Origin of the sequence: Oricola cellulosilytica, from assembly GCF_019966575.1 — a bacterium.
GTDB lineage: Bacteria > Pseudomonadota > Alphaproteobacteria > Rhizobiales > Rhizobiaceae > Oricola > Oricola cellulosilytica.
In genome coordinates, this window is the sequence record NZ_JAINFK010000005.1 from 1 (window position 1) to 56700 (window position 56700).

A 56700-nucleotide genomic window follows, 5' to 3' on the forward strand; every position below is an offset into this window, starting at 1 on the left:
TATCGTGAGCGGCCGAAGACACTTGTCGGCGAGACGCTGAAGGACTGCCACATCCTCGCCCTCGACGCCCTCAACAGCTCGTGAGCTTCAAGGGGCCCGCCAGCGACGAGCTCCGGACAGCGGCTTGCCGCTTACGAAAGAAGAAACCCGAAGAGCGTAAGGGCGGGACGAACAGTCCGCGCGTCTGCGAAGAATTTCGCGTTGAACCTCCCGCCGCGATTGTTTTTTCGCATCCGCGGGTTAACTGTTCACCGACGGGCCACGGAGAAACCAGTTGAGCGACGCGCAGATGGACGACGCCGAAACAACCGGCGACGCCTACGTTCATGATATCTACAGCGAGGACGGTGCGATCAGCGCCGATTTCCTCGACCGGATCAACGCGGCCATCGAAAATGGCGACGCCGACGCGCTGGCGGCCACGGTCGCCAATCTGCACGAATCCGAGCTCGGCGACGTTCTGGAAACCTTCGATAGCGACGAGCGCGGGCGCTTCGTTGGGCTGCTTGGTGACCGCTTCGATTTCTCGGCGCTCACCGAGGTCGACGAAGCCGTCCGCATGGAAATTATCGACGCGCTGTCGAACGACAAGATCGCGGCCGCCGTGCAGGCGCTCGATTCCGACGATGCGGTATACATTCTTGAGGACCTCGACGAAAAGGATCAGGCCGAGATCCTTGCACAGCTTCCGTTCACCGAACGGATCAGGCTACGCCGCTCGCTGGATTATCCCGAGGAAAGCGCCGGCCGGCGCATGCAGACCGAGTTCGTCGCAGTGCCGCCCTACTGGTCGGTTGGCCAGACCATCGACTACATGCGCGACAGCGAGGATCTGCCGACCAGCTTCGCGCAGATCTTCGTCGTCGACCCGACGTTTCATCTCGTCGGGGCGGTTGATCTCGACAAGCTTCTGCGCACGAAACGCCCGGTCAAGATCGAGGAGATCATGCGCGAGACGCGCCACGCTATCCCCGCCGAGACTGACCAGGAGGAGGCGGCGCAGATCTTCGAGCAATACGACCTTCTCTCGGCCGCTGTTGTCGACGAAAACGAGCGGCTCGTCGGCATCCTGACCATCGATGACGTCGTTGACGTTATCCAGGAAGAGGCCGAGGAGGACCTGAAGCGCCTCGGGGGTGTCGGTGACGAGGAATTGTCGGACTCGGTCGTCGAGACGACCAAATCACGCTTCCTCTGGCTGCTGATCAATCTGGCAACCGCCATTCTCGCTTCATTTGTGATCGGTCTCTTCGACGCGACCATCGCCGAAATGGTGGCGCTCGCGGTGCTGATGCCGATCGTCGCGTCGATGGGGGGCAATGCCGGTACCCAGACCATGACGGTCGCCGTGCGCGCGCTCGCCACCCGCGACATCGACATCTACAATGCCTCCCGCATCATCCGCCGCGAGGTCACGGTCGGATTTATCAACGGCATCGTCTTCGCGGCGCTGATTGGCTTGGTGGCGGCGGTGTGGTTCGCCAGCCCCGCGCTCGGCGGGGTCATTGGCGTCGCTATGATCATCAATATGGTGAGTGCTGCGCTGGCCGGAATATTGATCCCGCTTCTGCTCGACCGTTTCGGCGCCGACCCGGCGATCGCCTCCAGCGTCTTCGTCACGACGGTGACGGATGTGGTCGGCTTCTTCGCGTTCCTTGGTTTTGCCGCCTGGTGGTTCGGCATCTGAGGATGGGTACCCGCCTTGGCTCTAACCGCGCGGCTCTGCTGGAAAACCGTACGTTGATTGACTTTTACGTAAGAGTATTTCAATCATATTTGCCGTCATCGAAACGAGTGAGCCGAGTCGGCATATGCGCGACCATTACACCATTACGGAACTGACCCGAGAATTCGGGATTTCGACGCGCACGCTCCGCTTCTACGAGGACGAAGGCTTGATCCACCCGGTTCGCCGCGGACGCACGCGGCTGTTCCGGCCTGCGGACCGTGTGCTTGTCAGGCAGATCCTTCGCGGCAAGCGTCTCGGATTTTCCATCGCGGAAATCCGTGAGATCATTCAGATGTACAAGTCGCCGCCGGGCGAGGCCGGCCAGTTGCGCACGATCATCGACAAGGCGGCGGAAAAGCGCGAGGAACTTCGGCAGAAGCGCAAGGACATCGAGGACACGCTCGCTGAACTCGAACAGGTTGAGGAAGCCTGCCTCGGCCGTTTGGCCGAGTTGCGCGTCACCTCCTAGAATCCGCTCAGAACCAGCGGTTGACGCGCTTCTTGTAGTCGCGAAAGGCCTTGCCGAACCGCGCTTCGAGATGCCGTTCCTCCCGGCTTATAGCCATCAGCCACGTCGCATAGGCGGCGATGATGGCGAGCGGTAGGTACCACGCGATACCCGAGACGAGCCCCACACCGATCACGATCATCGTGTTGGCGAGATAGATCGGGTTCCGCGAGAACGAGAAGACGCCGCTCGTCACGATATGCTCCGACTTGCGGTGCGGCATGACGGTAGTGTTGGCCCGGCGCATCTGGCGCATGGCCGCAAAATCAATCGCCAGCGCTGCGGCGATCAGGAGCACTCCCAGCGCGAAGAGAAGTTCTGCGGTGATCCCCGGCAGCCAGGGCAGCGGCAGCGCCAAGTGTATCAGCCACCCGGCGATGAGGGCGATCGCATAGATGACGGGCGGCCATGGAAAGACATTGGGCCGCTCAGCGTAAGGTCGCTTGTCAGTTTCCATTTGCCCCGGCCTCGAACGAACATTGCTGCGATACAGCCGCTACGCGCGGATCGCTTTCCTGGGTGATTTCACCCTTATAAACGCTTTCGAACAGGCCGTCAGCGCTCAGCGTTTCGACCGCGCAACTGCAGAATGCGGTGCAATACTCCGCGCCGCTTTGCTCTGAACAGCTCCGCGCGCACGATTCCATGAACTGTGTCTCGGGTGAGACTTCGGGCGCCGGAAAAACCAGTGAGAAGACAAAGACAATGGCGATCAGAACCGGCTGGTGGACCAGATAGGTGATAAGGCTGTGGCGACCGATGAAGCGCAGCCCTCGCGCGCCCGGAATTTCTCGCGTTGAACGTTGGGCGAGGGTCTCGACGACGCCGGAGCGAAGTGAAGCCTTCGCCAGCGCCATGCCGAGCAGAACCATGCCGAACCACGGAAACAGCGGCACGTAATCATTCGAGCGTGGCAGCACGGGAGACAGGCCGGCCCATAGCAGAGCAGGATCGGAAAATGCCGGCGGCTCGTATTGCCCGCCAATGATGAACCAGAGCGCTGCGATTGCGACCAACGCGCCCGCCGGCCACTGAAGGAAAATGAGAGCAAGGAGGCTCGCCACCGCGATATGGTGGAGAATGCCGAAGAACACGTATGTGTCCGGCGTGAAGAAATAGGTTGCCACCGTAATCGCCGCCGCGGCCACCGCAACGACGGTGATCCGTCTGAGATATGCCCGCCAGCGAATTCCGCGATGATGCGCCAGGATGAGGCTGATTCCGACCAGAATCAGAAAGGACGACGCGATCGACCTTGCAAACCACTTGAGCGGCCCTTGACCCGTAATCCCTGCCTGCAGATACCCGAAGAACTCAAGATCCCAGGTGAAGTGGTAGATCGCCATTGCAACCAGCGCGAGTCCGCGAGTGAGGTCGATCAATTCGATCCGGCCAATCCTGCTTTCTGTGGATGCGCTCATGAGTATCCTGCCGTTAAACCCGCTCCGCCACGCGCTTGCATAGATGGTCGCCGGGAGGGAGCAATGTCATAAAGTCGATTTCGTGGCGGACTTGGTGGCAGCCTGACCCGTCGAGCCCGCACGCGCAATGAACAGCCCGGCGACAATCAGTGCAAGTGCGATCAGGACTTGTGGCCGCAGCGGTTCGTCAAGGATGATGACGCCAAGCATCACGCCGAAGACCGGAATCAGATTCACAGAATAGGCAAAGGTCGAATAGCCTACGGTACGAATGAGGTGAAACCGCAGGATGTAGGCAAGTCCGGTCGGGAACACGCCCAGGAAGAGAAGAGCGCCCAGCGCTTCGTTTGACGGAATCGTCTGTACCGGGCCGTCGACGGCGAGCGCGACGGTTACGAGGACGGCCGTGCCGATGGATAATGCTAGGAACGCCAGGCGGACCGGCGGCATCTCGATACGACGGATGAGAAGCCCGGCCGCGACGTAGCAGAGCGACCCGCCGACCGCGGCAAGCTGTGCGAGCACATCGCCTTCTCCAATTCCGGTCAGCGCGTCGGCACCGATGATAACGATCACACCGGAAAATCCGAGCAGGACGGCGGTCAGTTTGGCAGCATTGATCCGGTCGTCGGACGTAAAGAAATGGCTGCCGACGAGAGCTGCGAACGGACCGGTTCCCATGAGGATCGACGTCACCCCGGCATCGATCGTCAGTTCCGCCCATGAAATCAGGAAGAAGGGAATGACAACGTTCAGCAGCGCCATGGCGATGATGAGAGTCCAGCTCCGGCGATCGTGCGGCAGGACGATCCCGCGCCACAGCACATAAGGAAGAAGAACCAGCGTTCCCACGCCGACGCGGATCGCGGCCAGCCACAAGGGGCCGGTTTCCGGAACTGCGATCTTGATTGCAATGAATGCGGCTGCCCACGTCATTCCGGTCAGCATCAGGAGCAGCAGGTCGAGGGTGGTGGGTTTACGGATCGGTTTCATAAATCATTTTGGGATAAGGGCGATCGGGAGGAGATCGTCGCTTTTACCGTAGAAGCGCGCGGAGCCGTTTTCAAAGGGGATGGGGTTGTTCTTTTCCGTTTCGAAGGTCGGATGGCTGCTGATACAGCCCATCGGGATTCTTGTCCTGCTGTTTCTTGGATCGGCATCGGCGTCTATTCGTGGACCGGGCGAATCGCGCTAGACTGGTGACGCCGCAGGGTGGCGGCAGGCTTCGGGGAGAGCCGCGATCTTTCACTCTGTCCACAATGCAGAACTGCATGACAGCCATATGTCATTTGATGTTGCTCCCCGGCACGGGCGCCGCTATATGCGCCCGGCAAAAGAGCGCGGGGCAAACCGCGCCGATGCAAACAGGGGCATTTGGAATGGATGAAAAGATCGAGAAATCCTGCTGGGGAACCGCTGCCTGGGCAGTCGCGGGATTTGCAGTCGTCATGGTCGTCGTCTACCTGACCGGCATGTCCGGCGGCGAGGGCGTCGCCACCTCGATGGTGACGAAATAACGTTCCGGAGACCGTGATTTTCAGCGCCCGTGTCGTTACCCGGCAACGGCGCGTCGGAGGCCGGTTTCAACTTCGGGGATCTCTCTGATAGCGTGCCGTTTTTCCAACCCGGCACACGTCAATGTTCCTCTCGGTTTTCGAACTTTACAAGATCGGCATCGGCCCGTCGTCGTCACACACGATGGGGCCGATGTCGGCCGCCCGCAGGTTTCTCGACGAGATCCTGCAGGGCGACTGGCCGCGCCCCGCCGGCGCGCAGGTCGCCGCCCTCTCGGCTTCGCTGCACGGCTCGCTTGCCTTCACCGGCGTCGGCCACGGCACCGACCGGGCCGTGGTGCTCGGCCTTGCCGGATATCTGCCCGACGAGATCGATCCCGACGCCATCGAGGCGATCCTCGCGGAGGTCCGCGAAAGCGGGAAGGTGACGCCGCCCGGCCACCCGGCCTATGCGTTCGATCCGGCAAACGACCTTGCCTTCGACCGCACCAATCCGCTGCCCGGCCACGCCAACGGATTGAGCTTCAGCGCGCTCGACGGCGACGGCCGCACGCTCCTCAAACGCGTCTATTACTCGGTCGGCGGCGGCTTCGTCGTCAGTGAGGAAGAGCTGGCGCGCATGAAGAACGTCTCTCCGGCGGAAACGAAGTCCGACGTGCCGTACCCGTTCAGGACGGCGAAGGAAATGCTGGCGATGGCGAAGCGCAGCGGCCTGTCGATCGCGCAGATGAAACGGGCCAACGAGGAGACGGGCAAGAGCCGGATCGAGGTCAATGACGGGCTCGACGCGCTGTGGTCGGCGATGGATGGCTGCATCGAGCGCGGGCTTCGCGGCGAGGGGGTGATGCCCGGCGGCCTCAAGGTCAAGCGCCGCGCGCGCCAGATCCACGAGCGGCTGCAGGGCGAGTGGCAGTCCAACCGTCCGAACCCGATGCTCGCGAACGACTGGCTGGCGGTGTTCGCCATGGCGGTCAACGAGGAAAACGCGGCCGGCGGGCGGATCGTCACCGCGCCGACCAACGGGGCGGCCGGCGTGGTCCCGGCGGTGCTGAAATACATGCTGCGCTTCCACGACATGACGGGACCGGAGGACGTCCGCAATTTCCTTCTGACGTCCGCGGCGATCGGCGGGCTGATCAAGCACAACGCGTCGATTTCGGGCGCCGAGGTCGGCTGCCAGGGCGAGGTGGGAAGCGCGGCGGCGATGGCGGCGGCGGGCCTTGCGGAGGTGCTGGGCGGAACGCCGGAGCAGGTGGAAAACGCCGCCGAGATCGCGCTGGAACACCATCTCGGCATGACCTGCGATCCCGTTGGCGGGCTGGTGCAGGTGCCGTGCATCGAGCGCAACGCGCTCGGCGCGGTCAAGGCGGTGACCGCCGCCTCGCTGGCGATGAAGGGCGACGGCACGCATTTCGTGCCGCTCGACGCCTGCGTTGAGACGATGCGCCAGACCGGCCTCGACATGAGCGAGAAATACAAGGAAACGAGCCAGGGCGGCCTGGCGGTGAATGTCGTGGAGTGCTGAGGGGGGCGGCAGGGCCCATGACGCCCGATTTGGCGGATTTGCGCTTCTGTCCTACCCTAACGTCATGTGGAGTTTTCACCGCACGTCGATTGCCGGGCTCGCCGTGTTCGCGGCGGCCGTTTCCCTGGGATTTCCCGTCAAAGCGGGGTCCGGGGAAACGCTGACCGTCACGAGCTGGGGCGGAGCCTATGCCACCAGCCAGAAGGAAGCCTATGGCCGCTCCTTCGAGGCAGGGACGGGCATCCACATCGTCTGGGAAGAATATCGCGGCGGGCTGGAACAGGTGCGCGCCCAAGTGGGCAGCGGCAAGGTGGTCTGGGACGTGGTCGACGTTTTCGGCCACGATGCGCGCGCCGGCTGCGAAGACGGGCTGTTCGAGCGTCTGGGAGACGAGTTCTACCGGGAGGCGGGAATTGACGGCGACCTGCTGATCGACCGGCCGAACGACTGCGTCGGCCCCAACATACTGTGGTCGTGGGTGACAGCGTATGACGCCCGCGACTTCGCCCGCCGCGCGCCGGAGACGCTCGACGCTTTCTTCGACCTCGAGACCTTCCCGGGAAAGCGGGCGATCGGCGTGTATCCGCAGGCCAATCTGGAAATGGCGCTGGTCGCCGACGGCGTGCCGCCCGGCGAGGTCTATGCCGTGCTCGACACGGAGGAGGGGGTTCGCCGGGCGTTCGCGAAGCTGTCGACCCTGAAAGGCAATCTCGCCTTCTGGTCCGCGGGCGAGGAACCCGTCGAGATGCTGGCCGACGGAACGGTGGCGATGGCGATCGCCTATAACGGGCGGATCGGCGCGGCGGCGCTGGACGGCAAGGACTGGCTTTCACCGGTCTGGGACGGGCAGGTGGTCGAGGAGGAATGGTTCGTGATCCCGAAGGGGACGGCGAAGCTCGAAGCCGCGAGGGCCTTCCTGGGCCATGCCGCCCAGCCGCAGCAGCAGGCCGCGCAGGCGAAATGGATCACCTACGGGCCTATGCGCGGGAGCGCGCTCGACATCATCGCGCGGGGCGAGCCGTGGTTTCATACCGGCGCGCCCGTCCTGCCGCATCTGCCGACGACGACGGCGCGGCTCAATCGCAGCGTCATCTCCGATCCGGCATGGTGGGCGCGGCGAAGCGGGGAACTCACCGAACGCTTCGCCGCCTGGCGCAAGAATCTGGGCAACTGATCGGACCGCTGATCCGGGCAACTGACGCTGTTATGCAATTCAGTCCGGGTGATGGTCGCGCACGGCACAGCTCGATTCGAGCAGGATCGACGCCCAGTGGAAATTGGATTTCAGTCCGCGTTCCTCAAGCCAGGCTTCCTGCAGCCTGTAGGCGTCCCATTCCTGGGCCTGCGGACAGTACCAGTGTTTCGCGCCTACCTGCATGTGGTGGACCATCTCGTGAAGCAGAACGCTCTGGTCGTAAGGGTCGGCCGGAAACCACGGGCGGACGATATAGATCGTGGCTGTCGCCTCGTCGTAATGGCCGCGCGTCCGGTTGCCGAGCGAAACCTGCCGCTCGCCGGTTCCGACCGTCTCGCCCTTCGTGACGAAGGCCACGGCCCGGACAGGCGTATCCGCGATGGCGTACTCGCTGTTTTCGGCGATCCAAGAAGCGAACCCGGCGAGCAGACTTGTAACGGCAGGTTCTTCCCAGTCCGCGAGCGTTCCGGTGACCTCGGTCCCGGCGCGGGCCTGTGAACCGGTCATAACGGCGCCCGAGAGCGCCAGGGCGATGATGATGGAGCGGACGGTGTTCATTCGTGACCTCCCTTTCCGAATTGGACGGGACAGGTCTGCCCGGCCGGGCTCAGGAGCCCGTGAAGCCGCTCTCAAGAGATTCTCAAAAATGACGTTTCGCGGGTCGTTTCGGGCGGAATTGCCGCGCTGCCGGGCGGATGTGCTTGATCGGCAGCCCGAAACCGCCTCAAATCGGGCCATATGAAAAAGCTGGAACTCAGGCTGCTGGGCGGTTTTGAGCTCCGGACGGCGGAGGGTGAACCCGTCGCCGGGCCGGACACGCGCAAGGCGCGCGCTCTTCTGGCCTATCTCGCCATGCACGAGGGGCGGCCGCAGCGCCGCGAAGCGCTGGCGGATCTGCTCTGGGGACTGAGCGGGCAGAAGCAGGCCGCGAGTTCGCTGAGCCAGGCTCTTTATTCCATCCGCAAGGCGTTGGCTCCGCCGGGCGTCGATTTCATCGACGCGACCCATGAGGAAGTACGGCTGGAACCGGGCGTGATCGCTGTGGACGTTATGACCTTCGAGGATCTGGCGCGTGCCGGAGACCCGTCGTCATTGCACGAGGCATTGGCGCTCTATCGGGGGCCGTTCCTTGCCGGCCTGGAGATCGCCGAAACCGGCTACGAGCACTGGCTTTCCGCCGAACGGAGCCGTCTAGAGGGTCTTGCCGTCGATGCGGGCAGCCGGCTCATCGCCCTGCGGGACAAACCGGACCGGACGAGCGCGGCGGATGCCGAAAGGCTGTTGGCACTCGACCCCTACAATGAAGCGGCGCACCGCCACCTGATGCTGTTCCATGCCCTGTCGGGGCAGATATCGCGAGCGATCCGGCAATACGAGCACTGCCGGGAAGAGCTGAAGGAAGACCTGGATATCGAGCCGTCGCAGGAGACGCGGGATCTGCATATGCGGATTAAGGCCGGGGAAATCCCGCCCGAGGCCGCGACGATGCCCGCTGGCCCATCAAAGCGGGACGGGACCTTCAGCTCGCCGTGATCGGCAGGAATGTGATGGTGGGGGTCGCCATCGCTTTCTTCGCCGCCGCGGTGTGGTGGTTCGCGCCGGGGCCGGTGACGACGCATCCCGGACCGGACAATTCCGCGCCGCGGCTCGCCATCCTGCCCTTCGAAATCGAGTCCGACGATGCGAACGTACGGGCTTTCGCCGGAGGGATCGCCGACGACATCACGACGGAACTCTCGCGCTATCCCGGACTTGCCGTGCTGTCGCGCGAAACGGCGCAGCGGTTTGCGGACGACGACGGCGAGGCCGGTGAACTCGGCGTAACGCATCTGTTGCGCGGTCGCATCCGCAGGCGAAGCGACAGATTGACGGTCAATGCGTGGATGACGGATACGGGCACCCGCGAACAGGTCTGGGCGAAACGCTATCGGGGCAGCGCCTCCGATCTGCTCGAATTTCAGGACACGATCCTTGAAGATGTGGTTGCCGCGCTGATGGAGGCGCTGCCGGCTTCCGGGGGGGCGCCCGATGCCAGCCCGGGAACGGAAAGTCTCGACGCCTACGAGGCTTATCTCGTTGGGTTAACTTACTATTTCGAACTGACTCCGGAAGCGAACGCCCGGGCGGCCTCGCGCTTCCGTTCCGCACTCGAGGCCGATCCGGGCTTCGCCAAGGCCCGGGCCGGCCTCGCGAAGACCTACCGGCGAGCCGCCTTCGCCGATGACTCGTTCGCTGAGGCGCTCGGCATCAACTGGGCCGAGGCGTATCTGGAACTGAAGGTTCTGCTTTCGGGCGAGGCGGAAAAGACCGCCGATGCGCTCGTGCTCGAGGCCGGGCTGGCCCTGCGGCGGCGCGACTATGCCGAAGCGGCGGGAAAGGCGCGTCAGGCGCTGAAGCTCGAGCCAAGCAATGTCGAGGCGCGGCAGGTTCTTGCAGAGACGCTGATCTACGCAGGCGATCCCGAACGCGGCGAGAACCACGCCCGCCTGGCCCTGCAGTTGAACCCTGCGCTGCCGGCGCGCCCGACCTTTCTCGCAGGCCTTGCCCGATATGCGCGCGGCGACACGGAAGGTGCGATCACTGCAGTGCGCGACGCGGTGGCCATGGCGGGCCGGCGGGAGGCCGAATTTGCCGGACTGCTGGCCGCGATGCTGGGTGAGGCGGGTGACGCCGATGGGGCCGAGGACATGCTCGCGGCCTATGTCTCCTCCCTTGAAAATCGCCCGCGCCGCGAATGGCAGGTGCTGACGCGGACCCTCGACAATCCGCGCGCGCGTAGCTGGGAGCGGCCGACGGTCGCCACGGCAGTCTATGCCTACCCGTTCTCCGACGCAGCGATCCTGAGCCGGATCGCCAGCGGGTTCGAAGCCGCCGGGCTTGCCGGTGCGACGCTCGGTCACTTTCCCGCCGCGGAGCGCAACCGTCTCGATGATCGGGCCGTGAGGGGACTGATGTTCGGCGCCTCCGTGGAAGGTTCGGGCGAGACGGCGGTCTGGCGCCAGACCCGAAGTTCCGACGGGGCGGTCATCCGAACATCGGGACGCGGACCAATGCTGCAGGTCCCGGAAGGTTCGTCCCGCGTCCGAAGGGGCGAGATTTGCGATACGTGGCACTGGAAAGGGCGCATTATCGAAAGTTGCGCTGCGGTTTATCGAATCCCCGACGACGCGCCGATCTCGGTGCTCGGAGACTATCTGCTGGCAACCGAGTTCGGGGCGTTTCCCTTCCGACAGGATCTCGTCAATTGAGCCGACAGAAATCACGGAACTCAGTGGCAAAGTCCATTGTGCCGCTCGACGCCTGCGTGGAGACGAGGCGCAGACCGGCCTCGACATGAGCGAGAAATACAGGGAAACGAGCCGGGGCGGTCTGGTGATGAATGTCGTCGAGTGCTGAGCGGGGCAGGGACCATGACGCAGATCAATGCAGGCAGGTGTTCGATCCGGGCATAGTTTTTGTCAGGATGACCAGACCGATAAAAGATACACCGATAAAAAATACCAGTGCCGCTGAACGCCGGGCGGCTCTGAAGGTCGTGCCGCCGGCCCGGCCGGCGGCCGCCCCGCAGGCGGGATGCACCGGAAATGCCGCCGAGGAGGTCAATCCGCATCCCTACCAGTATCTCGACCGGATAGCCCGCGCCATCGTTGCCCATAATACCGGCGGCGTTTCGCCCTTCTCGATCATGCAGGCCTGGTCGGACTGGCTTCTTCATCTCGGCCGGGCTCCCGGCCGTCAGCTTGAACTCTCGGAGCGGGCGGTGCGCAACCTGCTCGAAGTGCTGAGCTACTCGGCGCGCCTTCCGGTCGACCGGAACGTCGAGCAGCCGTTCAAGCCGAAGGAATTCGACCACCGGTTCGGGCATGCATCCTGGTCGCAAATGCCCTTCAGCTTCTGGAAACAATCGTTTCTGGCCACTCAGGACTGGTGGGATCATGCGACCGGCGCGCTGCGGGGCGTCAGCAAGGATGACACGAACCGGGTCAATTTCATGATCCGGCAGTATCTCGATCTGTTCTCCCCGTCGAATTTCCCGGCGACAAACCCGGAGATCATCGAGGAGACATCGCGCCGCAAGGGGGAAAATATCGTCGAAGGCGCTCGCCATTTCATCGAGGACGTGGTCCAGACCTGGACGCAACGCGCGAAGGAACCGCCCGAAGGACTGGAAATCGGCAAGGACATCGCCTGTACGCCGGGCAAGGTCGTCTATCGCAACGACATATTCGAACTCATCCAGTATTCGCCCGCCACCCCGGATGTGCAGGCGGAACCGGTGCTCCTCGTGCCGGCCTGGATCATGAAATACTATATTCTCGACCTGTCGCCGCATAATTCGCTGGTTCGCTTCCTGGTCGACAAGGGATTCACGGTCTTCGCGATGTCCTGGTGCAATCCGACGGCCGATCAGGCTTCGCTGTCGCTCGACGACTACCGCAAGCGCGGCGTGATGGAGGCGATCGACGCGATAACCGCCATCACCTGCGGCCGGAAGGTTCACGCGACCGGGTACTGCCTCGGCGGCACGATACTGGGCATCGCGGCGAGCACCATGGCCCGCGACGGGGACGACCGCCTGGCCTCCGTCAGCCTGTTTGCCGCGCAGGTCGATTTTTCGGAGGCGGGCGAACTCCTCCTGTTCCTCGACGAGAGCCAGGTCGCCTTCCTCGAGGATCTGATGTGGGCGCAGGGCTATCTGGATCGACCGCAGATGACGCGAACCTTCGCCACCATTCGTGCCGAAGACCTGATCTACACGCGCGCGGTCCGGAGATACTTTCTCGGAAAGGAGGACCTGCCGACCGACCTGACGGTCTGGAACAACGACACCACAAGGATGCCGGCCAGGATGCACGGCGAATACCTGCGCGCATTGTTTCTCGAAAATCGCCTCTCGGGGGGACGTTTTGCGGTCGAGGGCCGGGTTGTTGCATTGAAGGACATCACCGCCCCGGCTTTCGTCGTCGGGACGGAGAAGGACCACATCGCCCCGTGGCGGTCGGTCTACAAGATCCGGCTGTTTACCGACTGTGAACTGACATTCGTCCTGACCAGCAGCGGACACAATGGAGGTGTCCTGAGCGAGCCGGGCCATCCCGGCCGGTATTACCGCACGGGCGAGCGGCGGCCCGGAGACAATTACGTCGATCCCGACACATGGTGCCGCGAACGCGAGCCCGTCGATGGCTCCTGGTGGAACGAGTGGGCGGACTGGCTGGCCGTCAGATCCTCGGGGCTGACCGAGCCGCCAGAAATGGGTGGTCCGGACAATCGCTTCCCGGCCGTTGCGGACGCGCCGGGGCATTACATCTTCCAGAAATAGCGATGCGGCCGGCAAGACGAATCCGGTTGGGCGGCGGGCCGGCTCTCTAGGTCGCCGTGTTGCCTTCGATGGCGCAACGGAGTGGAGCCGGACGGGCCGCGCGGTCCCCTGAACTACCAGCCCGATGTCTTCGACCATCCCGTCGGCTCGGACGGATACAGCCCGCTGAGACGGCTTCTCCTTGCCACCTGGGTCGGGGGCGCCGAACCGCGGCTGTTGACCTCGGCCGAGGAAGTTGACGCCGCCATAGCCGGGGGAGAAATTGCAGAGGAGCGAACGGACGTGGTGGTCAACGCACCTTTCCTGACCTGGAAAGGCGGGCAAAGATGACACCCGCCTGACAGGGGAGATTGGCAGGGACCGCCGATGAGCAGGATCTTGACACACTGGGTGCTGCCCGCGGTCGGCGGCGGCCTTGCCCTTGCGCTGATATTCCGGCTCTACGGCGGACTGGACTTTGCGCGCTTTCTGCAGGGGCTGCGGGACGCCAACCCGTTCTGGCTGCTTCTGCTGGCCGCGACTATCCTGCTGGAACAGTGGCTCAGCGGCTGGAAGTGGCGGCAGATCCTTCACGACGTCAAACCCGTGGCCACGATGCGGCTGACCGGCGCGTTGCTGGCAGGCCACGGGGTCAATGCGCTGGTGCCACTTGGAATAAGCCCGTTGGTGCGGGCATGGCTGGTTGCGCGCCTCGAGCGCTTGAAGATGGCCACCGTGCTTGCGACGACCATCATCGCGCGCTTTCTCGACGGGGTCGTGTTCGCGCTTTTTGCCGGTGTGGTCGCGGCAGCCGGGCGAATACCGCAAATCGAGGGCGACCTCAGGCTGGGGTTGAGCGTGGCGGGGGTGTTGAACCTTGCGCTTTTCGGAGGGCTGCTCTGGGCTCTTTTCAGGTTCCGGGCGCTCTTCGCCCGCGAGGGGCCCCTGATCTGCCGTCTGTTCGACTGGACGGCCGCGCGGATGAAGGCCGACGGACCGGGACTGCGTGTCTCGCTGTGCGACGGGATCGTCTGGCCGCGGGCGCGCGCCCGGCGGCTCGCGGCCATCGCGGCGGCCGTCGCCGGGAAGCTGGTGGCGGCGACACATTTCGTCTGGGCCGGGCTGGCGGTGGGCGTGGTTCTCAGCGCCTGGGACTATCTCTTTTTGATGGTCTTCACGGGATTCGTCATGGTGCTGGGACGGTTCGTGCGAATCCCTGCAAGCTTCGTCTTCGGCGCGGGGTTTGCGTTGAAGGCGCTCGGCGTGGCCGATGAACCGGCGCTCCTGATGATCCTGTTCAACTACATCATCACGATCATTCTGGTGGTCGGCATCGGGCTGTTCGTGCTCTGGCAGAGCGGAATTGACATCCGCCAGGCTCGAATCGAGGCAGAGGCGGCCAATGCGGGCCTCTGACCGGACCGACTGCCCTGCGCCCGGCCGGTTTCCGCGCATCGCGGCTGCGGGCGCGGCCTTTCAGGGCGGTGCGGCGGCGGTGGACAGCGCAACCGTGATGGCAAGCCTGGTCCATTTGCTGACCGGCAGCGCGTTGGCCGTAGGTTATGCGAGCGCCGTCCTCCGCCTCGGCTGGCTGTTGCCGCAGATGGTCGTCGGCTATCTGGCCGACCGGGCCGAACGACGCATGCCTTTTTACATTTTCGGGGCTTTCGGCCGTGCGGCCGCGCTCGCATTGATTGCCGGGTTGCTGTGGTGGTGTTCGGACTGGCCGCCTGTCCCGCTGGCGCTGGGGTTCCTCGGCCTCTGGACGGTGTATGCGTTCGTGAGCGGGGTGGTGGCGGTGCCCTATAACGATATCGTCGGGCGGACCATTCCTTCGGAACGGCGGAGCCGGATGCTGGCGTGGCGGTTTTTCGGTGGCGGGCTTCTGGGGCTTGCGGTTGCCGCGGTGCTGCGCATCGCACTGGATCTGCTGCCGCCGCTCGAAGCCTTTGCGCTGATCTTTGCGGTGGGTTCGGCGCTCATGCTGATTTCGTCGTTCCTGTTCGTCTCGGCGGGCGAGCCGGCGCCGCCCCCGAAGAGGCAGGCGCCCCAAAGACGCGGATCGGTGGTGGCGTTTCTGCGCGAGGGCTTGGACACGGTACGCCGCGACCCTGCCTTTCGGCAGTTCCTGATCTTCCAGTGGCTCGGCTCGGCGACATTGATGGCATTGCCGTTCTATGTGGTCGCGGCGTCCGGCCAGGGCCTGGACGCCGCCGCGGTCGGAACGCTCCTGGCCGCGCAGACGACTGGGTCGCTGGTATCGAACCCGCTGTGGGGACGGCTGGGGGACAGGGCCGGCAAGCTGCGTCTGTTGGAGGTGGTGGCGGTGATGCGGATCGCGGCGCCCCTGCTGGTGCTGGTGCTAATCGCAACGGGTGTCGGAATTGCGGGATTCGTCGTACTGTTCGTCCTGATCGGGATGATGATGAACGGCGTCACTATCGGTTTCCTCGGATTTCTGATGGAGATTTCCCCGGACGACCGGCGATCGGCCTATTCGTCGTGGTTCAACACCTTCGCGGCCCCGGCGGCGCTGTCACCGATCGTCGGTGCCGCCCTCGTCAGCATCATCGCAATAGAGGCGGTTTTCGTCCTCGCCGCGTTGGCGGCGATCGCCCAGATCGGCGTCCTGTCGCAGATGGGCAGATCGATGAGGATCGCGCGATGATCCGCTTGCGGCGCCTGCTCAAGCGTATCTGGATCCCGATAATCCTCAGGGTGTGGGTGCTTGCCCGCCTGTGGTACCGGTTCTGGGGGGTTCGGCTTGACGGGAGGCCGCAGGACGAGGTGTGGTATTTCGCCTATGGCGCCAACCTCAATGACACCGTGTTTCTCGGCCGCCGCCGGATGAAACCGTTGGACTGGCGTGTGGGGAAGGTCACGGGATGGCGGCTTCGGTTCAATCTGCAGGGCCGTCCGGTGGGCAGATCGGCGCCTGCCAATATCGAACCGGCGACCGGCGAAGAGCTCTGGGGCGTGCTGTTCCTGATCACCCGCCGGGAAATGGTGCGGCTGAATTCGACCGAAGGCGTGCCGGGCTGGCGTTACCGCCCGGTCTGGTTCGATGCCGAAGACCGGGAGGGCAATCGGCACCGGGCTTTCAGCCTCATGGCGGACGGACTGCCTGAGGATGGCAATCCCTCCTTGCGCTACATCACATTGATCCGCGAAGGCGCGCGACAGCACGGTTTGCCGGAGCACTGGATCGAGAAGCTTGAAAAGGTTCGGCCTGCCGAAGAGGCGGCGTGATGGCAGCCAATTGACGCGGAGCGACCAAATGCTCTCAACCCCCATCAAAATTCCGCACAGCCCTTGACCTGCCACACCGGCAGCCTACACCCGATCCATGGCTCTTCATCTCATCAAGCTTTGCGTCGGCGCGGACAGCGTGGAGGATCTGCGCGGCTGGATCGATTTCCGGCTCGGACAGCAGCGCGGCGCGGGCAGGGAACCGAGGCAGGTTCACACCACGCGCATGACGCCGAAGCGCGCTGGCGAGATCGTCGGGACCGGATCGCTTTACTGGGTGATCAAGGGGCGTGTGCAATGCCGCCAGCGCATTCTCGATCTCGAGCCGTTTACCGACGGCGAGGGGATCTCACGCTGCAACATCGTCCTCGAGCCGAAGCTGGTGCTGACGCGCTCGCAGCCGAAGCGTCCGTTCCAGGGCTGGCGCTACTTCAAGGAGGAGGACGTACCCGCCGATCTGAAAAGCGGCGAGGAGGGACTGGCGGTGCTCCCGGCGGGGATGCGCAACGAACTGGCCGATCTCGGGCTGATTTGATCCCGCGCGCAGACCGGAAACCCAGAAAATCACTTGCATGTCGGCCAATAAGCGCCACATTTTGGCTATGGCCAAATCCGTCACCAGAGCGAATACGGGCGTCGCGGCTGAATCGAAGTCGCCGGCCTCCGATATCGCGAAATTCCTGAAGAGCGCGAAGGCGGCCGCGAATACCGGAAGCGGCGCCGGGCGGATCGTGCTCGCGCTCGATGCGACGATGAGCCGCCAGCCCACCTGGGACATGGCCTGCGCCATTCAGGGTGAGATGTTCGAGAGCGTGGGCGGAATCGGCAACCTGCTGATGCAGCTCGTCTATTTTCGCGGACTTGGCGAATGCCGTGCGTCGAAATGGGCCGCCGACAGCCGTACGCTCGCCGACATGATGACGCGCATCCAGTGCCGGGGCGGACACACGCAGATCCTCAAGGTGCTGAAACATGCGGCAAAGGAACAGGGCAAGAACCGCGTCAACGCGCTGGTCTATATCGGCGACGCAATGGAGGAAAATGTCGACGATCTCGTTCAGGCGGCGGGCGAACTCGGCATGCGCGGCGTGCCGGTGTTCCTGTTCCAGGAGGGGCACGACCCGGCCGCCGAGATGGCCTATCGCGAGATCGCCCGCGTCACCAGGGGCGGCTGGTTCCGCTTCGACCGGTCGTCCGCGAACGTGCTGGCGAAACTTCTGTCCTCGATCGCCGTCTATGCGGCGGGCGGGCTGAAGGCGCTGCAGTCACGCGGCCGTCACGAGGACCGGCTGCTGATCGCGCAGATGTCGGGCGGCCGGAAATGACGATCCTCATCGCCCTGATCGCCGTGGCCGCGTTCACGATCCTCGGGCTGATCTATTTCGCCAACGCGCCGACGGCGCAGGTGGCCGGTTCGATTCGCGTGGCAGGTCCGGTGGCCCTCGCGCTTGTCGGCGTCGTCCTCAGCCTGGCCGGCCGGATCGGGGCAGGGGCGCCGCTGATCATGATGGCGCTCGCCTGGTTCGGACGCCAGCGGCAGGTGGTGAACCGCAGGCGCAGCACTGGCCAGCGTTCGACGGTCCGCTCGGCGTGGCTCGAGATGATGCTCGACCACGACACCGGGGACATGAACGGGCTGGTGCTGGTCGGGCCGTTCGAGGGCCGCGAACTCGACGACATGAGCGAAGACGAACTGCGAAACCTTGCAGAAGACCTCGCCGACGACCGCGAGAGCGCCGAACTACTGGAGGCGTATCTTGACCGCCGAATGCCGGGCTGGCGTGACGACGCTGATCCGGATGTTGGCGCGCGGAAAGCTGGCCCGCATGACACGGGCACCGTGACAGAACAGGAAGCTTACAAGATCCTTGGCCTTGAGCCGGGAGCGACCGCTTCGCAGATCAGACAGGCGCATCGCAGCCTGATGCAGAGAGTACACCCCGACCTCGGAGGAAACGCCTTTCTGGCGCAGCGGGTGAACGAGGCCCGGGACGTTCTGTTGCGAAATCATGCTGATAGAGACCCTTGATACGCGATACTAATTCAACGGTACGACTGCACGGCGCTGCGACGGTTACGAGTTGTCGAAGGCCAGGCAGGAATAGTCGTATTTCTTGAGAGCTTCACAGGCCGCCCAAGCCTCGGACTTGGAACCGAACCCGGCGAAGCGCGCACGGTGATAGAGCGCGCCGCCCTTCTCGAACTTCTCAATGAACGGCTCGCGGGCGCCGAGCACCGGCGCGGCATGGCTCTGCGCCAGACGCAGATAGCTGAAGGCTTCGTCCTGCGAGGGCAGGGAGGCGATCTGGATCACCCAGCCCGCACGTGGCGCCACCGAGGCGGTCGTCATCGTGTCGACCGGTTCGGGCGGACGTGGCGCGGCGGTGACTTCCGGCGCGTAGCCCGTCAGGATGGCGGCCTTCACCGGTGCCTTTGGCGGAGCCTTCGCGGGGACCGGAGCCATCGAAGCCATGACGGGCAAGCCCCGGGAGACGGTGCGCCGGGGGCTCTCCGGAATGGGGACGTCCGTGGGCGCAAGCGAAGCGATGTCGACAGGCATGTCGGCAAACCGCGTGCCGCCGGCCCGGGCAACCAGGGGACCGCGATCCCGCTTCGACCCTTTCGACACGTTCTCGGCAAGCAGTTGCTCCATGTGGGCATTGCGGGACGCGCCGCTCTTGCCGCCCATCACGACGGCCACGACGCTGCGCCCACGGTCATTGACGGAGGTGACGAGATTGAAGCCCGAGGCGCGCGTGTAGCCCGTCTTGATGCCGTCGACGCCGCGAACCGCGCCGAGCAGGCGGTTGTGGTTGCGGAAGCGTGATTTGCCGAACGCGAAGCTGCGCGTGGAGAAATATTTGTATTCGCGCGGAAAGTGCTCCTGCAGGGCGATGCCCAGCGTCGCCATGTCGCGGGCGGTCGTGATCTGGCGCGAATCCGGCAGACCCGAGGCGTTGCGGAACGTCGTCTTCGACATGCCGATTGCGCGGGCCTTGGCCGTCATCATCTTCGCGAAATTGCTCTCGGTGCCGCCAAGATGCTCGCCGACGGCGGCTGCGACGTCATTGGCCGACTTCGTGACAAGCGCGTAGATCGCCTGTTCGGCGCTGATGCTTTTCCCGGCCGGGATTCCGAGCTTGGACGGCTGCATCGACTCGGCGTGAGGCGACATCACGATCCGCGTATTCTTGTTCACCTTGCCCTGCTGCATGGCCTCGAACAGCATATAGAGGGTCATCATCTTGGTCAGCGAGGCTGGATATCGCGGCGCATCGCCGTATCGGTTGTGCAGCACCTTGCCCGAATTCGCGTCGATGACGAATGATGCGTAGCGCGGATTGGCCTCGGCGCCGACGGTGGCGGCCACCATAAACAGCGCTGCAAGAAGAGTTGCGGCTATTTTGGGAAAGGGATTCGCAGGCAGAGATCTGCTGGGAAACACGGTTTTACACCTATTGGTTACAGACGCGGTACTCACCCGGCTGGCCGCCGGGCATGACTGCGAAAACCGTAGCCAAGGCACGTTACCAACTCGTTTATGGTGACCGGAGTGTTTCGGCAGAGAACCAAATTTTCCCAAAATGTGATCGAATGATGGTGCGACGCGAAAGAATTGTTGAAAAATTGTGCAGTGCACACTATATTGGTTTCAAGGACGGGCGACCCGGTCCGAGTGAACCGAAATCCAAACGTTCAAAGGTGCGACATGATGAATTCGTTCGAAGATGCCAACAAGATTGGCAAGGAAATGATGGACAACTCCCTGAAGAGCTATGCTGCCGTGACCAAGGGCCTGCAGGCAATCGCGACCGAGGCCACCGACTACTCGAAGAAGTCGTACGAGGATGGCGCTGCTGCGTTCGAAAAGCTGGCGGCAACGAAATCGCTCGAGAAGGCGATGGAAGTGCAGAGCGAGTATGTGAAGTCCGCTTATGAGGCGTTCGTCGCTGAAGCGACCAAGATGGGCGAGCTTTATACCGACCTCGCCAAGGAGGCCTACAAGCCGTTCGAAAATGCGGTTGCCGGCGCGACCAAATAAGCATTCCTCAACGGAACTGCATGACCGGCCCGCGTGAGCGATCACGCGGGCTTTGTTCATTTTGCGCGGCAGCAGGCATCGAACCGCTTGCGCCGATTCAGAGGGGGCTTAAAATCGAGAGTCGGCAACCTAAGTAACGGAGACGATGCCCGTTCGGGCGCTGTGACATCCACAGGACAACGATGATCGAAAAGCCGGAATTGATGCAGGCCGATGATGATGGCCAGGACGGTGACGGGCAGGGCCGCGGCACCGCCGTCATCACGCGGACCAAACCCAAGGTCAAGAAACCCAGTCTTTACAGGGTCTTGCTGCTGAACGACGACTACACTCCGATGGAGTTCGTGGTGCATGTTCTCGAGCGCTTTTTCCAGAAAGACAGAGAACAGGCGACCCGGATCATGTTACATGTGCATAATCACGGAGTCGGAGAATGCGGCATCTACACTTATGAGGTCGCGGAAACGAAGGTGACCCAGGTCATGGATTTCGCCCGCCAGAACCAGCACCCGCTGCAATGCGTGATGGAGAAGAAGTGATGCCGACCTTTACCGCAAGTCTCGAGAAGTCGCTTCACCAGGCGCTGACTCTGGCCAATGAACGCGAGCACGAATACGCCACACTGGAACACCTGCTTCTGGCGCTGCTCGACGATCAGGACGCCAAAGCCGTCATGGACGCCTGCAGCGTGGACGTCGACGCACTGCGCAAGACGGTGCTCGACTATGTCGACAACGAACTGGAAAATCTCGTCACGGGCTACGATGAGGATGCCAAGCCGACCGCCGGCTTCCAGCGCGTTATCCAGCGCGCGGTGATTCACGTCCAGTCGTCGGGCCGCGAGGAGGTCACCGGCGCAAACGTGCTTGTCGCGATCTTCGCCGAACGAGAAAGTCATGCGGCCTACTTCCTGCAGGAGCAGGACATGACGCGCTACGACGCCGTCAACTACATCGCCCACGGCATCGCTAAGCGCCCCGGCGCCACGATCTCGCGGCAGCCTGACGGCACCGAGGACCAAGGCCGCCCGGACGGTTCGCAGGGCGAGGCCGAGGATGGCAAGAAAAAGCCGCAGGACGCTCTGAGCGCCTACTGCGTGAACCTTAACGAGAAGGCAAAGGTCGGCAAGATCGATCCGCTGATCGGGCGCATGCCCGAAATCAACCGGACGATCCAGATCCTGTGCCGGCGTTCCAAGAACAATCCGCTCTATGTCGGCGATCCGGGCGTTGGCAAGACGGCGATCGCCGAGGGACTCGCCAAGCGCATCGTCGAGGGGGACGTGCCTGACGTGCTGCTGACATCAACCATATTCTCGCTCGACATGGGCGCGCTCCTGGCCGGCACCCGCTATCGCGGCGACTTCGAGGAGCGGCTGAAGCAGGTTGTCAAGGAACTGGAAGACTTTCCGGGGGCGATTCTGTTCATCGACGAGATCCACACGGTGATCGGCGCGGGCGCCACCTCGGGCGGGGCGATGGACGCATCGAACCTGCTGAAACCGGCGCTGTCGTCCGGCTCGATCCGTTGCATCGGCTCGACTACCTACAAGGAATACCGCCAGTTCTTCGAGAAGGACCGGGCGCTCGTGCGGCGTTTCCAGAAGATCGACGTAAACGAGCCGTCGCTTGAGGACGCCATCGAGATCATGAAGGGCCTGAAGCCCTATTTCGAGGACTTCCACAAGATCAAGTACACCGACGAGGCGATCAGGTCGGCGGTGGAACTGTCGGCACGCTACATCAACGACCGCAAGCTGCCCGACAAGGCAATCGACGTGGTCGACGAAACCGGCGCCAGCCAGATGTTGCTGCCTGAGAAAAAGCGGCGCAAGTCGATCGGCGTCAAGGAGATCGAGGCGACCATCGCGACGATGGCACGGATCCCGCCGAAGACCGTTTCGAAGGACGACGAGGAAGTGCTCGCCGGCCTCGAAAAGGAACTGAAGCGGGTCGTCTATGGCCAGGATCTGGCGATCGAGGCGCTGGCCTCGGCAATCAAGCTTGCCCGGGCCGGCCTGCGCGAACCGGAAAAGCCGATCGGATCGTACCTGTTCTCGGGTCCGACCGGCGTCGGCAAGACCGAAGTGGCAAGACAGCTCGCCGCCTCGCTCGGCGTCGAATTGCTGCGCTTCGACATGTCGGAATACATGGAACGCCACACCGTCTCGCGGCTGATCGGCGCGCCTCCCGGCTATGTCGGCTTCGACCAGGGTGGACTGCTGACCGATGGCGTGGACCAGCATCCGCATTGCGTGCTGCTGCTCGACGAGATCGAAAAGGCGCATCCGGACCTGTTCAATATTCTGTTGCAGGTGATGGACCACGGCAAGCTGACCGACAACAACGGCAAGCAGATCGATTTCCGCAACACGATCATCATCATGACGACCAACGCCGGTGCGTCGGAGATGGCGCGGAACGCGATCGGTTTCGGCAGTTCGACCCGTGAAGGCGATGATGTCGAGGCGATCAACCGGCTGTTCTCGCCGGAGTTCCGCAACCGCCTGGATGCGATCATTCCGTTCGGCGCGCTGCCGGTTCCGGTGATTCACCGCGTCGTCGAGAAGTTCGTCATGCAACTCGAGGCGCAGCTTTCCGACCGCGGCGTGATCTTCGACCTGTCGAAGGAGGCGATCGCATGGCTCGCTGACCGTGGCTACGACGAGAAGATGGGAGCACGGCCGCTCGGACGGGTCATCCAGGAGCACATCAAGAAGCCGCTGGCCGAAGAAGTGCTGTTCGGCAAGCTGAAGAAGGGCGGCACGGTGAAGGTCACGGTCGAGAAGGACGAACTCGGCGACAGCAAGCTGAAGCTCGATTCGATCGCCGACGAACCCCGGCCCAAGCCGCGCAAGCGCACCGCGCGCAAGCCGGCTGCCAAGAAGGCGGCAGCCGTCAGCACGAGCCCGAGCGACGCGCCGGAGGCGAAGGTGGAAAGCAAGTCGAAGCCCTCGGTGCCGAAAATCCCGCGCAAGTAGGCGGCGGCGAGCCGATAAGGGTCGAACAGCTAACGGGCGGAAAATCCGCCCGTTTTTCATTTTCACCTGCCATCTCGCCATGCGCATCGATCCATGCTAGCCGCGTGGCATGGACACCGGTTCTTCCACGGACGATGAGGGGCATTCGGCGCTGTGGTTCGCCCGCGGCATGCGCAATGTCATCTCCGTACCGGCGATTATCCTGATGAGCGCATTCGTCGGCTTCGCAGGCTTTGCCAAGGAAAGCGGCGTGGACGTGACGCACGCCATGTTCATGACCGCCGTGGTCTGGGCCCTGCCTGCGAAAGTCGTCTTGATCGCCGCCATCAATTCCGGTGCGACACTGGTGCCCGCATTTCTTGCGGTGACGCTGTCGTCTGCACGGCTGATGCCGATGGTGACGACGCTTGTCCCGGAGATCCGCTCCGAGAAGACGCGCACCCTCACGCTTCTGGTGCTCTCCCATTTCGTCGCCGTCACCTCCTGGGTCATGACGATGGAGCGGATCGCGCGTGCGCCGCGCCGTCACCGGACGGCCTATTTCGCCGGTTTCGCGGTGACGCTCACGACCGCCAACATACTGATCGTAGGCGCCGTTTACGCGTCCTCGGCCGTGCTGCCGCCGGAGGCGCTCGGCGCGCTGTTCTTCCTGACGCCGATCTATTTTCTGACTTCGCTGTGGGCGACGGCCCGAGATCACGTCGTCAAGATCGCGATGGTCGCCGGACTCATACTCGGTCCGGTCTTCTATCTGATCGCTCCGGAGTTCGACCTGCTTCTGGCCGGCATCATCGGCGGTGTTGCGGCCTTCGTGATTGGGCGGTTCGGCAAACGGACGGGAACTGACCGCACATGACGTATGTTTCCCTCGACGCTTGGTGGTGGCCGTTCGTCTTCATTCTTTTCGCCGGATGGCTCGCAACCGACATCTGGCGGTTCGCCGGCGTTCTTCTCGGCCGGAAACTGAGCGATACGTCCGACGCTTTCATCCTCGTGCGGTCGGTCGCCACCGCGCTCGTTGCGGCGGTGATTGCGCGCCTGATCCTGTTTCCCTCCGGCGCCCTCGGCGAGACGACACTGCTCCTGCGCGTCGGGGCGGCGGCTATCGGGTTTCTCGCCTTCATGGCCGGCGGCCAGCGCATCGGCGTCGGCGTCGGTGTGTCGCTGGTTGTCCTGCTGGGAGGAATGGCCGCCGGCTACTGAAACCGTTCCGTCAGGCAGATTCGAGCGCCGCGCGGATTTTTTCAGCCTTGGCGGCAAGGACTTCCGGCTTTTCCATGTCGCCCGTATGCGGCCGCAGTTGCACCCCGTCGAACCGCGGGATGACATGGACATGCAGATGGAAGACCACCTGTCCGCCGGCCGGTTCGTTGAACTGCTGGACCGTCACGCCGTCGGCATCGAAGGCCTTCATGACGCCCCGCGCGATTCTCTGCACCGTGACCATGAGTCGGGACAGCGTCTGAGCGTCGACGTCGAGGATGTTTCGGGCCTGTGCTTTCGGGATCACCAGGCAGTGGCCGTCCCCGCGGGGCATGATGTCCATGAAGGCGAAGGTGTGCTCGTCCTCGTAAAGTTTGTGGGCGGGCAGGTCGCCATTCAATATCTTCACGAAGATGTTGTCCGGATCGTACGAAGCAGTCATGGAGCCCTCCTTGAGTTGCACATGCTCTACGTTGTCATCGCGCGGCCATCAATCTTCAAAGCGGTCGTTGGAACGTTCGGCACACCAATCCCGTTGTTGAGCGCAATATGCTGATTTGTCCGGTGATCCGGATCAGCGAGTGTGAAGACCATGGTGAAAGAGCCGGCTCCCTGATGAAAACGAAAGGCAAGCGGTCCGGTCCGGGGACGATCGGCATAGTGGGGAGTGGCGCAACAGCCGCCTATCTTCTGAAACATCTGGCGGCGGGTGGTGAACGCCTGAAGATCACCGTCTTCGAGTCTTCCGATGAACCCGGATTCGGGATGCCCTATCGTCCGTCCGACAATGCCGATTTCATGCTCTGCAATGCCTTCAGCCGCGAAATCCCCGTCATCCGCACTTCACTGATCGATTGGCTGAAAACACAGCCGTCCCATGAGCTGAACGAGTGGGAACTGTCGCGCCACGACCTCAGTGCACGGGCGTTCTACCCGCGTACGCTGATCGGCGAATTCCTTCACGACCAGTTTGCCGCGCTCGTCGACGGCATGAACCGGGACGGCCACTCCGTAAGTGTTCTGACGAACCACCGTGTCGAAGACCTAATCCCGAACGGAAGCCACGTTAAAGTGAGAGCGGTGACGCCGGACGGACCCGTCATGAGGGAATTCGACAACGTTGTTCTGGCCACAGGACATTCATGGCCAACGCATCCAACGATTGATGATGCGGAGCTCGTGTCGCCATGGCCTTATACCAATATGACGAAAATTCCGCCCGGGAAAATCGGCGTTCTTGGGGCCTCCTTGTCTGCAATCGATGTGGTCGTCACCCTCGGCCATACGCATGGCGACTTCGATGAGCGGGGCGCAACGGTCTCGTGGAAGCCGAATCCGGACGCGAAGGATCTGAAAGTCACCATGGTGTCCCACATGGGCATCATGCCCGAGGGCGATTTTTACTACCCGTTTCCGTATAAGCCCTTGAGATACCTGACGAAGGAAGCTGTCAAAGAAGAGATTGCAAGGGGCGCGGAGAACCTTCTGGAAAGGGTTTTCGAGCTTCTTGTCCGGGAACTCGACGAAAGCAACCCGGAGTATCTGGACCAGTTGGGCGACCGCTCGCGAACCATCGCGGGGTTCGCGGAGGGTTATTTCCGCCACCGCCAGGAAAAGGGCGGCCTTGATGCCGTCAAGGAAGACTTTGAGGTCGTACGGCAGTCTATGCAAGACAGAACGACGATCCCTCATCGCTACGTTCTGCTGCGTGGCCACGAGGAGTTCGACGCCGCGCTCAGGCATTTGAACGAACACGACTGGGAGATATTTACGGATCATCTCATGCCCGTTTTCGCCGACTGCTATGCAGCGGTGCCCCACCTGTCGCTGGCCAGAATCATTGCGCTTTACGACGCGGGAGTCCTCGACATCGTGCCGACCGGCTCCAATTCATCGTTCAGCAAAGAGGGAAGCGACGGGGTCCGAGTCCAGACAGAAGACGAGGTCCTCGCCTTCGATGCGATGATCGACGCGCGCGGGCAGGATTCCGCGCCGCTGGGCGAATTGCCGTTTCCGTCGCTGACAGAACAGATCGTAGAGCCGAACGAGCCTGTCGAGCGCCCCTTTGCGATCGAGATGGCCATCCGCGGGACATCCAGGGTCTATTGCCTCGCCCTCCCTCAGGTCATTGAACGCCACCCGTTCTCGCAGGGACTAGCCAACATGAACGAACTGGCGGAGATCGTGGCGACGGACCTTCTGGTTTGATGCGCGAGGCGAGAGCGGGGGCGGTGCCTCTCAGCCGCCTTTTTTGAAGGGGCCGTGCGCGGAGAGGATCCTGCCGAAGCGCTCGACATCCATGCGCTCGTGGTCGAGATAGTCCGCGATCGCACGGCGGAAGCCCTCATGCGGAATGAAGTGCGCCGAGTGGGTCGTGACCGGCATGTAACCGCGCGCCAGCTTGTGCTCACCCTGCGCGCCCGCCTCGACATAGCGCAGCCCCTCGGCGATGGCGAAGTCGATGGCCTGGTAATAGCAGACCTCGAAATGCAGATAGGGATGATGCTCGACGCATCCCCAGTGCCGGCCGTAAAGCGTGTCGCCGCCAATGAAATTGATGGCCCCGGCGACATAGCGGCCGTCGCGCTTGGCCATGACGAGCAGGATATCGTCGCGCATCCGTTCGGAGATCAGCGCGTAGAATTCGCGGTTGAGATAGGGGCGACCCCACTTGCGGCTGCCGGTGTCGGTGTAAAAGGCGAAGAAGGAATCCATCGCCGCCTCGATGATGTCCGCGCCGGCCAGCCGTTCGATCGTGATGCCGTTTTCGAGAGCGCCCTGGCGTTCCTTGCGGATGTTCTTGCGCTTGCGGGACGAAAGCGTTTCCAGAAACTCGCCGAAATCCCCGTAGCCGTTGTTTTCAAAATGAAATTGCTGGTCGAGGCGGTGCAGAAATCCGCTTTCCTTCAGCGCCGCGATGTCTTCCGGTTCGGCGAAGGTGACATGCGCCGACGAGACGCCGAGACGCGTCGCCAGCGCTTTGAGACCCTCCGCAAGGCCGTTGCGGACGACGGATGCGTCGCGGCCGGGAGAGACGAGAAGCCGAGGGCCGGTCGCCGGCGTGAACGGCACCGAGCACTGAAGTTTCGGATAATAACGTCCGCCGGCCCGTTCGAAAGCGTCGGCCCAGCCGTGATCGAAGACGTATTCGCCCTGGCTGTGCGATTTCAGGTAACAGGGCAGGGCGCCGAGCACCGTGCCCGATCCGGTCTCGAGCGTCAGGTGCTGACCCAGCCACCCGGTTTCGGCAATCGCGCAGCCGGAGTCCTCCAGCGCACTCAAAAAGGCGTGTGAAACGAACGGGTTATAAGGGGCCTTCGTCTGTTCGAGCGAGGCTCCGGTGAGGCCTCCCCAGATCGACGGATCGACAGAGGAGATGCGCTCGCGAACGCGGATGACGAAGTCGCCGTCCGGTTCGTTCGATGCAGCCGCGATGCTTGCCTTGGTTTCGGTCATGGACCTTCAGTTATTGCGCGTGGCACTGCAAACAAGATGCCGGTCACCGGTCCGGGTCGAAATCCTCGAACGTCATCTGGTCAGCATGGGCCTGTGTGGCTGCGACGTCTTCGGGCGTACGCACCGTCCAGGTGATGACAGGCATGCCCAGCGTGTCGCGCACATGAGAGACGAACCGGTTCGGCAGTCCTTTCACATGATAGGAAACGAACGACACGCCGAGCGGCAGTGCCTCATAGTGCCGGTCCAGCGCGGGGTCGCCGATGCCTTCGGCCGTCAGTCCGAGCGGCACGGACGAGCCGGTCTCGCGGAAGGCCGCGAGGAGATCGTGGTCGAAGGACATAGCCGCCGCCGGCCCGTCATAACCCGCGAGATCCGCAGCGACGGCCTTCGCCAGCGCGCCGTTGCCTGCGCCTTCCGGCTTCATTTCGATGACGACCGGCACGCGGCCCGAAACCAATTCGAGAGTGTCCGCAAGCGTCGGGATCGTATCCGACGTCCGGCCGAGCTTGATGGTGCCGAGATCTGGCGCGGGTTGGTCTATCAGCAGACCCTCGATCCCCGTCAGGCGCTCCAGCGTGTCGTCATGGAAGACGATCGCCTTTCCGTCGGCGGAGAGGCGAACGTCGAGTTCGATGGCAAAATCGCGGTCAATCGCCTTCCTGAACGCCGACAGCGAGTTCTCGCACACGCCGACATTGCCGTCGTGCAGTCCGCGATGGGCGATCGGCCGCCGGGTGAGAAAGTCCACGCTCAAGACTCGATAATGGCTTCGATTTCGACAGGCGCGTTCAGCGGCAGGCACGCCATGCCGACGGCCGAGCGGGCATGCCGGCCCGCATCACCCAGAATGTCGACCAGAAAATCGGAAGCGCCGTTGGCGACCAGATGCTGCTCGGTAAAGTCCGGCGAGGAGGCGACAAAGACCGTAATCTTCACGATTCGCTTGATCTTCCCCAAGTCGCCCAGGGCGCTTCTTGCCTGCGCCAGAACGTTGACGGCGCACCATTTTGCCGCCTCGCGGCCCTGATCGACATCGAGGTCGCGGCCGAGAAGACCGCTCGAGACGAGCTTTCCGTCCCTTAGCGGCAGCTGTCCGGATGTGTACAGGAACGACCCCGATTGCACGGCGGGAACATAGTTTGCCGCAGGGGCCGCAGCCGCCGGCAAAGCGATCCCGTGTTCCTGAAGCCGGCTTTCGATCGTTGAAGACATGGTGATTCCTCGTGCAAACGTGTTCGTGACCCGCGAACTTTCTTGCATCTTTTGCCTCGCTTCCGCCATGAGAAAACCTATAGTCGGGCGAGGAAAACCAGGAACATGGAATGACTGACCGATTCACGCGCGCCCTCACCGCCGCAACCGCGCTTACCACTCTGATCGTAATGTCGGGACAGCCGTCCCACGCGAAAGCCCAGCCGCTTGCTCCGCATCGTGCGGTGTATGATGTCGAACTGGATGAAGCCAGCGAACGCTCGGGCATAGCCGGCATGAACGGGCGCATCGTTTACGAATTCCATGGCTCAAGCTGTGATGGATACACAACCAGTTTCCGTTTCGTTTCGCGGATACGCTCGAACAGCGGCGACCGGGTGACCGACCAGCAGACCTCGACATATGAGGACGGGACGGGCGAGATGTTTCGCTTTGTGACCAAGTCCTTTGTCGACGAGAAGCTGGACCGCGAGTTGAAGGGGACCGCAAAGCGCTCGAACGGCAGTACCGTAATCGAACTGGAAAAACCGGATCCGGCCGAGTTTGTGCTGGATCGCGCGCTGTTTCCCACGGCGCATATCCTCGATCTGCTGGAAAGGGCCGAAGCCGGCGAGACCATCTACGAAGAGAAGATATTCGACGGCTCGGAAGACGGGGACCAGACCATGACCACAACCGTCATTCTTGGGCCGGAAAAGACCGGGGCCGATGGGGATGCCGCGAACGCAGGACCGCTGAAGGACGAGCCTTATCGTAACGTTTCCATCTCGTATTTCGCCCAGGACAGCGGCGAAAGCGGCGAGGGCCTGCCGGAATACGCGATCGCATTTAAGCTGTATGACAACGGTGTTACCCGCGACCTCGTCATGGACTACGGAGACTTCAGCCTGACGGGCGAGTTGACGCAACTCGACATGCTCCCGCCGGAGACCTGCCAGTAGGCCGATCGGAGAAACACGACGCGATGCTGCGCCGCACTTGCATTTGGTCCGCCGATGCGGTATCGCGCGGCCATTCCACACACGAAGGTCAGGTTTGATCCGGGAGAAATCCGGACGGACCACCGGTGGCGGGAAACCGCTTTTTGCCTTCGTGGAGGTTCAACCGGAAAGGAAAAACGATGGCATTGCCTGATTTCAGCATGCGCCAGCTTCTAGAGGCTGGTGTTCACTTCGGCCACCAGACACACCGCTGGAACCCGAAAATGTCGCGCTACATCTTCGGCGCGCGCAACAACATCCACATTCTCGATCTTTCCCAGACCGTGCCGCTTCTGCACCAGGCGCTGAAGGTCGTTTCCGACACCGTCGCCGGCGGGGGGCGCGTGCTGTTCGTCGGCACCAAGCGCCAGGCGTCTGAGATCGTCGCCGATGCAGCCGGCCGTTCGGCTCAATACTATGTCAATGCCCGCTGGCTCGGCGGCATGCTGACAAACTGGAAGACCATTTCCAACTCGATCCAGCGCCTGCGCAAGGTCGATGAAATTCTTGCCTCCGACGGCCAGGGCTTCACGAAAAAGGAACGCCTGAATCTCGATCGCGAGCGCGAAAAACTGAACCGCGCGCTGGGCGGCATCAAGGATATGGGCGGCACGCCGGACCTGATGGTGGTCATCGACACCAACAAGGAAGCGATTGCGATCCAGGAAGCGAAGCGTCTCGGCATTCCGGTCGTCGCCATCGTCGACAGCAATTGCGACCCCGACGTCGTCGATCACCCGATTCCGGGCAATGACGACGCCGCCCGTGCGATTTCGCTCTACTGCGACCTGATCGCACGCGCGGCCATCGACGGCATCGCGCGCCAGCAGGGCGCGTCGGGCGTCGATGTCGGCGCATCGGCAGAGGCCCCGGTGGAGGAAGGACTTGAGGCTCCGGCCGAAGAGGCGCCCGCCGAGGAAGCGCCGGCGGCGAAGGCACCTGCCAAAGCCAAGGCAAAAACCAAGGCTGAAGCGCCGAAGAGCGACGACAAGCCGGCTGAAGCCCAGGCCTGACGGTCTGCGATCGCAGTCGCGATCATCTTCACACCACACGAATTCGCGCAGGGCACGTCATCGTGCCCTGCGTCCAGTATTCAGGACACGGACAGACAGTTCCGTCCGACATCCAAAGAGGCGAACCGATGAGCATTTCTGCATCTCTCGTAAAACAACTCCGCGACATGACCGGCGCCGGCATGATGGACTGCAAGGCAGCCCTGACCGAAACCAATGGCGACCTCGAAGCGGCCGTCGACTGGCTGCGCAAGAAGGGCATCGCCAAGGCTGACAAGAAGTCCGGCCGCACCGCAGCGGAGGGGCTGATCGGCGTGGCGTCAAATGACTCCGGCGCCGTGGTGGTCGAGGTCAATTCCGAGACCGACTTCGTTGCCCGCAACGACGCATTCCAGGAAATCGTGCGCAACATCGCCAAAAGCGCGCTCGATACCGATGGTTCGGTGGAGGCGGTCGCCGCGACGTCCTATCCCGGCTCGTCGAAATCGAATGAGGAAACGATCAAGGACGCGATCGGGACGATCGGCGAGAACATGAACCTGCGCCGCGCCGCCCGCCTCGATGGCACGGTTGCGACCTATGTGCATAACGCGGTTTCCGACGGCCTCGGCAAGCTTGGCGTTCTCGTGTCGATCCAGACCGAGGGCGACAAGGACGCTGCGCGCGCAATCGGCCGCCAGATCGCGATGCACGTCGCGGCGACGAACCCGCTGGCGCTGGACGTCGACGATCTCGATACAGCCGCCGTCGAACGCGAACGCGCGATTTTCTCCGATCAGGCCCGCGCATCCGGCAAGCCGGAAAACATCATCGAAAAGATGGTGGAAGGGCGTCTGCGCAAGTTCTACGAGGAAGTCTGCCTGGTGAAACAGGCATTCGTCATCAATCCCGACCTGACGGTCGAGAAGGCGCTCGCCGAAGCCGAAAAGGAAATCGGCGCACCGGCCAAGATCGGGGCGTTCGTGCGCTTCGCACTGGGCGAGGGCGTCGAAAAGGAAGAATCGGATTTTGCCGCTGAAGTGGCTGCTGCCGCAAAGGGTTAAACGCATGCGAAAGCATGCTGTCCGATTGCTGTGATCTTGCGGGGGGCATCGCGTGACAACGCGATGCCCTTCATGTATCCGGAAGCCGAGATTCATTCCTTTTCAAAATTTTCATGACCACCCAGCCAAGATACAAACGCGTCCTTCTCAAAGTCTCGGGTGAAGCGCTGATGGGCAATCAGGGTTTCGGCATCGATGTCGAGGTGGCGGACCGTATTGCCGGCGACATCAAGCAGGCCGTCGATCTTGGCGTGCAGGTCGCGGTCGTCATCGGCGGCGGCAACATTTTCCGCGGCGTCGCGGTAGCCTCGAAGGGCGGCGACCGGGTGACCGGCGACCACATGGGGATGCTTGCGACCGTCATCAATTCGCTCGCGCTGCGGACCTCTCTCGTCAAGAAAGGTGTTGAATCGGTGGTGCTTTCAGCCATCGCCATGCCGCAACTGTGCGAGAGCTTCTCGCAACGGAAGGCGATGTGGAACATCGAGCACGGGCGCGTCGTGATTTTTGCGGGCGGCACTGGCAATCCATATTTCACGACCGACTCCGCAGCGGCCCTGCGCGCCGCCGAGATCGGCGCCGACGCGTTGTTCAAGGGGACGCAGGTCGACGGAATCTACTCTGCGGACCCCAAAAAGGATTCGGATGCGGAACGCTTCCCCGTTATCACCCATGACGAGGTGATCGCACGCGGTCTCTCCGTCATGGACATTGCGGCTGTTGCCTTGACCCGCGAAAATCATATTCCCATTGTGGTTTTCTCGCTGCATGAGCCGGGCGGTTTCCCGCAGATCCTGCAGGGAGGAGGGCGCTCCACGCTTGTCACGGAGCAGCAAGCGTAACAGGTCCGCGAAAGGAAAGAACAACGATGAGCCAGAAATTCGACCTCGCCGACCTCAAGCGCCGCATGGAAGGCGCGGTTGCCGCCTTCAGGAGCGATCTGGGCGGCCTTCGCACCGGCAGGGCCTCGGCCTCGCTGCTCGACCCGATCACCATCGAGGCCTACGGCACCCAGATGCCGATCAATCAGGTCGCCAACGTCACGGTGCCGGAGCCGCGGATGCTGAACGTCTCCGTGTGGGACAAGTCGATGGTCTCGGCCGTCGAGAAGGCGATCCGCGAGTCGACGCTCGGCCTGAACCCGATGACCGATGGCGCCAATGTTCGCGTGCCGCTGCCCGAACTCAACGAGGAGCGGCGCCGGGAACTGGTGAAGATCGCGCACCAATATGCCGAAAACGCCCGCATCGCCGCCCGCCACGTGCGCCGTGACGGTATGGAGGCGTTGAAGAAGGCGGAAAAGGACGGTGAGATGAGCCAGGACGAGAGCCGCGGCAAATCTGACGAGGTTCAAAAGCAGACCGACGAGACAATTTCCCGGATTGATTCGCTTTTGGCGGAAAAAGAAAAGGAAATCATGCAAGTTTAGGGTCAAGGTGGCGGTCGCGCGACCTTGACGAACAGGAGCCGGACCCGTTGGACGGTGAGAAGATAACAAATTCCGAATCCATGCCGCGCCATGTCGGCATCATCATGGACGGAAACGGCCGATGGGCTGCGGCGCGCGGCATGCCGCGTTCGTTCGGTCACAAGGCCGGAGTTGAAGCCGTCCGCCGGGCTGTCCGCGCCGCGGGCGAACTCGGCATCGAGTATCTGACGCTTTACGCTTTTTCCTCCGAGAACTGGTCACGCCCCGCCGAGGAGGTTCATGACCTGCTGGGGCTGATGAAATTTTTCATCACGCGCGATCTTGCCGAATTGTGCGCGAACGGTGTGCGGGTCCGTGTGCTGGGCCGGCGTGACGGACTTGCGCCCGACATTCTCGGCCTGATCGAGACGGCTGAAGGGCGATCGAGGGACAATACGGCCCTCAATCTCAACATTGCATTCAATTACGGCGCGCGGGACGAGATCGTGCGGGCGTTTCAGCGTCTGGCCGCGCGCCAGGCAGAAACCGGCGGGAACGTGGGCGACATCGACGAGGCAGCGATTGCGGCGTGCCTCGATACCGCCGGCCTGCCCGACCCGGAGCTCGTCATACGCACGAGCGGCGAAATGCGGCTCTCCAATTTCATGCTCTGGCAGGCCGCCTATTCCGAGTTCGTGTTCCTGACGTGCATGTGGCCGGATTTCGACAAGGCTTGGCTGGAAAAAGCGCTCGAGGAATTCGCTTCGCGCGCGCGCCGTTTCGGCGGCGTCTCTGCCGCCAAAGAAATCGCATTATGACAAACCTGCAGGCGCGGCTGGTTTCTGCGCTGGTGCTCGCGGCAATCGTACTCCTTGCGACGATTTCCGGGGGATGGCTCTTCGCTGTCATGGCCGCGGCGGTTGCGGTTCTGATCTGGGGAGAGTGGGTGGACGTCGCCTGTCCCCTGGCCGACGACCGCGTGCGCCTGCTCGGATTCGGTGCGATTGCACTCGTGTTTCTGGCTGCGCTGTTCCTGCCGAATGCCGCTCTCTTCTGGATCGCGGTCATTGCCCTGGCGGGATTCGCACTTGTCTGCTGGGGGATCGGCGAGGGACCCTGGCCGGTCTATGGCCTCGTCTATGCCGGAGCAACGTTCGTCGCCGTGATCATGCTGCGCAGTTCGTCTGTCGGCGGGTCCGGCCTGATCGCCATCCTGTTCCTCTACGCGACGGTGTGGGCGACGGATATCGGCGCCTATTTCGCCGGACGCCGGTTTGGCGGGCCCAAGGTGGCGGTGGCCATTTCCCCCAACAAGACCTGGTCGGGGGCCATCGGCGGCGCTGCCTCCGCGGTCGTCGCGGGCGTGCTCGTTTTCTCGGCGGCCGGGCTGGAGGATACCGCGACGGCAATCGGGCTGGCGCTCTTTCTCTCGGTCGTCGCCCAGGCCGGCGACTTCTTCGAATCCTGGATAAAGCGGCGGAATGGCGTGAAGGACACCAGCCAGATCATGCCGGGGCATGGCGGCATGATGGACCGCACCGACGGCCTGATCGCGGCAGCAATCGCACTCTGGCTGCTCGGCCTGGCCCTGGCGGGACCGGCGGAGTCGGCGGCGGCATTTTTCGTCTGATCGTTGAAGATGCGTCAGCGCCTTGCTAGTGCCTGAATTGAAACGGACGACTGGCCACTGGCCAATACGACAGGACAGGAAATGACGGACTTCTTGACAGGGCTGGTGTCGACCGACGGATTCGTCCTTGGAACGCTTGTTCCGTTTCTGTTTGTGCTGCTCGTCGTCGTGTTCATTCATGAATTGGGTCATTACCTCGTCGGCCGGTGGTGCGGGATCGGCGCAAAGGTGTTTTCGGTGGGATTCGGACCGGAGATCCTCGGCTTCACCGACCGTCGCGGAACGCGTTGGCGCCTTTCCGCCATACCGCTAGGGGGGTATGTCAAGTTCGTCGGCGACATGAATGTCGCCTCGGCGCCCGACCCGGAAGCCGACGCGGCGCTGACCCCCGCTGAACGCGATGTCGCGTTCCATCGAAAGTCGGTCGCGCGCCGCGCTGCAACGGTCTTCGCGGGCCCTGCCGCCAACTTCCTCCTTGCGGTCGTGCTCTTTGCCACGATCTTTGCCGTCTTTGGCCGGGGCGTCGCCGACCCCGTGGTCTCCGAGGTGCGGGCAGGAGGGGTTGCCGAGGAGGCCGGACTGAGGCCGGGTGACGTATTCGTCAGTGTCGACGGCCGTCCCGTTGCCCAGTTCAGCGATATCCAGCGTTACGTGGCCGTCCGGGCGGGTCAGCCGATCGAATTGGTGATGCGCCGGGGCGACGCCCTGGTCGATTTCACGCTCGTTCCGGAACGGCTGGAAATCGAGGACCGGTTCGGCAACAAGATCGAACAGGGGGTCATCGGGGTCGTGAACAACCGCGATTCGGGGGGACACCGGGTTCAGAAGTACGGTATCGTGGAATCCGTCGGCATGGCGGTCGCCGAAACCTGGTACATCGTCGAGCGGACGGGCGGTTATATCGGCGGGGTCATTACCGGCCGCGAGAACGCCGATCAGATCGGCGGCCCGATCCGGGTCGCGCAGGTCTCGGGCCAGGTTGCGACGCTCGGCTTCGTTGCCCTGCTCAATCTGGCGGCAATCCTCTCGGTTTCAATCGGACTGCTGAACCTGCTGCCCGTTCCGGTGCTGGATGGCGGACACCTGCTGTTTTATCTGTTCGAGGCCTTGCGCGGACGACCCATGTCGGAGCAGGCTCAGGAGGTGGGGTATCGAATCGGCATGATGCTGATTCTCGGCCTGATGGTTTTCGCGACCTGGAACGACATCACGATGCTCTTCGATCGCAGCTAGCCGAAGGCGGGTCGTGTCCTCGACGGCAAGCTGGGGATCGGTTGGTAAAGCGCCGTGTAAAAAGGGGATTTTAGAGGACTTGTTTACCATGCATCGAGGTTCCGCGTGACGTTTCTGCCACGCTTTGTCGCTTCCTAAACGGATTTTAACCGGAACCCTTGCGTGTGAAATGAAAGCCTGTATTACGGTGAAATCAATGATTTATGTAAGAATACCGGGTTTGGGGACGGACGCGGGAATAGGGGAACGAGCCCGATGAAACCGGCACGCAAGTTGTTAAGCGCAGTTTCGGCGGCGGCATTGGCGGTTACGCCCGCAGTCGGTGGGGCGATCGCGGTTTCGGTAGGGGCGGTTTCGGTAGCGAACGCAGCCGTGGTCCAGTCGATATCTGTCAGGGGCAACACGCGCGTGGCGTCGTCGACGATTTCCGAGTTCGTCGGATTCCGCGCGGGCAAGGACTACTCCGCAGCCGATCTCGACGAGGCAGTGAAGCGTCTTTTCGCCACCGGCCTGTTCTCCGACGTCCACGTCACGACCTCGGGCCCAACCCTGGTGGTGACCGTATCGGAACTCTCGATCGTTAATCAGGTCGTGTTCCGCGGCAACCGCAAGCTGAAGGACGAGCGCTTGCGCGCGGTCGTGGAACTGCAGCCGCGAGGCGCATTTGACCAGACGACCCTCGACGCCGATGTCCAGGCCATCGTCGACTCCTACAGCCGCATTGGCCGCAATGACGTTTCCGTTACTGCGGAGACCGTCGATCTCGGCGAAAACCGCGTCAACGTCGTATTCCAGATCCAGGAAGGCGATCGCAGCAAGATCTCGCAGATCAACTTCATCGGCAACAACGCCTATGGCGACCGCCGGCTGCAAAGCGTGATCTCGACCAAGCGCTCCAATCCGCTGTCATGGCTCACGCGCAACGACGTCTATGACGAGCAGCGCCTGGCGGCCGACGAGGAGCAGCTTCGCCGTTTCTATTTCAACCACGGCTATGCGGACTTCCGCGTTCTTTCGTCGTCGGCAGATGTCGATCCCAACAGCGGGAACATCGTCATAACCATCGAGGTCGATGAAGGCGAGAAATACAGATTCGGAAATGTCGAGATCGACAGCACGGTCAGCGGCATTGACGCAGACGATCTCCGCCGCACGGTCGAGACCCGGTCGGGTGCGACCTATAGTGGCGAAGATGTCGAGGACACGCTGATCGCCATGTCCGAACGTCTTGCAGCGGAAGGCTTTCCGTTCGCCGAGGTGACGCCGGTCGGCAACCGCAATTTCGAGACGCGCACCATAGACGTGTCCTATGTCGTCGATCAGGGGCAGCGGGCATTTATCGAGCGAATCGAGATCGTCGGCAACGCCCGGACACGGGACTACGTGATCCGCCGCGAGTTCGATCTCGCCGAAGGTGACGCGTTCAACCAGATACTGCTTCGCCGTGCGCAAAAGCGCCTCGAGGCGCTCGATTTCTTCGAGAACGTGAGCATAAGCACCCGGCCGGGATCCGCGCCCGACCGCGTGATTATCGTCGTGAACGCCGTTGACAAGCCGACGGGAGAATTCGGTATCGGAGCGGGCTACACAACCGGTTCATCCACGAACAGCGGCCCGACATTCGAGGCGAGCATCACCGAGCGCAACTTCCTTGGCCGCGGTCAGGCGCTGAAGATCGGCGCCGGCGGCAGCGCGGATTCGCGCAGCTACAGCGTGTCGTTCACCGAACCGTACTTCCTCGGATATCGTCTGGCCGCGACCGTGGCCGCTTTCCGGCGGACGCAGGATTATCTGGGATATGACGTTGCGACGACGGGCGGCTCGGTCGGCTTCGGACTTCCGATTACGCAGAAGCTGACGGGCAACATCGCCTATTCGTATTCGCAGGATGATTACGACATCACGGACCCGACGAATGCTCCGCAAGCCATTCAGGACGAGATCACAGCGAACGGCAATACGTGGACCAAATCCGCGATCAATTATGGTCTGACCTACAACTCGATCGACGACGTGCAGGACCCCCGCGAGGGCGTCTATCTGCGCTTCAACCAGGAAGTGGCGGGTCTCGGCGGCGATGCGCGCCACATCGCGTCGACCTTCGACGGGCGCTACTATCAGACATTGTCCGAAGAGGCCGAACTCGTCGGCTCCCTGCGGGTCGGCGGCGGCACGATCACCGGTCTCGGCCAAGATGTGCGAACGGTTGACCATTTCCGCCTTGGACCGCGTCAGATCCGCGGTTTCGCCTATAACGGCATTGGCCCGACGCAGGGTGCCGGTGGTGCTGGCGCAGGCGAGCAGATCGGCGGCAAGAACTATCTCCATGCATCGGCGGAAGCTCAGTTCCCGCTGCCCGCATTCCCGCAGGATCTGGGCCTCAAGGGCGCGGTCTTTGCCGACGCGGCGACTCTCTACGGTCATGACAGCGCGCAAGCCGTCAATACGAGCATGGAATGGCGCGCCTCGGCCGGCGTCAGCCTGATCTGGCAGTCGCCATTCGCGCCGCTTCGGTTCGACTATGCGGTGCCGATCAAGAAAGAGCCGACTGACGAAGAACAGCGCTTCAACTTCACCGTGTCGACGGCGTTCTGATCGGGAGGCCCGGCGTTGCGCCGGGCCCCTTGTTTTCCTTGTCCGGCTTTTCCCCGATTTTTCTAGAGCCCCGCCAAGCGCTGAGCGTTGATGAGATTGCCGATCTCTGTGACGGGCGGACCGTCGCGGGCACGACCGCTCCTTCGGCGATATCGGTGCTTTCCTCGCTGACAAATCCCAAGGGCGGAAGCCTGACCTTTGTTCAGCCGGACGCCAAAGCTGCGGATATCGTCTCGCTCCAGTCGGTCGGCGCGATCCTCTGCGCCGAGCGAACTCTGGCGGCGATGCCCGCCCCTCCGGCGAAAATAGTCGTCGCCTCACCTCAGTCTGCATTCATCAAGATCGCGGCCGCCATGTTCCCGGAAAGTCTTGGTCCGGCCCGGGTAAGTGCAAGTGAGGGATTGAACCCTGCCTATCCGACTGCGTCCGTGTCCTTGCTGGCGGCGATCAAGGAGGGAGCGGTGATCGAGGCGGGCGCGGCGATCGGCGATCACGCCGCCGTCGGGCGGGACACCGTGATCGGGGCGAACGCTGTGATTGCCGATCATTGCCAGATCGGCCGGGACTGCAGGATCGGTCCCGCTGCGGTTCTCCAGTATGCCCTTGTCGGGGACGGGGTCGTGATCCACTCCGGCGCGCAGATCGGTGCGGAGGGTTTCGGCTTCGTGCCCGGTTCCGACGGGTTGTTGAAAGTTCCCCAACTCGGCAGGGTGATCCTGCAGAACCGCGTGGAGATCGGCGCCAACACGACGGTCGACCGCGGTGCCATCGATGACACGGTGATCGGTGAGGGCACGAAGATCGACAATCTCGTGCAGATCGCTCACAACGTGTGGATCGGGCGGAATTGCGTCATTGCCGCCCAGACAGGAATTTCCGGAAGCGTCAGATTGGGGGACGGATGCATGTTGGGGGGCGGCGTCGGGATCTCGGACCATGTCACAATCGGGTCTGGCGTTCAGATCGCTGCATCCAGCGGCGTGATGAACAATATCCCCGATGGCGAACGATGGGCGGGAACGCCGGCACGACCGTTCAAGGAATTCTTCCGCGAGATGGCAACGTTGCGCAAACTCGTAACCGCCGATAAGAAGCCGAAAACCAAAACCTGACAGGCCGATCGATGAGCAGCACGGCAGCCCCGGACACAACGCTTGAATCCGTTGACCTCCTTGAGATCATGGAACTTTTGCCGCACCGGTATCCGTTCCTTCTGATCGACCGCATCGTCGATATCGAGTCCGACAAATCGGCTGTCGGCATCAAGAACGTGACGGCAAACGAGCCCCATTTTCAGGGTCACTTCCCTGGTCGTCCGATCATGCCGGGCGTGCTGATGATCGAGGGAATGGCGCAGACGGCCGGTGCCATCGGCATTCGCGCCCTTGGTCTCGACAAGCCGGCGCTCGTCTATTTCATGACGATCGACAACGCCAAGTTCCGCCGCCCCGTGGTGCCGGGAGACGTGGTCGAATACCATGTCAAACTGGTCAAGAAACGCGGCACGGTCTGCCGGTATGCATGTGTCGCCATGGTTGGCTCGGAGAAGGTTGCCGAGGCTGAAGTCGCCGCCATGCTTTCGCCCGATGACGCGGAAGGCTGAAACTGGTGGACTCGACCTCAATTCCGGACATCCATCCGACCGCGCTCGTCGAGCGCGGCGCCGAAATCGGAAACAACGTCCGCATCGGCCCCTTTTGTCATATCGGGCCCCACGTCGTCATCGGCGACAATTGCGAGTTGATGAGCCACGTTGTCATCACGGGCGGCACGACGATCGGAGCGGGTACCCGGATTTTCCCGCATGCCGTGCTTGGTACCGAACCGCAGAATACTGCGTACAAGGGCGAAAAAACCAAGCTCGTTGTCGGCCGCAAGAACACGATCCGCGAAGGCGTCACGATGCATACCGGCACGGCGAACGCGCGTGGTGAGACGCTGGTTGGCGACGAGTGCATGTTCCTGGCCTATTCCCATGTCGCGCATGACAGCGTGCTCGGGAACCACGTCACATTCGCCAACAACGTCATGATCGGCGGGCACACCACGATCGGCGATTATGTGATCATCGGCGGCGGGGCGGGCATTCACCAGTTCTGCACGGTCGGGCACCACGCCTTTATCGGCGGCATCGCCGCAGTGGTGAACGACGTGATCCCCTACGGGATGGTCGTTGGCAGCCGGGCCTATCTCGCGGGCCTGAACCTGGTCGGGATGAAACGCTCGGGAATGACGCGCCAGGACATGAACGCGCTGCGCCACGCCTACAAGGATCTTTTCGCCGAGTCTGGCGGGACATTGCGCGAGAACGCCACCCGGATACTGGAGAACTACGCCGATAATGCTCCGGTCTGCGATCTCGCCAGGTTCGTTCTCGCCGACAGCAAACGCAAGTTCATCACGCCTTTGACGAACCGCCGGGCGCGGCAGGAAGACGGCATATGAGGCATGAAACCGCGGGTGCATGAGGGGCAGTCTGGCGGCCGGGTCGCGATCATAGCCGGAAATGGCCAGTTGCCCGTTTTCGTTGCGGAAAAGCTATCCGGGGAAGGGCGGGACCCGTATATTCTGGCGATAGAGGGGGAGGCCGATCCCGCCCTTCGTCGATATCCGAATGAAACGATCTTTCCGGGACATCCCGGCCGCCTGATCGCGGCGCTGAAACGCGTGAATCCGGCTGTGGTAACCCTCATCGGCGGCGTTCGGAGCCGCCCCAGCCTGTGGCGAATCATACCGGACTGGACGACGCTCAGGCTGGCGGCGAGGATGTTGCCGAAATTGCGCTCCGGGGACGATTCCCTGTTGCGGGGTGTCGTGCACATGATCGAGGAAGCTGGTTTTACGGTGAGAGGGGTCCACGAACTGGTGCCCGACCTCTTGGCCGAAAACGGGTTGCTCGCAGGACCCAAACCGTCCCGCGCGGACGAGGAGGCGCTTGTCGCAGGCGTCGAGGGAGCGGTCGCGCTGGGAACCATCGATGCCGGACAGGCCTGCGTGGCGCTGGGCAAGCGAATCGTGGCGCTGGAAGGGGCGGAAGGTACCGATCTTATGCTCGAACGCGTCGGTGAACTTCGCCGGCTCAAGCGTCTTCCATCGCGTCGTGGGGGCGTGCTGGTCAAGCTCGCGAAGCCGATACAGGACAAGCGCGTCGATCTACCGGCCATCGGTGTGTCCACCATAGAGAACGCGTCGGCGGCGGGCCTGCGTTGTGTCGCAGTCCATGCCGGCAACGCACTGGTCGCGGATTTTTCCCAGACGCGCGAGACCGCGGACAGGCTGCAGGTTTCCCTACTGGGAATCGACCCGGAGGCCGTCCTGAAGCGGCAGTTGATCGCATGACGGGGAAGAATCGTCTGACCCTGGCAATTGTCGCCGGCGAGCAGTCAGGCGAAAACCTGGCTGTGGACCTCGTGGAAGCGGTTACGCGCCGTACGGGAGAGCCCCCGGATCTGGTCGGCGTCGGCGGACACAGGCTTGGCGAGTTGGGTCTGGAGAGCGTGTTCGATCCGGCCGAGATCGCGATCACCGGGGTCTCGGCGGTCATCGCCACCTTGCCGCGCCTCATACTCAGAATTCAGCAGACCACAAGGGCGATCATCAATGCGCGGCCGGACGCTGTCGTCTTTGTCGACAGTCCGGACTTTTCGCACCGCGTCGGCCAGCGGGTCAGAGAGGCGCTCCCGGATACGCCCCTAATAAAATATGTGGCCCCGACCGTCTGGGCCTGGCGCCCCGACCGGGCGCGGAAGATGGGCGCCGCCTTCGATCATGTTCTCGCAATCCTACCATTCGAGCCCGAAGTCATGCGTCAACTGAGTGGCCCGGAAACCCATTATGTCGGCCATCCGCTGGCGATCGACCCGAAACTTGCCGCTGTATGGGCGGAAAGACAGCAGGATGGCGGACGTGCTGACCGGAACCGTTTCAGGCTGGTTGTCCTGCCCGGCTCCAGGCGCGGGGAAGTCAGTTCGCTGCTGCCGGACTTCGAGGCCGCCGTGGACTTGTTGCATGAACGGGGAAACGACATCGCGATCGACATTCCGACCCTGCCTCGGCTGGAGAGGGAAATCCGGAACCGGACTGCATCCTGGCGCGTGGCGCCGCGGATCACGACCACCCCGGATGAAAAGCTCGAGGCGTTCCGCAATGCCGATGTGGCGCTCGCGGCATCGGGAACGGTCGTTCTGGAACTGGCGCTCGCCGGCGTTCCGGTGATCAGCTGCTACCGGACCGATCCGCTCATGAAGCCGTTTCTGTCGCTGATCACGACGTGGTCGGCCGCGCTTCCGAACATCATTTCCGACCGGCCAATCGTGCCGGAATACATCAACGAGATGATCCGTCCGGGGATGCTGGCGCGGCGCATCGAAGAACTGGTCGCGGAAGACAGTATTGCCGCAACCCTTCAGAGGCGTGGATTTGCCGATGTGCGGGATATCATGATGGTCGACACGCCGCCGGGAGAGAAGGCGGCGGAAATCGTTCTGAACGCAATTGGAAAGATGGCCTGAGGAAGTCCGGTCCAGCCGGAAAATCCGGCTGGACCGTCACGCCAAATCAGGACCGCCTGTCGATTGGCAGGTAATCGCGTTCGGTAGCGCCGGTGTAGAGCTGGCGCGGACGGCCAATCCGCTGGTGCGGGTCCTCGATCATCTCCTTCCACTGGGCGATCCAGCCAACGGTGCGGGCGACCGAGAACAACACCGTGAACATGTTGGTCGGGAAGCCGAGCGCGCGCAGCGTGATGCCGGAATAGAAGTCGATGTTCGGATAGAGCTTCTTCTCGATGAAATAGTCGTCGTTCAGCGCCATCTTTTCCAGTTCGAGCGCGACCTCGAGCATCGGATCGTCCTTGATGCCGAGTTCCCCAAGAACCTCATGCGTGGTCTTTTGCATGATCTTGGCACGCGGATCGTAGTTCTTGTAGACGCGATGGCCGAAGCCCATCAGGCGGAACGGATCGTCCTTGTCCTTGGCGCGTGCGACGAACTCGGGAATGCGGTCCGGCGTGCCGATTTCCGACAGCATGTTGAGTGCGGCCTCGTTGGCGCCGCCATGCGCCGGACCCCAGAGGCAGGCGATGCCCGCCGCGATACAGGCGAACGGATTTGCACCCGAAGAACCCGCGAGCCGCACGGTCGATGTGGACGCGTTCTGCTCGTGATCGGCGTGCAGGATGAAGATCCGGTCCATCGCACGCGCGAGCACAGGATTGACCTTGTACTCCTCGCAGGGAACCGCGAAGCACATGCGCAGGAAGTTGGAGGCGTAATCGAGATCGTTCTGCGGATAAACGAAGGGCTGGCCGATATGGTATTTGTACGCCATCGCGGCGATCGTCGGCATCTTCGCAATCATTCGCATCGATGCCACCATACGCTGGTGGGGGTCCGAAATGTCGGTGGAGTCGTGGTAGAAGGCCGAGAGGGCGCCGACAGTTCCGCACATTACCGCCATCGGATGAGCGTCCCGACGGAAGCCGGTGAAGAACCGGTTCATCTGCTCATGCACCATCGTGTGGCGCGTCACCCGGTAATCGAAATCTTCCTTCTGCGTCCTGGTCGGCAGTTCGCCGTAGAGAAGGAGATAGCAGACCTCCAGAAAATCACCATGATCCGCCAGTTGTTCGATCGGATATCCCCGATGGAGAAGCGTTCCCTTGTCACCGTCGATGAAGGTGATCTTGGACTCGCAAGCCGCTGTCGACGTGAAACCGGGATCGTAAGTGAAGGCCCCCGTCTCCTTGTAGAGTGATGAGATGTCGACGACCCGCGGTCCTATCGTGCCTTCGCGAACATTGAATTCATGCTCTTCGGAAGAGAGTGACAGCTTCGCGGTTTTTTCAGACATGAGGTCTCCCTTCGGAATCGAAAATTCGCACGGAAATCGCTACGTTTTATTGCAACGCAAAATTACTCATATGATGATATCGGAGTGTGAGCTTGCTAAACGATTTGGGACACGCTGCCAAGCCAGCCGATAGCCTTATGCTGCATCGCATTATTGGCCGGTTCCCGCAAGTTCAACCAAGGTCAACCCCCGCAATCACGCAGGCGCCCGATTGCTTCGTCGCGCCCCAGAACCGCCAGCACGTCGAACACGCCAGGAGAGGTGCTGCGACCGGTCAATGCCGCCCGGACCGGCTGGGCGACTTTTCCAAGCTTCAGTCCCTCGTCCTCGGCCACCCCCCGAACGGCCGACTCGACGGTCTCCACCGTCCACGGGTCTACCGTCTCCAGACGGTCGGCTGTTTTCGACAGAACAGCGCGCGCCTCGTCGGTCAGGATCGCCGACGCTTTCTCGTCGAGTGAAAGCGGGCGTTCCGAGAACAGGTATCCGGCGCTGTCTATCAGTTCCGTCAGCGTTTTTGCCCGTTCCTTCAGTCCGGGCATGGATTGAAGGAGTTTTTCGCGGACAGTGTCATCCAGTTTCGCCGCGAGCGCGGCGCCGTTCGGGATATGCGGAAGCAGCGCCTCGATCCGCCGGAGCAGATCGGCGTCGTCCGCCCCACGGATGTAATGACCGTTCAGGGCTTCCAGCTTGGCGAAGTCGAAACGGGCGGCGCCCTTGTTGACGTCGGCTATGTCGAACCATGAGATCATGTCTTCCGTCGACATGATCTCATCGTCGCCGTGGCTCCAGCCGAGCCGCGCGAGATAGTTGCGCAGAGCTTCGGGCAGGTAGCCCATCGCGCGGTAGGCCTCGACGCCGAGCGCGCCATGCCGTTTGGAGAGCTTTGCGCCGTCGGCGCCATGGATCAGCGGGATATGAGCCATATCGGGCACGTCCCATCCCATGGCCTGGTAGATGATGGTTTGCCGCGCTGCATTGGTAAGATGGTCGTCGCCGCGAATAATGTGCGTAACGCCCATGTCGTGGTCGTCGACAACGACTGCGTGCATGTAGGTCGGCGAGCCGTCGGAACGCAGGATGATGAAATCGTCGAGGTCCTTGTTCGGGAAGCGGACGTCGCCCTGGACGTGATCCTTGACGAGCGTATCGCCTTCGCGCGGCGCCTTGATCCGGATGACGGGCTTGACACCTTCCGGAGCCTCCGAGGGATCGCGGTCCCGCCACCGGCCGTCGTATCGCGGCGGCCGGCCCTCTGCTCGCGCCTGCTCCCGCATGGCGGTGAGCTCGTCCGGCGATGCATAACAGCGATAAGCGCTGCCTGCCTCCAGCAATTGCAGCGCGACCTCCCGGTGGCGGTCCGCGCGCTCATATTGGGACACCGGATCGCCGTCCCAATCGAGGCCCAGCCATCTGAGGCCCTCCAGGATGGCGTCGACCGCTTCTTGCGACGAGCGTTCGCGGTCGGTATCCTCGACGCGCAGCAGCATCTTGCCACCGGTGTGTTTGGCGTAGAGCCAGTTGAAAAGCGCTGTGCGAGCGCCACCGATGTGCAGAAAGCCGGTCGGGGAGGGGGCGAAACGGGTAACGACCTCGCCAGTCATATCATGCTCCAGATGTCCGTGGGTTTCGGGCCGCTCAGGCGGGATATTGCGGCACCGGGCGCACGTCTAGCATACGGGCGGGGGAGCGCAAGCGCCCGGCCCTCAGGCAGCGTCGCGCCGGAGATTCCGGATTCCGCCCGATGAGTGCGCGCGGTGATGACGGCACCAGCGGCGAAATAGCCGACGAGCGTGTTTTCTTTGCCCCCGACAGCGACTCGTCCCGAGCGGACCGGCCGCAGATCGCGGCGCCGGAGAAACACAGCCGGTACTCGAAGGCGCGGTATGCAGGGTTTCGGCCTTTTCGAGGGATTTTCCGGTATTTCTCGATCCGGGCGATTGGTCACGCTCTCCGTCATGAGGGTGCGATCGGGACGCCGTTTCTGTTCGCTCCCGTGTTTCTCGGTTCGGGGGCGCTGTTCTACTTTGCGCTGGAGCGCGAACCGGCCCCCGCAAGCATCCCCGCGGGACTAGCCTTGCTCGTGCTCGTCCTGTCGGTGGCGCGGCGCGGCCCGATTTTCTTCCGACGGCTCGTTCTCGGGCTGACCATTGTGGTGGCGGGAATGGCGATCGCCCAGTTGCAGGCGAAAAGCGCCGGAACCAAAATGCTGGGGGCGTCGGTCACGACACGGGTCACCGGGCGTATCGTGAACATCGAAGAACGGGCCAACGGGCGCACGCGCTACACGATCGATGTTCTGAAAACGGAGCGCCCGCATCTGCGGTTCTCTCCGGATCGGGTGCGCGCGACCGCATCCGGCGTCTCGCCTGAACTTGTCGTCGGCGGAGGTATCCATGGGGTTGTCCGGTTGAGCCCGCCATCCGGCCCGGTCCGGCCCGGCGGTTACGATTTCGCATTTCACGCCTATTTCGACGGATATGGCGCGAACGGGTTCTTCGTCGGCGCGCCTGAAGCGGCCGAGATAGAAACGAGACCTTCCGCGTTCGGCCGGGCCTTGCTGGCTGTCGAAACGCTCCGGCAGGGGATCGGCCGGACAATATCGGAGACAGTGGACGGACGCTCGGGAGCGGTTTCGGTGACGCTGATTACCGGAAACAAGTCGGTGATACCCGACGAAGTGAACGAGGCGCTCCGCGTTTCCGGCCTCGCGCATATTCTGTCGATCTCGGGACTGCACATGGCGCTGGTGGCCGCGACGGTGATGTCGGTTCTGCGTTTCGGTTTCGCTCTGGCGCCGAACTGGTCGTCCCGCCGTCCGGTGAAGAAATACGCCGCCGCCTTGGCGTTGGCCGCGACAGGCTTTTACCTGTTTCTCGCCGGTGCTGGCGTTGCGACCCAACGCTCGTTCGCGATGCTGGCGATCATGCTGCTGGCGCTCACTTTTGACCGCAGCGCCGTGACAATGCGCAATCTCGCGCTGGCGGCGATCCTCATCATCGTCACCGCGCCGAACGAGGTCCTCGGCCCGGGGTTCCAGATGTCGTTTGCCGCAACCGCAGCCCTGATCGCAGTCTATGCGGCCTGGCAGGACGTGCGCCGGGCACGGTCGCAGAAAGCGGGATCGAGGAAGGAGCGTGGATTGCTGTTCCGGGCGGCGGGATTGCTGACGAAGTTCGCGCTCGGGCTGGCAGTGACGTCGCTCGTCGCGGGCCTGGCGACGGGAATATTCGCCTCCTATCATTTCGGCCGCATCGCTCCCTACGGGCTTGTCGCCAACCTCGCTGCAATGCCGCTCGTTTCCCTGCTTGTCATGCCGCTCGCCATCATATCGGTCATTGCAATGCCCTTCGGACTGCACGGGCTTCCGCTGGCCGCGATGGCATGGTCGGTCGAACGCGTGATCCGCATTGCCGAGTGGGTGGCGTCCCTGTCGCCACCCGTTGCAACCGGACAGATGCCGGCAGCGGCGCTGGTTCTCTTTTCGGTCGGGCTTGTCATTTCATGCCTGTTTTCGACGCGCATCCGGCTGGCCGCCCTTCCGGTCTTCGTCCTCGCGGCCGGCCTCTGGTCCCTGCAGCGGCCTCCCGCGCTGGTAATCACGGAAGACGCGCGCCAACTAGCGATTGTTGAGACGAATGCAGGCGCCACAGTCCTTCATGTCAATCGCAGCCGCCCGAACGCCTTCGTTCTGGAACAGTGGACCGCGGCCTACGCATCGTCCGCGACGGTAAAGCCGGACCTTTCGGAACTTGTCGATTGCCGCAGAAATATCTGCACAGCCACGATCGAGCCGGGGCAGAACGATCTGCGTGTCGGCTATCTCTCGCTGAACAGAAGCGAGAACGGAAATCCGGTTGATATCCGTGCATGGATCGATGAACAGGCAAGGGCGTGCAAGTTCTTCGATCTGGTCGTCTTCGCCAGCGCGCCGGCATGGCCCTATTGCCCGTCCGGTGCAACGGTGATTTCGGCGCGTCAGCTTGCCATGAGCGGCTCGGCGGAAATCACTACAAAGACCGGCGCGGACGGAACCGTCAATCTGAAGATCAAGCACGCTCTGCCGGGGATTGAACGTCCATGGCTCGACCACCGCCGCTATTCACGCGCGGCGCGCAACCTTCCCGAATGGCGTCCGAAACGTCAGTAGCGCCGGATCAATCCGACAAGCTTGCCCTGCACGCGCACCCGGTCCGGCCCGAAGATGCGGGTTTCATAGGCCGGGTTTGCAGCTTCGAGCGCGATCGACGCGCCCTTGCGGCGGAAACGCTTGAGCGTCGCTTCCTCGTCGTCCACCAAGGCCACGACGATGTCACCCATATTGGCGGTGTCGCTTTTGCGGATCACGGCCATGTCGCCGTCGAAGATGCCGGCATCGATCATCGAATCGCCTTCAACCTCGAGCGCGTAGTGTTCGCCATTTCCGATCATGTCCGGCGGCAGCGAAAGCGTCCTGGTCTGGTGCTCGATGGCGGAAATCGGAACACCCGCGGCGATCTTGCCCATGACCGGGACCGGGACGACCCCGCCGTTGTCGTCATTGGCGGAAGGACGAGGGGCAGGGGCATGCTGCGGCCTTCCGAGGCTTCCCTGGATGACGCTCGGGGAAAATCCGCGTGGCGGTGCATTCGGCGTCAGGCAGTCGGGCAGCTTCACCACTTCCAGCGCGCGCGCACGATTGGGCAGCCGGCGGATGAAGCCACGTTCCTCGAGCGCCATGATCAGTCGGTGAATGCCGGACTTCGAGGCAAGATCGAGCGCCTCCTTCATCTCGTCGAAAGATGGCGGAACGCCGCTCTCTTTCAGACGCTCATTGATGAACATCAAAAGCTCGAGTTGCTTGCGCGTAAGCATGGCGGTGCCTCAAGAATCAGATAAAACAAACCCTGAACAGGGTATATCTGTTCTATTTGTGTTCTGCAACCGTTTAACAAACGTTTAAATTGTGGCAGGCTTGAGCACTACAACCTCGACCGCATCGCCTGTGACCGCGGCAGGCGCGTGAGGCGGTCTGGCGATCAGCACGTTGGCTTCCGCGAAGATCCGAATCATTGATGAATCCTGGCGGTCGAATGCGCGAACATGCAGCTTCCCGGCTCCGTCGCGCCACGCAAGGGCGCGCAGATAATCCTCCCGCCGGTCATTGGCGGGGAGCGGTTCCGCGAGCAGGGCGCTCATGCGCAACTCCACCGCCGAACGTCCGGCAAGACGGGCGATGAGAGGTTTGAGGAACAGGTGCGTGCAGACAAGGCTTGAGACGGGATTTCCCGGGAGGCCCAAAACCTGAATGCCGTCGAGCCGGCCGAGCATGAGGGGCTTTCCCGGCCGCATCGCGATCTTCCAGAAATCCAGCGTCATGCCTTTGGCGACGAATGTCTCCTGAACCAGATCGTGATCGCCAACCGAGGCTCCGCCCAGTGTGACGATGACGTCGGCCCTTGCCGCGACCGCACGGTCGAGAGCGTCGGACAGCGCCTCTCTTGTGTCGGCGGCGATGCCGAGGTCGGTGGTCTCGCCGCCCGCTTCACGTACCAGCGCCGCAACGCCGTAGGAATTGGAGGCGATGATTTGTCCGGGGCCCGGCTGCGATCCGGGCGGCAGCAATTCGTCGCCGGTCGCAAGAATGGCAACCCTGGGTATGCGCACGACCGAGACGTCCGGGTGGTTTGCCGCAGCGGCAAGGCAAAGGGCGCCTGCATCGAGCGGTGTGCCGGCGGTCAGCAGCCGCTCGCCCTCCGAAAAATCCAGCCCTGCCGGCCGGATGAACCGGCCCTTGGTCTCGCTCTGGTTTGCGGTGATCGCTCCATCGTCGACAACCGTCGCGTTTTCCTGAATGAGAATCGTGTCAGCACCGTCCGGGACAACACCCCCGGTGAAAATCCTGACGGTTTCACCTTGCTTCACCGTTCCATCGAACGGGTGGCCAGCGGCGGCCTGCCCGATCACAGTCAAGGAAGCCGGCGCACCCGCGATATCGAGCGCGCGCACGGCGTAACCGTCCATCGCGGACACGGGAAGGGGAGGCTGCGTCCGCAGAGCGGTCAGATCGTCAGCCAGAATGCGGTTGTTGGCGCGGTCGATGGCAATGCGTTCCGCCTCGAGCGGTTCGACCCCATCCAGGAGCCGGCTTCGTGCCTCGGCGACCGAGATCAATCCGCGCTCCGCGACCAGTCACCCGATTTCCCACCGGACTTGGTCAACAGGCGTACGGGACCTATTTCCATCCCCTTATCGATCGCCTTGGCCATGTCGTAGATCGTCAGGCAGGCGACCGAGGCGGCGGTCAACGCCTCCATCTCAACGCCGGTCTTTCCGCTCAGCCGTGCGAATGCCTCGATGCGGAAGCCCGGCAGATCCGGATCCGCTTCTATCTCGACCGAGACCTTGGTCAGGAGAAGCGGGTGGCAAAGCGGAATCAATTCGTGGGTTTTCTTGGCCGCCATGATCCCCGCGATGCGTGCGGCGGAAATCACGTCGCCCTTTTTGGCGTCGCCAGCGAGGATCGCGTCAAGCGTCTCGCGCGTGGTGCGGACGAACCCCTCGGCAACGGCTTCGCGGGTGGAATCGATCTTCGCCGTGACATCAACCATGTTGGCGGCGCCGTCGGAGCCGAGATGTGTCAGTGCGTTCGTCTGGTCTTTCCCGGAGTCCGCCATTCAGGTGATCCTCTCGCTCGAGGTTTCCGCGCCGTGCAGCAGCTCGGATGTCGCAGCGGCAACGTCCTTCTGCCGCATCAGGCTCTCGCCCACCAGAAAGGTGGTGATGCCAGACTCCGCCAGACGGTTGCAGTCGGCATTCGAGAAGATACCGCTTTCGCCCACGATCAGCCTGTCGCCTTTGGCCATTGGAGCAAGACGCTCGGAGACGGCGAGATCGACGTCGAAGGTTCTGAGGTTGCGGTTGTTGATGCCGATGAGCGGCGAGGTGAGCCGAAGCGCACGCTCCATCTCCGCTTCGTCGTGAACTTCGATCAGGGCATCCATGCCGAGGCCAAAAGCGGTTTCCTCGAGTGTGCGCGCCTCGTTGTCGGTAAGCGAAGCCATGATGATCAGGATCGCGTCGGCGCCCCAGCTGCGGGCCTCATAGACTTGATACGGCTCGAACATGAAATCCTTGCGCAGGGCGGGAAGACCGCACGCGTCACGGGCGGCCGTCAGGAATTCCGGTGCCCCCTGAAACGATGGACGGTCGGTCAAGACGGACAGGCAGGCGGCCCCGCCGGATTCATAGGCGCGGGCGAGGGACGGGGGATCAAAATCCTCGCGGATCAGCCCCTTCGACGGGCTGGCTTTCTTGATCTCGGCGATCAGCCCATAGTCTCCGCGCGCCTGCCTGGCTCTGAGCGCCCGCAGAAAGCCGCGGGGCTCCGGCATGCCGGCGGCGCGCGCCTCGAGCTCCGCCAAGGGTAGGGCAGCTTTCGCAGCCGCTATCTCCTCACGCTTGTAGGCTTCAATCTTCTTGAGGATATCGGTCATCGCCCAGCCCTCATGACGGTTTCTCTTGCGAAAGCCGGGCGACCTTTTCGATGACCGTTCTGGCGTGCCCTTCGTCCAGGGAAGCCTCGGCCTTTGCGATGCCCTCGGCAAGATCGGCGGCGAGCCCGGCGACGACCAATCCCGCCGCCGCATTCAGGCAGGCGATGTCTCGATACGGATTGCGCGCACCGCCAAGCACCTCCCGCAACGCTGCCGCGTTGTGCGCGGGGTCGCCGCCCTTGAGCTGGTCAATGGTGACCCGCTCAAGTCCGACATCCTCCGGTTCCAGAGTGAAGGTCTTCACCGACCCGTTGCTCAGTTCCGCAATCTTCGTCTCGCCGGCGGTCGTCAGTTCGTCCAGTCCGGCGCCATGGACAACCCAGACATGCTCGGATCCCAGCGCTTTCAGGACATGGGCGAGTGGTTCCACCCATTCGGGCGAGAAGACGCCGACGATCTGTCGGCGGACACCCGCCGGGCTGGAAAGCGGACCCAGCAGATTGAAGATCGTCCGGGTGCCGAGCTCGACCCGGCTTGGACCGACATGGCGCATGGCCGCGTGATGCATTGGCGCGAACATGAAGCCCAGTCCACCCTCGCGGATACATCTCGCGATCGTTTGCGGGGAGGCCTCGAGGTTGAGGCCGAGTTCGGCGAGCGCCTCGGCGGAGCCGGATTTCGAAGACAGCGAACGGTTGCCATGCTTGGCGATTGTCGCCCCGGCCCCGGCCGCGATGATCGCGGCGCAGGTGGAGACGTTGTAGCTTCCGGAATTGTCGCCGCCTGTCCCGACGATATCGATGGCGTTCTCCGGCGCGTCCACGCGTGTCATCTTCTCGCGCATCACCGTGACGGCGCCCACGATCTCGTCGATAGTCTCGCCCCGCACCCGGAGCGCCAGGAGAAAGCCGCCAATCTGCGATGGTGTCGCATTGCCGGACATCACGACATTGAAGGCGCGGCGGGCTTCGTCGGCGGTCAGGCTCTCGCCGTCAGCCGCCTTGGCGATAAAGGGTTTCAGATCCTCCATCAGCAAGTCGTCACTGTGTCGCCAGCGCGCGCTCGATTGCACGCTGGTCGACTCCCACCGGATAGACGGTCTGCAGCTTTGCCACCATCTGATCGAGCAGGTCGTCGCTGAGGGCAGCCGCGAGGTTTTCGCGCATCTGCGGCGTCAGCGCCTCCGGCCCTCCCAATGGCTGGGTGATGCCGGTGACCTTGAAGACGTTGTAGGCAGTGCCGGTCGGCGCAGCAGAAACGCCGCTGTGCTCCGGCCCGCCGTCGAAGACTTCCGCAACGCCCCGATTGCCGAAATCGGCATCGTCCGCAGTGCGCTGGAGGCCAAATTTCGACTGAAGGGAAAGGCCCTCCGCTTCAGCGATTTCCGCCAACTCTTCGCCGGCGACGAACCGCTCGGCATAAGCCTCGGCAACCTCGCGGACCTGCCGGTCGGTTTCCTCCGCAATCCAGTCGGCGGTGACACGATCGCGAACTTCCTCGAAGGAGCGGTCACGCTCCGGGGTGATATCTTCCACTTCATACCAGACGAACCCGGTCTGTCCGGCGTTGATCGGTGGATTCTCGAGGCCCGTCTCGGCCTCGAATGCCGCCGCGATCAGTTCGGCTTGCTCTTCTATCGACGTGATCGGCGCTCCGGACTCGTTGCGACCCTCGGCATCGGTCATCCGAATGGTTTCCATCGTCAGCCTTTGCGACGATGCGGCCTCCTCCATGGTTTGCCCCCCGGCCCGGGCGTCCTCGTAGGCATCATGGATATCGAGCAGCGTGTCATTCGCCTCGACCAGGGCGAGTTCGCGGCGAATTTCATCGCGAACATCCTCGAATCGCTGCACGGATGCCGGATTTATCTCCGTGACCCGCAGCAAGATCGGACCGAATGCGCCGTCAATGATTTCGCTGATGCCGCCTGCACTTTCGATTGCAAAAGCGGCCTCCGCGACCGCCTGGTCGGGCAGGTCTGACTTTTCGAGCGTTCCGAGCGACACGTCTTCCATCGTGCGTCCGGCCTCGGCGACCGCATCCTCGAAACTCTCCCCAGCGAGAATGCGCTGACGCGCGGCTGTTGCGCTGGCCTCATCGGCGAACACCAGCTGTTCGATCGTTCTCGTTTCGGCGGTGGCATAGCGGCTCTTGCGCGCCTCGTAATCGGCGCGGAGCTGATCGTCGTCGATGGTTACGTCTTCAACGATTTCCGCTGGCGTCAGGCGAACATAGTTGATCGTCCGGTATTCAGGCGCGCGGTAGCGCTCCTTGTTCTCCTCGAAATAGGATTTCAGGGTCGCGTCGTCGGGCGCCGTGACGGGCTCGATTGCCTGTTCACCGACCGTCACATACTGTACGTCCCGAGTCTCGCCGGTGTGCTGTGCGATCGCCTCGAGCATCGTGGCCGGCACTGCGATGCCGTCGGCCACAGCCTCGATCACCTGCTGGCGGACCGCCACCTCTTCGCGGGACTTGATATACCCGTCTTCGGTCATGCCGACGTTCCGCAGAACCTGGCGGAAGTTCTCGCGGCTGAACTGTCCGTTCACACCCTGAAATGCCTCGTCCTCGGCAACCAGGGTCGCAAGCCTGTCCTTGGACAGTCCCAGATTCATCTCTCTCGACTGTTCGTCGAGCACCGCCCCCGCCACCATCTGGCCCAGCACCTGGCGGTCGATACCGAACAGACGGGCTTGCTCCCGCGTGATCCGTTCGCCGAGTTGCCGGGAATAGATCGCGAGTTGACGGTCGTAGGCCAGACGATAATCGAGACCCGACACCTTCGTCTCGCCGGCCGTGACGACAGCATCGCCCGTGCCGCCGGAAAGAATTTGTCCGGAAACACCCCAGACCGCGAAGCTGACCAGCAGAAGGAGAAGGAGCGCCTTGGCGACCCACGAACGCGATGACTTGCGCAGACTGTCGAGCATGATGCGAATTGACCTGATTTCGTACTCGGCACGTTTTAGGAGCGGTTATTGAGCGACGCAAGCGCGGCTCCACCCTTTTCCTGCGGCCGGCAAACCGCTAACACGAGCGCAACTGCCGAAGGGAAGGAACCGCAATGACGCCGGGCGTGAAACCACTGGTCGCCGGAAACTGGAAGATGAACGGTACTGGCGCGGCGCTGGGCGAGGTTCGCGCCATCGTCGAGGGCTTGTCAGCATCGGGATCAGCGGTTGCCGATGCAATGCTCTGCGTGCCGGCAACCCTGATCGGGCGTGCCGCCGATGCCGCCGGCGGCGCCGTGCTGGAGATCGGCGGACAGGATTGCCACGCAAAGGAGAGCGGCGCGCATACAGGCGACGTCTCGGCGGAGATGCTGCGCGATGCCGGTGCGTCCGCCGTTATTGTCGGGCACTCGGAACGCCGAACCGACCATGGCGAGACGGACGCGACCGTGCGCGATAAGGCGGCAGCAGCCTGGCGGGCAGGGGTGACCGCAATCATCTGCGTCGGCGAAACCCGCGAACAGCGCGAAAATGGCGAGGCCGAGCGTGTGACCTCGGCACAACTCGACGGCTCTATCCCGGACGACATGACGGCCGGCAACACGGTCATCGCCTATGAACCCGTATGGGCGATTGGAACTGGGCTCGTCCCGTCGAACGACGACATCGCCGCTATTCACGCGCTTATCCGCGATCGCATGGAAGCCCGGTTCGGCGGCGAGGGCCGAAAAGTTCGGATTCTCTACGGCGGGTCGGTCAAATCGGGCAACGCTGCGGAGATTTTCGCGATCGATAATGTCGATGGCGGCCTTATCGGCGGCGCCAGCTTGAAAGCCGCCGACTTCCTTGCCATTTGTGACGCCGTACCCGATTAGACCGCGGTCGGGCGAACAGGGCTTCTAATCGCCCGATCGAACGTGTAGAGACGCCGAAAACCAGATCAAGACAGCACCATGCAAACCGTTCTCATCGTCATCCATCTCATGATCGTCATTGCCCTCGTCGGCGTCGTACTGCTCCAGCGTTCGGAAGGCGGGGCGCTTGGTATCGGCGGTGGCGGAGGCGGCGGCTTCATGTCCGCGCGCCGTGCTGCCGACGCACTGACGCGCACGACATCGATTCTCGCCGCCGGCTTTTTCCTGACCTCGATCGCGCTCGGTCTCATCGCCCGCTACGGCGA

The 56700-nt window shown here is 62.8% G+C and carries 55 protein-coding genes (1 of these 55 only partly in view); 38 read left to right on the forward strand and 17 right to left on the reverse strand.

Annotated elements, in window-relative coordinates:
• The first annotated feature begins 289 nt into the window (after positions 1-289).
• Together mgtE and LC298_RS12375 are read left to right on the forward strand one after the other, a co-directional pair.
• Positions 290-1687, forward strand: coding sequence for a magnesium transporter (gene mgtE, locus LC298_RS12370; protein ID WP_131570303.1), 1398 nt, complete (start codon positions 290-292; stop codon positions 1685-1687).
• 124 nt (positions 1688-1811) lie between these two features.
• Positions 1812-2198 carry a MerR family transcriptional regulator gene (locus LC298_RS12375; RefSeq protein ID WP_131570273.1) on the forward strand — a complete coding sequence of 129 codons (387 nt, stop codon included), beginning with the start codon at positions 1812-1814 and terminating at the stop codon, positions 2196-2198.
• A 7-nt stretch (positions 2199-2205) separates the two neighbouring features.
• Here the strand turns inward: LC298_RS12375 and LC298_RS12380 are convergent, their stop codons facing one another.
• The 3 genes from LC298_RS12380 to LC298_RS12390 form a co-directional block, all read right to left on the reverse strand.
• Positions 2206-2694, reverse strand: coding sequence for a methyltransferase family protein (locus LC298_RS12380; RefSeq protein ID WP_131570271.1), 489 nt, complete (start codon positions 2692-2694; stop codon positions 2206-2208).
• A complete protein-coding gene (locus LC298_RS12385; RefSeq protein ID WP_131570269.1) occupies positions 2684-3658 on the reverse strand; it encodes a heparan-alpha-glucosaminide N-acetyltransferase in 975 nt (324 codons plus the stop codon). The genes LC298_RS12380 and LC298_RS12385 overlap by 11 nt, the downstream gene beginning before the upstream one ends.
• 66 nt (positions 3659-3724) lie before the next feature.
• Positions 3725-4651, reverse strand: a complete 927-nt coding sequence (locus tag LC298_RS12390) for a DMT family transporter (protein WP_131570267.1) — start codon at positions 4649-4651, stop codon at positions 3725-3727.
• Between the two features lie 386 nt (positions 4652-5037).
• Here LC298_RS12390 and LC298_RS12395 point away from each other — a divergent pair, with 386 nt between their 5' ends.
• The 3 genes from LC298_RS12395 (at position 5038) to LC298_RS12405 (ending at position 7871) form a co-directional block, all read left to right on the forward strand.
• The gene (locus LC298_RS12395) at positions 5038-5175 is read left to right on the forward strand and encodes a hypothetical protein (protein WP_199223318.1); all 138 of its coding nucleotides are present in this window, start codon (positions 5038-5040) and stop codon (positions 5173-5175) included.
• Positions 5176-5296: 121 nt separating this feature from the next.
• Positions 5297-6697: an L-serine ammonia-lyase gene (locus tag LC298_RS12400; protein WP_131570265.1), complete on the forward strand. Its 1401-nt coding sequence runs from the start codon at positions 5297-5299 to the stop codon at positions 6695-6697.
• The gene (locus LC298_RS12405; protein WP_131570263.1) at positions 6681-7871 is read left to right on the forward strand and encodes an extracellular solute-binding protein; all 1191 of its coding nucleotides are present in this window, start codon (positions 6681-6683) and stop codon (positions 7869-7871) included. Before LC298_RS12400 ends, LC298_RS12405 begins: the two co-directional genes overlap by 17 nt.
• Positions 7872-7910: 39 nt before the next feature.
• On the opposite strand, the gene LC298_RS12410 is transcribed toward LC298_RS12405, so the two are convergent.
• Entirely contained in the window at positions 7911-8450 is a 540-nt protein-coding gene (locus LC298_RS12410) for a DUF6647 family protein (RefSeq protein WP_131570261.1), read from the reverse strand.
• Positions 8451-8630: 180 nt separating this feature from the next.
• On the opposite strand from LC298_RS12410, the gene LC298_RS12415 reads away from it, so the two are divergent.
• The 10 genes from LC298_RS12415 to LC298_RS12460 all read left to right on the forward strand — a co-directional run bounded on the left by LC298_RS12415 (position 8631) and on the right by LC298_RS12460 (position 18472).
• Positions 8631-9425, forward strand: coding sequence for an AfsR/SARP family transcriptional regulator (locus tag LC298_RS12415; RefSeq protein WP_131570259.1), 795 nt, complete (start codon positions 8631-8633; stop codon positions 9423-9425).
• Positions 9422-11140 (forward strand): hypothetical protein, encoded by a 1719-nt coding sequence (locus LC298_RS12420; RefSeq protein WP_131570257.1) that lies wholly within the window; start codon positions 9422-9424, stop codon positions 11138-11140. Before LC298_RS12415 ends, LC298_RS12420 begins: the two co-directional genes overlap by 4 nt.
• Before the next feature lie 215 nt (positions 11141-11355).
• Positions 11356-13215, forward strand: coding sequence for a PHA/PHB synthase family protein (locus tag LC298_RS12425; RefSeq protein WP_131570255.1), 1860 nt, complete (start codon positions 11356-11358; stop codon positions 13213-13215).
• Positions 13216-13296: 81 nt separating this feature from the next.
• The gene (locus LC298_RS12430; protein ID WP_131570253.1) at positions 13297-13545 is read left to right on the forward strand and encodes a DUF7482 domain-containing protein; all 249 of its coding nucleotides are present in this window, start codon (positions 13297-13299) and stop codon (positions 13543-13545) included.
• Between the two features lie 36 nt (positions 13546-13581).
• A complete protein-coding gene (locus LC298_RS12435) occupies positions 13582-14610 on the forward strand; it encodes a lysylphosphatidylglycerol synthase transmembrane domain-containing protein (RefSeq protein ID WP_131570251.1) in 1029 nt (342 codons plus the stop codon).
• Positions 14597-15862, forward strand: coding sequence for an MFS transporter (locus LC298_RS12440; protein ID WP_131570249.1), 1266 nt, complete (start codon positions 14597-14599; stop codon positions 15860-15862). The genes LC298_RS12435 and LC298_RS12440 overlap by 14 nt, the downstream gene beginning before the upstream one ends.
• Entirely contained in the window at positions 15859-16443 is a 585-nt protein-coding gene (locus LC298_RS12445; RefSeq protein ID WP_131570247.1) for a gamma-glutamylcyclotransferase family protein, read from the forward strand. The genes LC298_RS12440 and LC298_RS12445 overlap by 4 nt, the downstream gene beginning before the upstream one ends.
• Before the next feature lie 97 nt (positions 16444-16540).
• Entirely contained in the window at positions 16541-16978 is a 438-nt protein-coding gene (locus LC298_RS12450) for a DUF1489 family protein (RefSeq protein ID WP_131570245.1), read from the forward strand.
• Between the two features lie 37 nt (positions 16979-17015).
• Positions 17016-17768, forward strand: coding sequence for a VWA domain-containing protein (locus LC298_RS12455; RefSeq protein ID WP_223385652.1), 753 nt, complete (start codon positions 17016-17018; stop codon positions 17766-17768).
• Positions 17765-18472 carry a DnaJ domain-containing protein gene (locus LC298_RS12460; protein ID WP_131570243.1) on the forward strand — a complete coding sequence of 236 codons (708 nt, stop codon included), beginning with the start codon at positions 17765-17767 and terminating at the stop codon, positions 18470-18472. Before LC298_RS12455 ends, LC298_RS12460 begins: the two co-directional genes overlap by 4 nt.
• Positions 18473-18517: 45 nt before the next feature.
• Here the strand turns inward: LC298_RS12460 and LC298_RS12465 are convergent, their stop codons facing one another.
• Positions 18518-19816, reverse strand: coding sequence for a D-alanyl-D-alanine carboxypeptidase (locus LC298_RS12465; RefSeq protein WP_131570241.1), 1299 nt, complete (start codon positions 19814-19816; stop codon positions 18518-18520).
• 339 nt (positions 19817-20155) lie between these two features.
• Here LC298_RS12465 and LC298_RS12470 point away from each other — a divergent pair, with 339 nt between their 5' ends.
• The 5 genes from LC298_RS12470 to LC298_RS12490 all read left to right on the forward strand — a co-directional run bounded on the left by LC298_RS12470 (position 20156) and on the right by LC298_RS12490 (position 24668).
• Positions 20156-20485, forward strand: coding sequence for a phasin family protein (locus LC298_RS12470; protein WP_131570238.1), 330 nt, complete (start codon positions 20156-20158; stop codon positions 20483-20485).
• Positions 20486-20667: 182 nt separating this feature from the next.
• Positions 20668-21024: an ATP-dependent Clp protease adapter ClpS gene (clpS, locus tag LC298_RS12475; protein ID WP_199223317.1), complete on the forward strand. Its 357-nt coding sequence runs from the start codon at positions 20668-20670 to the stop codon at positions 21022-21024.
• A complete protein-coding gene (clpA, locus tag LC298_RS12480; RefSeq protein WP_131570236.1) occupies positions 21024-23465 on the forward strand; it encodes an ATP-dependent Clp protease ATP-binding subunit ClpA in 2442 nt (813 codons plus the stop codon). Before clpS ends, clpA begins: the two co-directional genes overlap by 1 nt.
• Before the next feature lie 109 nt (positions 23466-23574).
• Entirely contained in the window at positions 23575-24321 is a 747-nt protein-coding gene (locus tag LC298_RS12485; protein WP_131570232.1) for an AzlC family ABC transporter permease, read from the forward strand.
• Positions 24318-24668, forward strand: coding sequence for an AzlD domain-containing protein (locus LC298_RS12490; protein ID WP_131570230.1), 351 nt, complete (start codon positions 24318-24320; stop codon positions 24666-24668). The genes LC298_RS12485 and LC298_RS12490 overlap by 4 nt, the downstream gene beginning before the upstream one ends.
• A 10-nt stretch (positions 24669-24678) precedes the next feature.
• On the opposite strand, the gene LC298_RS12495 is transcribed toward LC298_RS12490, so the two are convergent.
• Positions 24679-25110, reverse strand: a complete 432-nt coding sequence (locus LC298_RS12495; protein WP_131570227.1) for an HIT family protein — start codon at positions 25108-25110, stop codon at positions 24679-24681.
• Positions 25111-25283: 173 nt separating this feature from the next.
• Here LC298_RS12495 and LC298_RS12500 point away from each other — a divergent pair, with 173 nt between their 5' ends.
• On the forward strand, positions 25284-26876 hold the full coding sequence (locus tag LC298_RS12500; RefSeq protein WP_158284789.1) for an FAD/NAD(P)-binding protein: 1593 nt from the start codon (positions 25284-25286) through the stop codon (positions 26874-26876).
• Positions 26877-26906: 30 nt separating this feature from the next.
• On the opposite strand, the gene LC298_RS12505 is transcribed toward LC298_RS12500, so the two are convergent.
• Genes LC298_RS12505 through LC298_RS12515 form a run of 3 tightly spaced genes read right to left on the reverse strand, consistent with a single transcriptional unit; the run spans position 26907 to position 29339 of the window.
• Positions 26907-28124 (reverse strand): GNAT family N-acetyltransferase, encoded by a 1218-nt coding sequence (locus tag LC298_RS12505; protein WP_131570223.1) that lies wholly within the window; start codon positions 28122-28124, stop codon positions 26907-26909.
• Between the two features lie 43 nt (positions 28125-28167).
• Positions 28168-28875 (reverse strand): glycerophosphodiester phosphodiesterase, encoded by a 708-nt coding sequence (locus LC298_RS12510; protein ID WP_223385653.1) that lies wholly within the window; start codon positions 28873-28875, stop codon positions 28168-28170.
• A 2-nt stretch (positions 28876-28877) separates the two neighbouring features.
• Positions 28878-29339 carry a RidA family protein gene (locus LC298_RS12515; protein ID WP_131570219.1) on the reverse strand — a complete coding sequence of 154 codons (462 nt, stop codon included), beginning with the start codon at positions 29337-29339 and terminating at the stop codon, positions 28878-28880.
• A gap of 110 nt (positions 29340-29449) precedes the next feature.
• Between LC298_RS12515 and LC298_RS12520 the strand changes: the two genes are divergently transcribed.
• From LC298_RS12520 to LC298_RS12585, 14 genes are all read left to right on the forward strand, one after another.
• Positions 29450-30280, forward strand: a complete 831-nt coding sequence (locus tag LC298_RS12520) for a cell envelope integrity EipB family protein (RefSeq protein WP_131570217.1) — start codon at positions 29450-29452, stop codon at positions 30278-30280.
• A gap of 179 nt (positions 30281-30459) precedes the next feature.
• Positions 30460-31332 (forward strand): 30S ribosomal protein S2, encoded by an 873-nt coding sequence (rpsB, locus tag LC298_RS12525; protein ID WP_131570215.1) that lies wholly within the window; start codon positions 30460-30462, stop codon positions 31330-31332.
• Positions 31333-31460: 128 nt separating this feature from the next.
• Entirely contained in the window at positions 31461-32375 is a 915-nt protein-coding gene (gene tsf, locus LC298_RS12530; RefSeq protein WP_131570213.1) for a translation elongation factor Ts, read from the forward strand.
• Between the two features lie 113 nt (positions 32376-32488).
• Complete coding sequence (gene pyrH / locus LC298_RS12535) at positions 32489-33217, forward strand: UMP kinase (RefSeq protein WP_131570211.1); 729 nt, start codon at positions 32489-32491, stop codon at positions 33215-33217.
• A gap of 26 nt (positions 33218-33243) precedes the next feature.
• Positions 33244-33804 carry a ribosome recycling factor gene (frr, locus tag LC298_RS12540; protein WP_131570208.1) on the forward strand — a complete coding sequence of 187 codons (561 nt, stop codon included), beginning with the start codon at positions 33244-33246 and terminating at the stop codon, positions 33802-33804.
• Between the two features lie 80 nt (positions 33805-33884).
• Positions 33885-34601: an isoprenyl transferase gene (locus LC298_RS12545; protein ID WP_131570296.1), complete on the forward strand. Its 717-nt coding sequence runs from the start codon at positions 33885-33887 to the stop codon at positions 34599-34601.
• The gene (locus LC298_RS12550) at positions 34598-35413 is read left to right on the forward strand and encodes a phosphatidate cytidylyltransferase (RefSeq protein WP_131570206.1); all 816 of its coding nucleotides are present in this window, start codon (positions 34598-34600) and stop codon (positions 35411-35413) included. The genes LC298_RS12545 and LC298_RS12550 overlap by 4 nt, the downstream gene beginning before the upstream one ends.
• Before the next feature lie 81 nt (positions 35414-35494).
• Positions 35495-36646 carry an RIP metalloprotease RseP gene (gene rseP / locus LC298_RS12555; RefSeq protein WP_131570204.1) on the forward strand — a complete coding sequence of 384 codons (1152 nt, stop codon included), beginning with the start codon at positions 35495-35497 and terminating at the stop codon, positions 36644-36646.
• A gap of 255 nt (positions 36647-36901) precedes the next feature.
• Positions 36902-39241, forward strand: a complete 2340-nt coding sequence (gene bamA / locus LC298_RS12560; RefSeq protein WP_131570202.1) for an outer membrane protein assembly factor BamA — start codon at positions 36902-36904, stop codon at positions 39239-39241.
• A 38-nt stretch (positions 39242-39279) separates the two neighbouring features.
• Positions 39280-40353, forward strand: coding sequence for a UDP-3-O-(3-hydroxymyristoyl)glucosamine N-acyltransferase (lpxD, locus tag LC298_RS12565; protein ID WP_131570200.1), 1074 nt, complete (start codon positions 39280-39282; stop codon positions 40351-40353).
• A gap of 11 nt (positions 40354-40364) precedes the next feature.
• A complete protein-coding gene (gene fabZ / locus LC298_RS12570; protein WP_131570198.1) occupies positions 40365-40844 on the forward strand; it encodes a 3-hydroxyacyl-ACP dehydratase FabZ in 480 nt (159 codons plus the stop codon).
• Between the two features lie 5 nt (positions 40845-40849).
• On the forward strand, positions 40850-41686 hold the full coding sequence (lpxA, locus tag LC298_RS12575; protein ID WP_131570196.1) for an acyl-ACP--UDP-N-acetylglucosamine O-acyltransferase: 837 nt from the start codon (positions 40850-40852) through the stop codon (positions 41684-41686).
• A 3-nt stretch (positions 41687-41689) separates the two neighbouring features.
• On the forward strand, positions 41690-42580 hold the full coding sequence (locus LC298_RS12580; protein ID WP_131570194.1) for an LpxI family protein: 891 nt from the start codon (positions 41690-41692) through the stop codon (positions 42578-42580).
• Positions 42577-43752, forward strand: a complete 1176-nt coding sequence (locus LC298_RS12585) for a lipid-A-disaccharide synthase (RefSeq protein WP_131570192.1) — start codon at positions 42577-42579, stop codon at positions 43750-43752. Before LC298_RS12580 ends, LC298_RS12585 begins: the two co-directional genes overlap by 4 nt.
• 46 nt (positions 43753-43798) lie before the next feature.
• Here LC298_RS12585 and gltA read toward each other — a convergent pair whose 3' ends face one another.
• Positions 43799-45091 carry a citrate synthase gene (gltA, locus tag LC298_RS12590; protein ID WP_131570190.1) on the reverse strand — a complete coding sequence of 431 codons (1293 nt, stop codon included), beginning with the start codon at positions 45089-45091 and terminating at the stop codon, positions 43799-43801.
• A 182-nt stretch (positions 45092-45273) separates the two neighbouring features.
• On the reverse strand, positions 45274-46695 hold the full coding sequence (gene gltX / locus LC298_RS12595; RefSeq protein WP_131570188.1) for a glutamate--tRNA ligase: 1422 nt from the start codon (positions 46693-46695) through the stop codon (positions 45274-45276).
• 140 nt (positions 46696-46835) lie between these two features.
• Here gltX and LC298_RS12600 point away from each other — a divergent pair, with 140 nt between their 5' ends.
• Positions 46836-49241 (forward strand): ComEC/Rec2 family competence protein, encoded by a 2406-nt coding sequence (locus tag LC298_RS12600; RefSeq protein WP_131570178.1) that lies wholly within the window; start codon positions 46836-46838, stop codon positions 49239-49241.
• Here LC298_RS12600 and lexA read toward each other — a convergent pair.
• From lexA to LC298_RS12630, 6 genes are all read right to left on the reverse strand, one after another.
• Positions 49235-49945: a transcriptional repressor LexA gene (lexA, locus tag LC298_RS12605; RefSeq protein ID WP_131570176.1), complete on the reverse strand. Its 711-nt coding sequence runs from the start codon at positions 49943-49945 to the stop codon at positions 49235-49237. The two genes, LC298_RS12600 and lexA, sit on opposite strands and share 7 nt — an antisense overlap.
• An 84-nt stretch (positions 49946-50029) precedes the next feature.
• The gene (locus tag LC298_RS12610; RefSeq protein WP_131570174.1) at positions 50030-51244 is read right to left on the reverse strand and encodes a molybdopterin molybdotransferase MoeA; all 1215 of its coding nucleotides are present in this window, start codon (positions 51242-51244) and stop codon (positions 50030-50032) included.
• Complete coding sequence (gene moaC / locus LC298_RS12615) at positions 51241-51747, reverse strand: cyclic pyranopterin monophosphate synthase MoaC (protein ID WP_131570172.1); 507 nt, start codon at positions 51745-51747, stop codon at positions 51241-51243. Before moaC ends, LC298_RS12610 begins: the two co-directional genes overlap by 4 nt.
• On the reverse strand, positions 51748-52566 hold the full coding sequence (trpC, locus tag LC298_RS12620; protein WP_131570169.1) for an indole-3-glycerol phosphate synthase TrpC: 819 nt from the start codon (positions 52564-52566) through the stop codon (positions 51748-51750). It abuts the gene before it with no gap.
• A 10-nt stretch (positions 52567-52576) separates the two neighbouring features.
• Entirely contained in the window at positions 52577-53596 is a 1020-nt protein-coding gene (trpD, locus tag LC298_RS12625) for an anthranilate phosphoribosyltransferase (RefSeq protein WP_131570294.1), read from the reverse strand.
• 10 nt (positions 53597-53606) lie between these two features.
• Positions 53607-55499, reverse strand: coding sequence for a peptidylprolyl isomerase (locus tag LC298_RS12630; protein ID WP_131570167.1), 1893 nt, complete (start codon positions 55497-55499; stop codon positions 53607-53609).
• Between the two features lie 134 nt (positions 55500-55633).
• Here LC298_RS12630 and tpiA point away from each other — a divergent pair, with 134 nt between their 5' ends.
• Together tpiA and secG are read left to right on the forward strand one after the other, a co-directional pair.
• On the forward strand, positions 55634-56395 hold the full coding sequence (gene tpiA / locus LC298_RS12635) for a triose-phosphate isomerase (RefSeq protein WP_131570165.1): 762 nt from the start codon (positions 55634-55636) through the stop codon (positions 56393-56395).
• A 78-nt stretch (positions 56396-56473) separates the two neighbouring features.
• Positions 56474-56700 carry the 5' portion of a preprotein translocase subunit SecG gene (secG, locus tag LC298_RS12640; RefSeq protein WP_131570163.1) on the forward strand. Its footprint extends 166 nt past the window's final position, so 227 of the gene's 393 nt are visible here — the first part of the coding sequence; it begins with the start codon at positions 56474-56476; the stop codon falls past the right edge of the window.

Bases quoted from the DNA above. Each gene is read 5' to 3' on its own strand.
- tpiA (WP_131570165.1), top strand. From the start codon at position 55,634: ATGACGCCGGGCGTGAAACCACTGGTCGCCGGAAACTGGAAGATGAAC.
- LC298_RS12375 (WP_131570273.1), top strand. From the start codon at position 1,812: ATGCGCGACCATTACACCATTACGGAACTGACCCGAGAATTCGGGATT.
- LC298_RS12460 (WP_131570243.1), top strand. From the start codon at position 17,765: ATGACGATCCTCATCGCCCTGATCGCCGTGGCCGCGTTCACGATCCTC.
- LC298_RS12425 (WP_131570255.1), top strand. From the start codon at position 11,356: ATGACCAGACCGATAAAAGATACACCGATAAAAAATACCAGTGCCGCT.
- trpD (WP_131570294.1), bottom strand. From the start codon at position 53,596: ATGGAGGATCTGAAACCCTTTATCGCCAAGGCGGCTGACGGCGAGAGC.
- LC298_RS12435 (WP_131570251.1), top strand. From the start codon at position 13,582: ATGAGCAGGATCTTGACACACTGGGTGCTGCCCGCGGTCGGCGGCGGC.
- gltA (WP_131570190.1), bottom strand. From the start codon at position 45,091: ATGTCTGAAAAAACCGCGAAGCTGTCACTCTCTTCCGAAGAGCATGAA.
- LC298_RS12630 (WP_131570167.1), bottom strand. From the start codon at position 55,499: ATGCTCGACAGTCTGCGCAAGTCATCGCGTTCGTGGGTCGCCAAGGCG.
- LC298_RS12550 (WP_131570206.1), top strand. From the start codon at position 34,598: ATGACAAACCTGCAGGCGCGGCTGGTTTCTGCGCTGGTGCTCGCGGCA.
- LC298_RS12440 (WP_131570249.1), top strand. From the start codon at position 14,597: ATGCGGGCCTCTGACCGGACCGACTGCCCTGCGCCCGGCCGGTTTCCG.
- LC298_RS12505 (WP_131570223.1), bottom strand. From the start codon at position 28,124: ATGACCGAAACCAAGGCAAGCATCGCGGCTGCATCGAACGAACCGGAC.
- rpsB (WP_131570215.1), top strand. From the start codon at position 30,460: ATGGCATTGCCTGATTTCAGCATGCGCCAGCTTCTAGAGGCTGGTGTT.
- tsf (WP_131570213.1), top strand. From the start codon at position 31,461: ATGAGCATTTCTGCATCTCTCGTAAAACAACTCCGCGACATGACCGGC.
- LC298_RS12580 (WP_131570194.1), top strand. From the start codon at position 41,690: ATGAAACCGCGGGTGCATGAGGGGCAGTCTGGCGGCCGGGTCGCGATC.
- LC298_RS12450 (WP_131570245.1), top strand. From the start codon at position 16,541: ATGGCTCTTCATCTCATCAAGCTTTGCGTCGGCGCGGACAGCGTGGAG.
- moaC (WP_131570172.1), bottom strand. From the start codon at position 51,747: ATGGCGGACTCCGGGAAAGACCAGACGAACGCACTGACACATCTCGGC.
- LC298_RS12500 (WP_158284789.1), top strand. From the start codon at position 25,284: ATGAAAACGAAAGGCAAGCGGTCCGGTCCGGGGACGATCGGCATAGTG.
- LC298_RS12455 (WP_223385652.1), top strand. From the start codon at position 17,016: ATGTCGGCCAATAAGCGCCACATTTTGGCTATGGCCAAATCCGTCACC.
- LC298_RS12380 (WP_131570271.1), bottom strand. From the start codon at position 2,694: ATGGAAACTGACAAGCGACCTTACGCTGAGCGGCCCAATGTCTTTCCA.
- LC298_RS12520 (WP_131570217.1), top strand. From the start codon at position 29,450: ATGACTGACCGATTCACGCGCGCCCTCACCGCCGCAACCGCGCTTACC.
- LC298_RS12390 (WP_131570267.1), bottom strand. From the start codon at position 4,651: ATGAAACCGATCCGTAAACCCACCACCCTCGACCTGCTGCTCCTGATG.
- LC298_RS12445 (WP_131570247.1), top strand. From the start codon at position 15,859: ATGATCCGCTTGCGGCGCCTGCTCAAGCGTATCTGGATCCCGATAATC.
- trpC (WP_131570169.1), bottom strand. From the start codon at position 52,566: ATGACCGATATCCTCAAGAAGATTGAAGCCTACAAGCGTGAGGAGATA.
- LC298_RS12465 (WP_131570241.1), bottom strand. From the start codon at position 19,816: ATGGTGGCCGCCACCGTCGGCGCCGAGGCCAATCCGCGCTACGCATCA.
- LC298_RS12545 (WP_131570296.1), top strand. From the start codon at position 33,885: ATGCCGCGCCATGTCGGCATCATCATGGACGGAAACGGCCGATGGGCT.
- clpS (WP_199223317.1), top strand. From the start codon at position 20,668: ATGATCGAAAAGCCGGAATTGATGCAGGCCGATGATGATGGCCAGGAC.
- bamA (WP_131570202.1), top strand. From the start codon at position 36,902: ATGAAACCGGCACGCAAGTTGTTAAGCGCAGTTTCGGCGGCGGCATTG.
- rseP (WP_131570204.1), top strand. From the start codon at position 35,495: ATGACGGACTTCTTGACAGGGCTGGTGTCGACCGACGGATTCGTCCTT.
- LC298_RS12415 (WP_131570259.1), top strand. From the start codon at position 8,631: ATGAAAAAGCTGGAACTCAGGCTGCTGGGCGGTTTTGAGCTCCGGACG.
- LC298_RS12490 (WP_131570230.1), top strand. From the start codon at position 24,318: ATGACGTATGTTTCCCTCGACGCTTGGTGGTGGCCGTTCGTCTTCATT.
- LC298_RS12405 (WP_131570263.1), top strand. From the start codon at position 6,681: ATGTCGTGGAGTGCTGAGGGGGGCGGCAGGGCCCATGACGCCCGATTT.
- mgtE (WP_131570303.1), top strand. From the start codon at position 290: ATGGACGACGCCGAAACAACCGGCGACGCCTACGTTCATGATATCTAC.
- pyrH (WP_131570211.1), top strand. From the start codon at position 32,489: ATGACCACCCAGCCAAGATACAAACGCGTCCTTCTCAAAGTCTCGGGT.
- gltX (WP_131570188.1), bottom strand. From the start codon at position 46,695: ATGACTGGCGAGGTCGTTACCCGTTTCGCCCCCTCCCCGACCGGCTTT.
- clpA (WP_131570236.1), top strand. From the start codon at position 21,024: ATGCCGACCTTTACCGCAAGTCTCGAGAAGTCGCTTCACCAGGCGCTG.
- lexA (WP_131570176.1), bottom strand. From the start codon at position 49,945: ATGCTTACGCGCAAGCAACTCGAGCTTTTGATGTTCATCAATGAGCGT.
- LC298_RS12485 (WP_131570232.1), top strand. From the start codon at position 23,575: ATGGACACCGGTTCTTCCACGGACGATGAGGGGCATTCGGCGCTGTGG.
- LC298_RS12395 (WP_199223318.1), top strand. From the start codon at position 5,038: ATGGATGAAAAGATCGAGAAATCCTGCTGGGGAACCGCTGCCTGGGCA.
- LC298_RS12470 (WP_131570238.1), top strand. From the start codon at position 20,156: ATGAATTCGTTCGAAGATGCCAACAAGATTGGCAAGGAAATGATGGAC.
- LC298_RS12495 (WP_131570227.1), bottom strand. From the start codon at position 25,110: ATGACTGCTTCGTACGATCCGGACAACATCTTCGTGAAGATATTGAAT.
- LC298_RS12585 (WP_131570192.1), top strand. From the start codon at position 42,577: ATGACGGGGAAGAATCGTCTGACCCTGGCAATTGTCGCCGGCGAGCAG.
- frr (WP_131570208.1), top strand. From the start codon at position 33,244: ATGAGCCAGAAATTCGACCTCGCCGACCTCAAGCGCCGCATGGAAGGC.
- LC298_RS12515 (WP_131570219.1), bottom strand. From the start codon at position 29,339: ATGTCTTCAACGATCGAAAGCCGGCTTCAGGAACACGGGATCGCTTTG.
- LC298_RS12385 (WP_131570269.1), bottom strand. From the start codon at position 3,658: ATGAGCGCATCCACAGAAAGCAGGATTGGCCGGATCGAATTGATCGAC.
- fabZ (WP_131570198.1), top strand. From the start codon at position 40,365: ATGAGCAGCACGGCAGCCCCGGACACAACGCTTGAATCCGTTGACCTC.
- LC298_RS12410 (WP_131570261.1), bottom strand. From the start codon at position 8,450: ATGAACACCGTCCGCTCCATCATCATCGCCCTGGCGCTCTCGGGCGCC.
- LC298_RS12600 (WP_131570178.1), top strand. From the start codon at position 46,836: ATGAGTGCGCGCGGTGATGACGGCACCAGCGGCGAAATAGCCGACGAG.
- LC298_RS12400 (WP_131570265.1), top strand. From the start codon at position 5,297: ATGTTCCTCTCGGTTTTCGAACTTTACAAGATCGGCATCGGCCCGTCG.